The organism is Psychrobacter sp. GP33 (assembly GCF_014119005.1).
Taxonomy (GTDB): Bacteria; Pseudomonadota; Gammaproteobacteria; order Pseudomonadales; family Moraxellaceae; genus Psychrobacter.
The window spans coordinates 57,672-115,342 of the sequence record NZ_JACGYX010000002.1 but is presented as its reverse complement, the minus strand read 5'-3'; the positions used below and the strand labels follow the sequence as shown (position 1 = coordinate 115,342).

General features: G+C 41.8%; 47 protein-coding genes (2 of these 47 cut by a window edge). 30 read left to right on the top strand and 17 right to left on the bottom strand.

Going from position 1 to position 57,671, the window contains the following annotated elements:
- Positions 1-703, bottom strand: the 5' portion of a protein-coding gene (gene dapB, locus H2245_RS02945; RefSeq protein WP_182405766.1) for a 4-hydroxy-tetrahydrodipicolinate reductase. The gene continues 140 nt to the left of window position 1, outside the view; only the first 703 of its 843 coding nucleotides appear in the window; it begins with the start codon at positions 701-703; the stop codon falls past the left edge of the window.
- Positions 704-918: 215 nt separating this feature from the next.
- Positions 919-2,046, bottom strand: a complete 1,128-nt coding sequence (gene dnaJ, locus H2245_RS02940) for a molecular chaperone DnaJ (protein ID WP_182405765.1) — start codon at positions 2,044-2,046, stop codon at positions 919-921.
- 552 nt (positions 2,047-2,598) lie between these two features.
- Between dnaJ and H2245_RS02935 the strand changes: the two genes are divergently transcribed.
- Complete coding sequence (locus H2245_RS02935) at positions 2,599-3,258, top strand: DUF2939 domain-containing protein (RefSeq protein ID WP_182405764.1); 660 nt, start codon at positions 2,599-2,601, stop codon at positions 3,256-3,258.
- Between the two features lie 149 nt (positions 3,259-3,407).
- On the opposite strand, the gene H2245_RS02930 is transcribed toward H2245_RS02935, so the two are convergent.
- A complete protein-coding gene (locus H2245_RS02930; RefSeq protein WP_310734112.1) occupies positions 3,408-4,496 on the bottom strand; it encodes a thioredoxin fold domain-containing protein in 1,089 nt (362 codons plus the stop codon).
- 444 nt (positions 4,497-4,940) lie between these two features.
- A complete protein-coding gene (locus H2245_RS02925; RefSeq protein ID WP_182405763.1) occupies positions 4,941-5,645 on the bottom strand; it encodes a pseudouridine synthase in 705 nt (234 codons plus the stop codon).
- A 153-nt stretch (positions 5,646-5,798) separates the two neighbouring features.
- On the opposite strand from H2245_RS02925, the gene H2245_RS02920 reads away from it, so the two are divergent.
- The 3 genes from H2245_RS02920 to H2245_RS02910 all read left to right on the top strand — a co-directional run bounded on the left by H2245_RS02920 (position 5,799) and on the right by H2245_RS02910 (position 8,153).
- Complete coding sequence (locus H2245_RS02920; protein WP_182405762.1) at positions 5,799-6,398, top strand: YigZ family protein; 600 nt, start codon at positions 5,799-5,801, stop codon at positions 6,396-6,398.
- A 164-nt stretch (positions 6,399-6,562) separates the two neighbouring features.
- Complete coding sequence (locus tag H2245_RS02915; RefSeq protein WP_182405761.1) at positions 6,563-7,546, top strand: YheT family hydrolase; 984 nt, start codon at positions 6,563-6,565, stop codon at positions 7,544-7,546.
- A gap of 64 nt (positions 7,547-7,610) precedes the next feature.
- A complete protein-coding gene (locus H2245_RS02910; protein ID WP_182405760.1) occupies positions 7,611-8,153 on the top strand; it encodes an acyl-CoA thioesterase in 543 nt (180 codons plus the stop codon).
- A 259-nt stretch (positions 8,154-8,412) separates the two neighbouring features.
- Here H2245_RS02910 and H2245_RS02905 read toward each other — a convergent pair whose 3' ends face one another.
- Both H2245_RS02905 and H2245_RS02900 read right to left on the bottom strand, forming a co-directional pair.
- Positions 8,413-9,384 (bottom strand): GTP pyrophosphokinase family protein, encoded by a 972-nt coding sequence (locus tag H2245_RS02905; protein ID WP_182405759.1) that lies wholly within the window; start codon positions 9,382-9,384, stop codon positions 8,413-8,415.
- A 118-nt stretch (positions 9,385-9,502) separates the two neighbouring features.
- Positions 9,503-10,450 (bottom strand): alpha/beta fold hydrolase, encoded by a 948-nt coding sequence (locus tag H2245_RS02900; RefSeq protein WP_182405758.1) that lies wholly within the window; start codon positions 10,448-10,450, stop codon positions 9,503-9,505.
- Positions 10,451-10,703: 253 nt separating this feature from the next.
- On the opposite strand from H2245_RS02900, the gene H2245_RS02895 reads away from it, so the two are divergent.
- The gene (locus tag H2245_RS02895; RefSeq protein WP_182405757.1) at positions 10,704-11,747 is read left to right on the top strand and encodes a nitronate monooxygenase family protein; all 1,044 of its coding nucleotides are present in this window, start codon (positions 10,704-10,706) and stop codon (positions 11,745-11,747) included.
- Positions 11,748-11,935: 188 nt separating this feature from the next.
- Positions 11,936-13,501 carry an MATE family efflux transporter gene (locus H2245_RS02890; protein WP_182405756.1) on the top strand — a complete coding sequence of 522 codons (1,566 nt, stop codon included), beginning with the start codon at positions 11,936-11,938 and terminating at the stop codon, positions 13,499-13,501.
- A gap of 106 nt (positions 13,502-13,607) precedes the next feature.
- On the opposite strand, the gene H2245_RS02885 is transcribed toward H2245_RS02890, so the two are convergent.
- Positions 13,608-14,345, bottom strand: a complete 738-nt coding sequence (locus H2245_RS02885; protein ID WP_182405755.1) for an aspartate/glutamate racemase family protein — start codon at positions 14,343-14,345, stop codon at positions 13,608-13,610.
- A 160-nt stretch (positions 14,346-14,505) separates the two neighbouring features.
- On the opposite strand from H2245_RS02885, the gene H2245_RS02880 reads away from it, so the two are divergent.
- The 7 genes from H2245_RS02880 (at position 14,506) to H2245_RS02850 (ending at position 21,502) form a co-directional block, all read left to right on the top strand.
- A complete protein-coding gene (locus H2245_RS02880) occupies positions 14,506-14,760 on the top strand; it encodes a DUF2798 domain-containing protein (protein WP_182405754.1) in 255 nt (84 codons plus the stop codon).
- 30 nt (positions 14,761-14,790) lie between these two features.
- The gene (locus tag H2245_RS02875; RefSeq protein WP_182405753.1) at positions 14,791-15,330 is read left to right on the top strand and encodes a DinB family protein; all 540 of its coding nucleotides are present in this window, start codon (positions 14,791-14,793) and stop codon (positions 15,328-15,330) included.
- Between the two features lie 194 nt (positions 15,331-15,524).
- Complete coding sequence (locus H2245_RS02870; RefSeq protein WP_182405752.1) at positions 15,525-16,607, top strand: DUF2157 domain-containing protein; 1,083 nt, start codon at positions 15,525-15,527, stop codon at positions 16,605-16,607.
- The gene (locus H2245_RS02865) at positions 16,600-17,766 is read left to right on the top strand and encodes a DUF4401 domain-containing protein (protein WP_182405751.1); all 1,167 of its coding nucleotides are present in this window, start codon (positions 16,600-16,602) and stop codon (positions 17,764-17,766) included. The genes H2245_RS02870 and H2245_RS02865 overlap by 8 nt, the downstream gene beginning before the upstream one ends.
- The gene (locus tag H2245_RS02860; RefSeq protein WP_220464367.1) at positions 17,763-18,434 is read left to right on the top strand and encodes a GDYXXLXY domain-containing protein; all 672 of its coding nucleotides are present in this window, start codon (positions 17,763-17,765) and stop codon (positions 18,432-18,434) included. The genes H2245_RS02865 and H2245_RS02860 overlap by 4 nt, the downstream gene beginning before the upstream one ends.
- A gap of 173 nt (positions 18,435-18,607) precedes the next feature.
- Positions 18,608-19,585, top strand: a complete 978-nt coding sequence (locus H2245_RS02855; RefSeq protein ID WP_182405750.1) for a zinc-binding dehydrogenase — start codon at positions 18,608-18,610, stop codon at positions 19,583-19,585.
- A 168-nt stretch (positions 19,586-19,753) separates the two neighbouring features.
- Complete coding sequence (locus H2245_RS02850; RefSeq protein WP_182405749.1) at positions 19,754-21,502, top strand: DUF262 domain-containing protein; 1,749 nt, start codon at positions 19,754-19,756, stop codon at positions 21,500-21,502.
- A gap of 135 nt (positions 21,503-21,637) precedes the next feature.
- Here H2245_RS02850 and H2245_RS02845 read toward each other — a convergent pair whose 3' ends face one another.
- The 4 genes from H2245_RS02845 to H2245_RS02830 form a co-directional block, all read right to left on the bottom strand.
- Positions 21,638-23,059, bottom strand: a complete 1,422-nt coding sequence (locus H2245_RS02845) for an NAD(P)/FAD-dependent oxidoreductase (protein ID WP_182405748.1) — start codon at positions 23,057-23,059, stop codon at positions 21,638-21,640.
- Between the two features lie 299 nt (positions 23,060-23,358).
- The gene (gene guaA, locus H2245_RS02840; protein WP_182405747.1) at positions 23,359-24,966 is read right to left on the bottom strand and encodes a glutamine-hydrolyzing GMP synthase; all 1,608 of its coding nucleotides are present in this window, start codon (positions 24,964-24,966) and stop codon (positions 23,359-23,361) included.
- A 220-nt stretch (positions 24,967-25,186) separates the two neighbouring features.
- On the bottom strand, positions 25,187-26,344 hold the full coding sequence (locus H2245_RS02835; protein ID WP_182405746.1) for a MalY/PatB family protein: 1,158 nt from the start codon (positions 26,342-26,344) through the stop codon (positions 25,187-25,189).
- 52 nt (positions 26,345-26,396) lie between these two features.
- Positions 26,397-27,185, bottom strand: coding sequence for a crotonase/enoyl-CoA hydratase family protein (locus H2245_RS02830; protein ID WP_182405745.1), 789 nt, complete (start codon positions 27,183-27,185; stop codon positions 26,397-26,399).
- 246 nt (positions 27,186-27,431) lie between these two features.
- Here H2245_RS02830 and rlmF point away from each other — a divergent pair, with 246 nt between their 5' ends.
- Positions 27,432-28,469 carry a 23S rRNA (adenine(1618)-N(6))-methyltransferase RlmF gene (gene rlmF / locus H2245_RS02825; protein WP_182406222.1) on the top strand — a complete coding sequence of 346 codons (1,038 nt, stop codon included), beginning with the start codon at positions 27,432-27,434 and terminating at the stop codon, positions 28,467-28,469.
- 124 nt (positions 28,470-28,593) lie between these two features.
- Here the strand turns inward: rlmF and H2245_RS02820 are convergent, their stop codons facing one another.
- From H2245_RS02820 to dnaA, 5 genes are all read right to left on the bottom strand, one after another.
- Complete coding sequence (locus H2245_RS02820; protein ID WP_182405744.1) at positions 28,594-29,196, bottom strand: manganese efflux pump MntP family protein; 603 nt, start codon at positions 29,194-29,196, stop codon at positions 28,594-28,596.
- Between the two features lie 132 nt (positions 29,197-29,328).
- Positions 29,329-31,953 (bottom strand): DNA topoisomerase (ATP-hydrolyzing) subunit B, encoded by a 2,625-nt coding sequence (gene gyrB, locus H2245_RS02815; RefSeq protein ID WP_220464366.1) that lies wholly within the window; start codon positions 31,951-31,953, stop codon positions 29,329-29,331.
- A gap of 531 nt (positions 31,954-32,484) precedes the next feature.
- Positions 32,485-33,723 carry a DNA replication/repair protein RecF gene (gene recF, locus H2245_RS02810; protein WP_182405743.1) on the bottom strand — a complete coding sequence of 413 codons (1,239 nt, stop codon included), beginning with the start codon at positions 33,721-33,723 and terminating at the stop codon, positions 32,485-32,487.
- Between the two features lie 118 nt (positions 33,724-33,841).
- The gene (gene dnaN, locus H2245_RS02805) at positions 33,842-35,017 is read right to left on the bottom strand and encodes a DNA polymerase III subunit beta (RefSeq protein WP_182405742.1); all 1,176 of its coding nucleotides are present in this window, start codon (positions 35,015-35,017) and stop codon (positions 33,842-33,844) included.
- Between the two features lie 138 nt (positions 35,018-35,155).
- Positions 35,156-36,607, bottom strand: coding sequence for a chromosomal replication initiator protein DnaA (dnaA, locus tag H2245_RS02800; RefSeq protein WP_182405741.1), 1,452 nt, complete (start codon positions 36,605-36,607; stop codon positions 35,156-35,158).
- A 575-nt stretch (positions 36,608-37,182) separates the two neighbouring features.
- Between dnaA and rpmH the strand changes: the two genes are divergently transcribed.
- The 8 genes from rpmH (at position 37,183) to H2245_RS02760 (ending at position 44,633) form a co-directional block, all read left to right on the top strand.
- Positions 37,183-37,317, top strand: a complete 135-nt coding sequence (rpmH, locus tag H2245_RS02795; RefSeq protein WP_007394757.1) for a 50S ribosomal protein L34 — start codon at positions 37,183-37,185, stop codon at positions 37,315-37,317.
- 187 nt (positions 37,318-37,504) lie between these two features.
- Positions 37,505-37,876, top strand: a complete 372-nt coding sequence (gene rnpA, locus H2245_RS02790; RefSeq protein WP_182405740.1) for a ribonuclease P protein component — start codon at positions 37,505-37,507, stop codon at positions 37,874-37,876.
- A gap of 1 nt (position 37,877) precedes the next feature.
- Complete coding sequence (gene yidD, locus H2245_RS02785) at positions 37,878-38,267, top strand: membrane protein insertion efficiency factor YidD (protein WP_182405739.1); 390 nt, start codon at positions 37,878-37,880, stop codon at positions 38,265-38,267.
- Positions 38,268-38,463: 196 nt separating this feature from the next.
- Complete coding sequence (gene yidC, locus H2245_RS02780; protein WP_182405738.1) at positions 38,464-40,155, top strand: membrane protein insertase YidC; 1,692 nt, start codon at positions 38,464-38,466, stop codon at positions 40,153-40,155.
- Between the two features lie 324 nt (positions 40,156-40,479).
- Complete coding sequence (gene mnmE, locus H2245_RS02775; RefSeq protein ID WP_182406220.1) at positions 40,480-41,868, top strand: tRNA uridine-5-carboxymethylaminomethyl(34) synthesis GTPase MnmE; 1,389 nt, start codon at positions 40,480-40,482, stop codon at positions 41,866-41,868.
- 71 nt (positions 41,869-41,939) lie between these two features.
- Positions 41,940-42,407, top strand: a complete 468-nt coding sequence (gene nrdR / locus H2245_RS02770) for a transcriptional regulator NrdR (protein ID WP_182405737.1) — start codon at positions 41,940-41,942, stop codon at positions 42,405-42,407.
- Positions 42,408-42,459: 52 nt separating this feature from the next.
- Positions 42,460-43,527, top strand: a complete 1,068-nt coding sequence (gene ribD / locus H2245_RS02765) for a bifunctional diaminohydroxyphosphoribosylaminopyrimidine deaminase/5-amino-6-(5-phosphoribosylamino)uracil reductase RibD (protein WP_182405736.1) — start codon at positions 42,460-42,462, stop codon at positions 43,525-43,527.
- Between the two features lie 434 nt (positions 43,528-43,961).
- Positions 43,962-44,633, top strand: a complete 672-nt coding sequence (locus tag H2245_RS02760) for a riboflavin synthase (RefSeq protein WP_182405735.1) — start codon at positions 43,962-43,964, stop codon at positions 44,631-44,633.
- Positions 44,634-44,653: 20 nt separating this feature from the next.
- On the opposite strand, the gene H2245_RS02755 is transcribed toward H2245_RS02760, so the two are convergent.
- Positions 44,654-47,518, bottom strand: a complete 2,865-nt coding sequence (locus H2245_RS02755; RefSeq protein ID WP_259365057.1) for a response regulator — start codon at positions 47,516-47,518, stop codon at positions 44,654-44,656.
- A 444-nt stretch (positions 47,519-47,962) separates the two neighbouring features.
- Between H2245_RS02755 and fmt the strand changes: the two genes are divergently transcribed.
- The 8 genes from fmt to H2245_RS02715 all read left to right on the top strand — a co-directional run.
- Positions 47,963-49,075, top strand: a complete 1,113-nt coding sequence (gene fmt, locus H2245_RS02750) for a methionyl-tRNA formyltransferase (RefSeq protein ID WP_182405733.1) — start codon at positions 47,963-47,965, stop codon at positions 49,073-49,075.
- 121 nt (positions 49,076-49,196) lie between these two features.
- Positions 49,197-50,786, top strand: coding sequence for a transcription antitermination factor NusB (locus H2245_RS02745; RefSeq protein WP_182405732.1), 1,590 nt, complete (start codon positions 49,197-49,199; stop codon positions 50,784-50,786).
- An 87-nt stretch (positions 50,787-50,873) separates the two neighbouring features.
- Complete coding sequence (gene thrC, locus H2245_RS02740) at positions 50,874-52,295, top strand: threonine synthase (RefSeq protein WP_182405731.1); 1,422 nt, start codon at positions 50,874-50,876, stop codon at positions 52,293-52,295.
- A 109-nt stretch (positions 52,296-52,404) separates the two neighbouring features.
- On the top strand, positions 52,405-53,502 hold the full coding sequence (locus tag H2245_RS02735) for a LysM peptidoglycan-binding domain-containing protein (RefSeq protein WP_182405730.1): 1,098 nt from the start codon (positions 52,405-52,407) through the stop codon (positions 53,500-53,502).
- Positions 53,503-53,591: 89 nt separating this feature from the next.
- The gene (gene dprA / locus H2245_RS02730; RefSeq protein ID WP_182405729.1) at positions 53,592-54,833 is read left to right on the top strand and encodes a DNA-processing protein DprA; all 1,242 of its coding nucleotides are present in this window, start codon (positions 53,592-53,594) and stop codon (positions 54,831-54,833) included.
- A gap of 100 nt (positions 54,834-54,933) precedes the next feature.
- Positions 54,934-55,596 (top strand): Sua5/YciO/YrdC/YwlC family protein, encoded by a 663-nt coding sequence (locus H2245_RS02725; protein ID WP_182405728.1) that lies wholly within the window; start codon positions 54,934-54,936, stop codon positions 55,594-55,596.
- Between the two features lie 146 nt (positions 55,597-55,742).
- Complete coding sequence (locus H2245_RS02720; protein WP_182405727.1) at positions 55,743-56,675, top strand: TIGR01777 family oxidoreductase; 933 nt, start codon at positions 55,743-55,745, stop codon at positions 56,673-56,675.
- 246 nt (positions 56,676-56,921) lie between these two features.
- Positions 56,922-57,671, top strand: the 5' portion of a protein-coding gene (locus H2245_RS02715) for a metallophosphoesterase (RefSeq protein ID WP_259365056.1). It continues 324 nt past the right edge of the window; only the first 750 of its 1,074 coding nucleotides appear in the window; its start codon is at positions 56,922-56,924; the stop codon falls past the right edge of the window.

Sequence of the window (57,671 nt, the reverse complement as noted above, 5' to 3'; positions counted from 1 at the left end):
CAGCGATAAACATCACCGTATGGTCGCCGACGATTTCACCACCTCGAATGGCATGAATACCGATAGTGCCAGTTTTGCGCGCTCCGGTTTGCCCTTCGCGCCCATATACTGCTACGTCTTTTAGGTTTTGCCCGCGTCCTTTGGCAACGGCTTCTGCCATCATATAAGCAGTGCCAGATGGTGCATCAATTTTATGCTTATGGTGCGCTTCAATCACTTCAACATCAGCTTCAGTACCGAAGGCTTTGGCTGCCATTTCAAGCAATTTTAGGGACAAATTAACGCCTGTTGAATAATTCCCAGCATAGACAATAGCAACTTTTTGACTAGCTGCTGCCAATGCCGTTTCTTGCTGTTCGTTAAAACCAGTTGTACCAATGACCATGGCAACGTTGTGCTCAGCACAGATTTGCATATTTTGTTCAGTGGCTTCTGGCAAGCTAAAGTCAATCAGCACATCAATATCATTAATAACACTAACTAAATTATCGACGATTGACACATCAATACGTCCTATCGCTGCCACTTCGCCAGCATCCGCGCCAACGAGGCTCGAACCTTGACGCTCAATTGCCGCGCTTAATTTAGTTTGTGGATTGTCCTGTAAGGCTTCAATAAGCATGCGTCCCATACGCCCACCAGCGCCGATAACACCGACTTTAATGTTTTTATTATCTGTTTGACTAGTTACTTGTTGATTCATATTTTTGCCCTATATTTTTATTTTTTGTACTGATAATGGTTGTTAAAAGGTTGTAATATCATAGCATGAATTTATTTTTTGACCTTTAGCAAAGGTTGCGTTTATTTTATCTTAGTCAAGGGTACAAAAAAGCCCAATCGTTTCACGTGAAACTATTAGGCTTAATATTAAGGTTATACTGCAACCAAAAGATTGCTATTATTCATCAATAATAATTAATCGAATAAATCGCCAATTTTCTTAAAGAAAGATTTTTTGTGTGGCGATTGCTGATGATTGCTGTCGCCATCGAGCGTATCTTGGAACTGACGCAGCAAGTCTTTTTGTTCACGAGTCAAATCAACTGGCGTTTCAATAACCACGCGACATATCAAGTCGCCTTTCATAGAAGCACGCACAGGTGTAACACCACGTCCACGTACGCGGAGCAGTTTGCCACTTTGCGTGCCTTCGGCAATTTTGATTTTAACTTTACCATCAAGGGTTGGGATTTCCACTTCTTTACCCAAAGCTGCATCGGTGATACTGACAGGGACGTCCATATAGAGGTCGGCACCTTGACGGTTAAAGACGTCATGCTTTTTAACCCGTACTTCAACATATAAATCGCCATTTTGGACGCCTGCGCCGCCCGCCTCGCCTTCGCCCGCTAAGCGAACACGGTCACCGTCATCGACGCCCGCTGGGATAGAGACTTCCAAATTGCGCGACCGGTCTTTAACGCCTTTACCATGACAGTCGGGGCAAGGGTTTTTGATTTGTTGACCACTACCGCCACATTGAGGGCAGGCTTGTTGGACTTGAAAAAAGCCTTGCTGCATGCGCACTTGTCCATGCCCGTGACACATTTGGCAAGTGACCACATCCGAGGCATTTTTAGCGCCTCTACCATCGCATGTACCACAAGGGGCAGGCGCAGTAAAACTAATCTCTTTTTTGCAGCCACGCACGGCTTCTTCTAAAGTAAGCTCAATCACATAGCGCAAATCGGAGCCGCGACGTGAGCGCGAACCACCACCACCACGCGACTGACCAAAGATATCGCCAAAATTGCCAAAGATATCACCAAAGATATCTTGGAAATTGCCACCGCCACCACCGCCACCGCCCATGCCATTTTCAAACGCAGCGTGACCCATGCGATCGTATGCCGAACGCTTATTGGCATCACTGAGCACTTCATATGCCATCGAGGCTTCTTTAAACTTCTCGTCCGCTTTTGGGTCATCTGAGTTACGATCGGGATGATATTTCATCGCCAGCTTGCGATAAGATCGTTTAATCTCTTTGCTATCGGCAGTTTTACTGACGCCTAATATCTCATAAAAATCGCGCTTACTCATGGGCTCTCCTATCGTTTTCACAGCCCTGCCTGCTTGGAAACTTGTCAGTTATTGCCTTTAACTAGTACCCTAATGTTTCACGTGAAACTGCATAAATGAGGCACTAAAAGGGGGACACATAACAAGCGGTTGCAAGCCAATATGGCACAATGCTGTTTAACCACATCAATTAATAAAAGTTTGCGCTATTAATGGAGATGGCAGGCTGATTTATCAAGCTTGTTGTTGGGTAAATTGCTTAGCTACTCGTTAGCTTTAGAGAGTGACCCTATTTTAAATACAATTTTTGGCATATTTAAATCAAATCTAAAGCCCCGTTCCCAAGTTAATCATAACCACAATCAAAGCTAATATCACAGGCATAAGCACAGCCAAAAATGCTAACAGCGGCAGCAACTATTTCCTTACTTATACAGAAAATTTACATCACATTTCCATACCTATTTTTCATGACTATAATGCCGATAGTCGTGCTACTATTTATCGCCTTATAAACCGCATATAGCCGTTTGCAACTTTTGGTCAGAGTACCTTATTAGAGTACCTATATTTATGAAAAAGCTGTCCACCTTACTCTTATTAATGATTGTTATCGCAATTGTCGTTGTTGCAGGCTCACCCTACTATCGTGCCTATCAGTTAAAAGCTGCCTATGATGCTAAAGATGGCGCGACCATTGCAGCAGCAATTGATTATGAGCAGCTGCGCCCGAGTATCAATAAACAGCTGACGGATAACTTTGCCACCACCATGAGTCAATATCCTGGTATTGCGGAATTGGGCGGGGACGCGCTAACCCAAGCAGCTGATGAGTTTATTAACCAAGCGGTTGCGGGTGCCATTACGCCAGAGAATATAGAACAATTAATCGATACCCAAGGGCAAGCTAATACGGCAACCAAAGAGCTTGCCGCAGCATGGGCAATTGCCAGTAATCAAATTGATTTAAAAATACTGATTCGCGATATGATCGTACAGCGCGGCGACGTCAATGCGGTGGTAAAAAATCAGATTCAAAATATGATGACCAAGCAAGCGGACGAGTTAGAACAACACGTTGCTAAAGGTACGGACAGTGCCAAGCCAACACTGAGCTATTGTGGTATCAATTGCTTTACGATTAGTGGGCAAGTTAAAGGCTATCCGCTTACCATTGAGATGCAGCGCCAAGGATTAATCGATTGGAAAATCGTCGATGTTATTTTGCCTTAAATCTTTTGCTAAAAGCCTTTGTCCTAAACCCTGCTATGAATTACCACCTATCAGCCATTAAAAAACCGCTGCATCAATGAGAATTGACCCGGCGGTTTTCGTTTAGAGCGAGCTTAATATCTATTTAATAAATACTTACCAATAAATGCCTATTGTAGCCCTAAAAACTCTAAAAATTCAGGACTCTCAAAGCTGGCTTGAAATAACACACCATCATCACGGAAAATAGCTGGGGTCGCAACCACGGCAAGCCCGGCCGCTTTTTCGCGGTTCGGAGTCACATGATTGGCTTTACAGCTTGCTGGAGCCGCTGTCATTTGTCCGCTGAGCATCGCCTTATCTAAGGCATTACGACGGCTGGCATCACTAGTTTGGCACCAGATACCACGCATTTGCTCAGGCGATTGCTCATAGATAGGATAGCCAATCGTCTTGACGGTCACGCCCTTTTTATTTAGCGCGCTCATTTGCTTGTGTAACATGCGGCAATAAGGACAGTTAACATCGGTTGCCACATAAATAACTGCTTTTTCAGGGCTGGTTGCTGGATAAGTAATAAGCTGCGATTCATCTAAACTCTTAAATACCGATTGGTTTTTACGTTTTTCAAAATTAGTATCGAGTCCGGTAAATTGACCGTTTTCAATCACTGATATTTCGCCATCAGTCACATATTGCGCGTCATCCGATATTAAAAATGGTACACCCTCAAGCGTTGCACCCCAAATCACCCCCGGAATGGCGGTATAGAAAAACGGTGTTTTGGCACTCATGTTTTTGAGTGCACTCATATTGGCAAGCATGTCAGATTTAACTACGGTGCTCACTGGCATACCGATTTGCGCGCTGGTACTACGTGCGGGTATTTTAGTCACTTGGCGCTTACTTGGGTTTTTTTGCAAGTTACCTTGAATGACGTATTTGCCATCAGCGCTAATATGCAGCGGTGGCTGCCCCACCAAATTGACTTGATACATATTTGGTAAATTTGATGCCACAATAGAGGTAATCTGCGCTTTGATACCGGCTTGCTTTAAGACTTGGCGCAATTTGCTATCAACGTTCGCGCTTAATTTAGTGGCTACAGCACTACTTTGAACGCTTTGAGTTTTACTCACATTCACTGTTTGCGGCGACTGCGCACAAGCCGTGGTTGCAAATAAAATGGCGCTAATAATACTGGCAGCCTTTAATATAGGCAGATTTAATACAGAAGAATTCGATACAGATAATTTCACAACAACAGTCCTATCATTTTTATACTATTTTAAAAATCTTTAGCTTCAGTTACTATTTTCAGTTTCAGTTTCAGTTTCAGTTTCAGTTTCAGTTTCAGTTTCAGTTTCAGCAATAAATTTAGAATAGTATGTAAAAAAGTAGATTAAGTAATTTGAGAGCGACTGTATCACATCATGAAATGGTCGGTCGGGATAAGGCATTAATTTTGCAAAACTGCTACTTAAGTTTAAGAGACAGGCAACAGAGCCAATTTATAAAACTTTAAAAAATTAAGACCAATACTATTAATAGATAAAAAAATAACGGTAGCCATTATTCAGATTAGAAAATGGCTACCGCTATTTTTATACTAATTTTTATACTAATTTTTATACTAATTTTTATACTAATTTTTGATATTAAACGCACTGCATTAGCTTTGCTTGTTCTTAATATTTAAATGACTAAAATTTCGCCACTTCTTCTGGGGTTAAAAAGCGACTGTCGCCCTTCTCTAAGCCGTCTAAAGTAATATGACCAACACTAGCACGATGCAGCTCAGTAACACGGTTGCCAAAATAACCCATCATACGTTTGACTTGATGGTATTTGCCTTGCTCTAACGTTAAACGAGCATGGGTTGCATCAATAAATTCTAATACGGCAGGCTTGGTTTCTTCATGGTCGCCTTCTAGCAAAATACCTTGAGCAACTTCTGCAACAGCATTGGCTTGCTTCGTTTCATCCATCGCATCTGCTAACGTCAGTTCATAGATTTTGGCGTGTTCATGCTTAGGGCTGGTTACGCGGTGCAACCATTTGCCATCATCACTGATTAACAGTGCGCCTGTGGTATCGACGTCCAACCGACCGGCGATACGTAAGTTGCCAAGCTCAGGTACGGCAATCAGTTCGGTAACGATTGGGTGCTCTTTTACTTTTAGGGTACATTCAAAGCCTTCTGGCTTATGCAATAAAATATAACGATTGCCAGTGGCGACCGATAGCGGCTCGCCTGCCCAAACGATGTCATCGTTTTCGATATCAACGTGCAAGCCGACGTCTTTAGTCACGCTATCGTTGACGGTGACTTCGCCCGCGTGCAGGATTTTTTTGGCTTCTTTACGGGAAAGTTCAGTGGCTTTACTAATAAATTTATCTAAACGCATGCTATTTGCTACCATCAATTGCTATAGTGGAGAATACGGTGAGCACTGCGTCCAATATGGCAAGCAGTGATATGGCTATAAGTTTAGCATATTCCACCTAGACCCTAAACGAATTACTAGATTCTAAATAAATTACTAGATCCTAAATGACCTATGAGTTATCAAACCTTACAACAGCCCGTTAGCGCCCGTCTTGAGATTAAAAAGTCAGCATTTATTGCTTATGCTTATCCTGTCACTTCGAGAGAGCAAGCAATGTTTCACGTGGAACAATTGCGCGGACAATATGCTGATGCCCGTCATTGGTGCTGGGCGTATATCATTGGTGACCCTAATAATACCACCAGTGCTGGCTTTGATGATGATGGTGAGCCAAACGGCACGGCAGGTCGCCCGATATTAAATGTGCTGCAACACAAATCGATTGGTAATATTATTATCATTGTGGTGCGCTACTTTGGTGGCATTAAGTTGGGTGCAGGTGGACTGACGCGCGCCTATGCCGGTTCTGCGCAAGCGGCAGTTGATCAGATGATTTTATGCCCTTATGTACCAATGACCCAAGTAAATATTCAAGCAGAGTTCGCGACCGAAGCGCAGTGCCGCTATGTAGTTGAGCGTTTAAACGGGACGATTGATAACGTGGCTTATGATAAGCAAGTGCTGTTAACCGTTACCATCGCCAAGCGAGACATTGACCTATTGAAAACTGAATTGGCGATGGCTGGTAAAGTCTTGTCAGCTGAGGAGTAATTAATTCTAATTAGGTCTTTAAACATTAAACTTACGTTTCACGTGAAACTTATCATTTATGGTTGATAGTGTTGGTGACTATTAACGTTTAAATGTACATAATACTTGTTAATTGATGCACTTACTCCCATTTCTAACTACTTAATACTATTTGATGCTTTGTTATGACTATCTTTACTTATACTGAATTTAAGCCACCTTTTTGGCTGGCGAACGCGCATTTACAAACGATTTTACCTAAATTTATCGCCCCTGATGTTCCTCTATATCGGCGCGAACTGGTCAAAGACTCGCTAAATGAAAGCGAGGTCGCTTATGATTTTTATGATACCAACGATATTGTGCTGTCCGATGATAAATATCATAAGCCGCTGGTGGTGGTGTTTCATGGGATGGAAGGCAGTAGTAATAGCCATTATGCGCGCACGCTTGCCTATGCCGCGCATGCGCAAGGCTGGCATTTTGTAGTCGCTCATTTCCGCAGTTGTGGCGGCGTACCCATTAAAGGCTCAGTATTTTATGATGCGGGTGATACCAAAGAGCTTGAGCACTCATTGCAATATTTAGCGCGCAAATACAGCACGATCTACGGTATTGGCGTCTCATTAGGTGGCAATGCGCTGGCGAAATATATGAGCGATTATAACGAAAAAGCTGTTTGCGCTGCGGCGGTTGTGGTCTCAGCGCCGGTTGATTTACTGTCTTCATCACTGGCGATGGAGCGTTTTGTCGGTAGGCGTATTTACACCCCTTATCTGCTGCACCCGATTATCCAAAAAGCCATTGATAACAACCTCACTGAAGAGGAAATTAAAGCCGTTAAAGCGACCAATCTTATCAGCGAGTTCGACAATATTTTTACCGCACCGCGCCATGGCTATCGCTCCAAAAATGACTATTATAATAAAGCCTCTGCCCTACCGCACCTGATTCATATTGCCAAGCCGACCTTAGTAATCAGTGCCAAAGATGACCCGTTTTTGGGTGCAGTGGCAACGCCGGGCGATGTGTCTGACAACGTTACGTTGCTAAATACTCAGCATGGAGGACATATTGGCTTTTTAGATTATCAAGATCGTAAGTTTAACTTAGAGTGGCTACCAAAAACGGCAATACGTTTTTTTAAAGATGTCGCTTCACAGTATTAAAAAATACAGACAAGATATCGTTATTGAATCATCCAGAAATATAAGTATAAAAAAGAGAGTTGCTATGTATCCTTTTCTTCGTTATGCCACGACCATTACCCACGCTGCACTACAAGCTAAAAAAGGCAATACGCTTGCCGTTGATGCGGTCAGTGAGATTACATTACGCTGTCATTTGACAGACATTGATAATTTTTTAGAGATGAATAACGGGCGGGTGCTAACCCTTTATGACTTGGGGCGCACGGATTTTGCGGTTCGAAGCGGACTTGGGACACAGCTGTTAAAGCAGCGTTGGGGATTGGTGGTCGCTGGCAGCACTATTCAGTATCGCAAGCGGATTCGCGCCTTTGATAAGGTCATCATGAAAACGCATATCGTCGGATTTGATACGCGCTGGATATATGTTGAACAGTCGATGTGGGTTAAAGGCAAACCGTGCTCATCGGCGTTACTACGAACAGGCGTGACTGAGCGCGGAAAAGTAATTGAGACTGCTCGGGTATTTGCGGCTTTAGGTAAAGCAGATTGGGAATTGCCACCGACTGGCTATGTGGCTGAATGGATAGATGGCGATAAAGATCGTCCGTGGCCGCCGATGGGTTAAGGTGTGGTTGAGCTGTTGATGAATGCGAAAGGGTTGTTGCAGTTGAATTGAGTAGTTAAGCTAAGCAGTTAGCCTTATAAAAAATAGGTCAGCTTTCTGTAGCATCTTTTTGATGGTTGAGAAAACTGATCTATTTTGTATAGTAGATCAATTTTCGAACTATTAGGTAGCGACGAAGTAGAGTTACAATCTTTAATAATTAGCAGAACAACTTTGATAAAAGCTTTGTACTTGAAAGAGTATTAATATTTTTATCGTACTACTTCTGAATTATATCTTTAGGAAGTGCATAATTTATTAGTATCAACACAGAATCACCTCGTCTGATAGTATTACTTATCGATTGAAAAAGAGATTTGAGACTTTCTCTAAGCAAGCTTTCATTTTCTAAATAAAATTCTTCCAACTGTTTTATATTTTCAATACCTAAGCCTTTGATTGTGTTTATTAGTCTGTCATGAGCAAAGCTATCAACATCAAACTCTGTGATAACAAAACCATATTCATTAACAAATACATTGTCTTCAAAATTAATCACATTATTATTTGTTCTCATAAATGAAGTTAATGAAGCTTTGTTTATTTCAATTTGACTAGGCTTTACTTTAATATCCTCACTCAAACTATTTTCATATTCTGCTATAGTTAACTTTAGTTTTACAAATTCAATATCTGCTTGCTCTAGGAGAGCTGCAACTCTATAAAATGTACGTTTTGCAGTAGAAGGAATTTCAAACTCTCCTTTATAACCCAAATCATGTTCAATCTCTGCCCATGAATGCTGCAAAATACTCCTAATTTGAAACTCAAATTTTCGTTCTTTATAATTAGAATATTCTGCTAGCTCAGTCCTATCTTTTTTCAGACTAGCGACATAATGTAAGCTTCTATAGCCAAATTTATCACTATCTACTTTGCGTTTATCAACAGAATTTTCTTGATCTATCGTGAACTCTTCTTCAATCATAGTAGCAATTTGATCAACTTCATCTTCAAAGTAGGTGATTATACGAACGCCAACTATATCTGTTATCTCATCTAAAGCTTTATATTTTTGGCTTTTTTTTATAATTTTATTTTCTAGACTTTTTCTATCTTTAACTCTAGTTTGGACTTGATGTGCTTTAATGTTTCTTTGTTCAAGTAAAGAAACAATGAGAGAGTTAAGAGTTTTATCCATATTATCTAATAGTTTTTTCGCTTCATCATATTCTTGTAGAATTTTATCCATTTCATAGCTCGTTACATAGTTTAATTAAATAAATAAATCTTACCATTGTATTCTACATTAGAATGAAGTCGAATCGCTTAGCTATGAGAGTAAAGACGCTTATTTTAACTAACACATACTACTCACACTCAATCCCCGCCCGAAACTTTTTATAATCCTTCGCCGTCTCTTTTACCGCCTCTATCATCGGTACATGACCAATTTTCGGCATCGTAATGATTTGCGCTGTTGGCATCAATGTAGCCATCAAATTCACAGTTTCAAGCTTTATCACTTGGTCCTTTTGTCCCCAAACAATTAAAGTGGGAATATTATATTCAGCGACGATTTTGGCGCGTGTCTCCACATTATCTTCCACGATTTGTTCGATGATTTTGGTTTGTAAATTGCGATTGGCGATATTCTCTTGTGCAAAAACCGCTTGCACGGTTTTTGGAATAAAAGGCGGCTTATTCATCACTAATTTATACAGTTTAAAATACTCCTTAGTATTGGCGACGACGAGTGGATTATTATCCGCGGTAGCATTTTGATATCTATCATACAGCCCTGCCGACCAAAAACCGGCGCTGTCCAATAACCACAAGCTTTTAACGCTGTCAGGATACATGGCGGCATAAGCGACACTGATGGCACCGCCCATCGAATTACCACCGATATGAATATTGGATGCGAGCTGTTTGGACTGTAAAAACTCGTGTAAACGCTCAGCTTGGGCATCAGCACGATAGTCAGCCTCTAGCGGTTTACTCGACTGACCAAAGCCGAGCAAGTCGGGAATAATCAAATGATAGTCGCCTAGTCGCGCAGCAATTCGGGTAAAGTTATCTTTATTACCGCCAAAGCCATGAATCAATAATAAAGGCTCGCCAGCTAGGTTGCCGCCTTCTAAATAAGTGATTTTTTCACCAGATGTCAGAGTCAACGCTTTGGTTTTCAAGCTGGATTTAAAGCGTTCATGTTGTACCAAGTGCTGGGTAGTGGCGACCGTGACCGTATTGGGCGTAGTACAGGCGACAATAGATAGGGTGAGTAGAGCAGCGATTCCGGTACGCGCTAATAACATAAAACTTTTCCTTGTGCTAAAGCGGCAAAAAATAACGGCAAGCAATCTTTTACCGTTGTGGTTGGTGTCATTGTGGTCGCTTTTATTAAGGTTACCGAGATTATTTAAAAGGGGTAATACTTAAGGGAGCAATCTTAGCACAAGCGCATCTTGTGCTTAAACTTAAGTCATTATAGACATTGCCCCATTTGGCATGCGCTGCTAGAGTAAAGTGCACACCACCCATATGGACAATGAAAAAAGGACACAAGCGATGACATTATTACAAACCCTTGGACTTACCTATCCTATCATTCAAGCGCCCATGGCAGGAGCAACGACGCCTGAGCTGGCAGCGACGGTCAGTAACTTTGGCGGGCTTGGCTCATTAGGAGCTGGCATGACAACACCAGATGCTTTAAGCAATCAAATTAATACGATGAAAACACTCACTGACCGCCCTTTTATGATTAATTTGATGGTGTTGTCTGAGCACGACTGTACTACTTTGGACAGTGCCGTTCCTGCGTGGTTGAGCCAATATTATCAAGAAAAAGATATAGACATAGACTTACCCAAACGACCGGCGCAAAATTTTGCGGAGCAATTACAGGTGCTGTATGACAATCCAGTGCCGGTTGCCAGCTTTACCTTTGGTATTATTAGCGCCGAACACGTGCAACGCTTACAGCAGCTTGGCACGTGCGTGATTGGCACAGCAAATCATCCTTTAGAGGCGCAAGCGTGGGCGGAAGTTGGCGCAGACGCAGTATGTCTGCAAGGGATGGAAGCTGGCGGTCATCGTGGCGGCTGGCTGGCGCAAGGGGTTGCTGATCCGTTGGGATTACTGACTTTAATTGGTCAAACGCGCGCTTGCACCGATATTCCGCTGATAGCAGCAGGCGGTATTATGACCGGGCAAGATATTAAAGCGATACAAACCGCTGGTGCGCAGTTGGCGCAAGTTGGCACGGCATTTTTGACCACCGATAAATGCGCGATTAATGACAGCTATAAACAAGCCTTGCTTGATGCCAGTCACGGTAAGCGCAGTACGGAGACACGCCTGACACGGCTATTTTCCGGCAAGCCTGCCCGTGCCTTGATCAATGATTATCTGCGCGATTTTACAGCTTTTGATGATACAGATACGTTGCCGCCTTATCCGCAGCTTAATGCGATGACCAAAACTATGCGTGCTGAAGCTGTGCAGCGTAAAGATGCTGAATATCAGTCGCTATGGGCAGGTCAAGGTGTGGCATTGGTCAAACAGGAAAGTACGATTGAGCTTTTAGAGCGCTTGGTACAGGGGTTATAAATTTATTGGCTTAGGCGTATAGATTTAGCATTGTCTGATTACACTTCTAATTCAGAGGGCACGAGAATTGTCATTTATAATAAGTGTTTTCATATAATCAATCCAAAGTTAACAGTTTGGTCTCTTTTGTAGGACGCTTTTCTACCATCACCAAAATTAACAGTTCAGATAGCGCAAAAGGAAAAATATTGAGTGATACAGGCATTTCTACTCGTAAACGGCGTGACCTCACCACAGGGTCGATTCCTAAAACAATGCTGTTATTTGCATTACCAACGCTTGGGTCATCGGCATTACAGTCGTTAAATGGCTCGATCAATGCGGTCTGGGTAGGTCGATTTTTGGGTGAGGAAGCGTTAGCAGCGACCGCGAATGGCAACATTCTCATGTTTATACTGATTTCATTCGTGTTCGGTTTCGGTATGGCATCTACTATTTTGATTGGTCAGGCAATGGGTCAGCGCAACGATGGCATGGTGAAAAAAACCATGGGAACGGCGTTGGGTAGCATTATCCCGATAAGTATCGTGGTGGCGGTTTTAGGGTGGCTATTTGCACCAACGTTACTTGATCTGCTTGGTACACCGGCAAGCGCTGCAGACCTTGCTCTGACTTATCTGCGCATGATTTTTATTGCGATGCCCACCACACTGACGTTTACGCTGATCATGATGGCACTGCGCGGGACGGGCGATTCCACAACGCCGCTTTGGTTTATCATTATATCGGTCGTTATTGACCTGATTTTGACGCCAACGCTTATTTTGGGTCTAGGACCATTTCCCGAATGGGGTATATTTGGCGCGGCTTTCGCAACAGCCATCGCAAACACGTTAGCGCTTATTGGTATGGTCATTACCATGTATCTGCGTGGCTCGGTGCTGACCCTTAATTTGCCGGAGCTGCGCTTTCTGCGAGTAGATCGAGAAATCCTGAGGTCTATGTTCTCAAAAGGCTTGCCGATGGGGCTACAGATGATTGTCATCTCTTCAGCAGCGTTGACGATGCTGTCGCTGATTAACCGCGAGGGTGTACAGACGACAGCAGCTTATAGTGCAACCCAGCAGCTTTGGACATACGTACAGATGCCTGCGATGGCGCTAAGTGCCGCGGCTAGTGCGATGGTGGCACAGAACATTGGCGCCAATCAATGGCACAGGATTGCAGGAATCACACGTTGGGGGCTTATTTTTAATCTGGTATTAACCGGCTTTATTATCGTGCTGCTGACCGTTTTTGATGAAACTATTTTAGAGTTTTTCCTCGGTAGTGACAGTGCAGCGGTGCCAATTGGGCGTCATATTCAGTTAATGGCGACATGGGGCTTTATCTTTTTTGGGGTAGCGCAGGTGCTGTTCGGCACCATGCGGGCAAATGGCTATGTGATTTGGCCACTGATTGTCATGATAATTTCAATGTACCCAGTGCGTCTTGGCTTTGCTTTTGGGCTTTATCCCTTACTTGGAGAAGATGCGCTTTGGCTGTCGTTTCCGGCAGGCATGGTGGCAACCGCTGTGATGGGAATAGGATTATATTGGTACGGCGGCTGGCGTCAGGGTAAAAACATGCCCGCAGAAGAAGCCGCGCAAAGGTCTGAAGAGTTTCGCGCGCAGACAGGCACCAGTGCGTCGTTTCGTGATATTGTACCGACGACGGTATGGAAGCGTTTACCTTTGCGCCGTATTACAAGGTTGCATCGACGACTTCGTAGACGACTTCATAGACTTCGTATGATAAAAAATAATAAACGGTAATAGCGTAATTTCTATATATACGCTTAACCGAGCGACTTTCGCTCATTAGATTGGCGAGTAAATTGTTGATAATACTTGCCTGCTAATGCCAGTACCGAACCTAGTTTTACCTTGGACTAGACGTTGCATCACTTAATAAAAAGTCCACCGCTGCTGCCGCATGAATAGCAGTGGTATCGAATACAGGAACAGGGCTATCATTTTGGCTAATGAGCAATCCAATTTCAGTACAGCCTAGTATCACACCCTCAGCGCCTTGTTCCACTAAATCTTGAATGGCTTGTCGATAATATTGGCGTGAGCTATCTAGCAATTGTCCTCGGCACAGTTCCTCATAGATAATACGATGAACTTCGGCGCGCGCATCGGTGTCTGGTATCAGCACTTGCAAGCCCGCATCAATCAAACGCTGTTTATAAAAGTCCTCAGTCATGGTGAACTGTGTACCAAGTAGCGCTACCTTGGTTAAACCTTGCTGCTTAATAGCGTCTGCAGTGACATCAGCAATGTGAATTAGTGGCAAATTGGTCGCCGCTTGTACCTGCTCTGCGACTTTATGCATGGTGTTAGTAGCGATTAATACTGCATCTGCACCGCCAGCTTGCAAGCGTTTGCCGCTACTTGCCATAATATCGCCCAACTCTTCCCATTCGCCTTGGGCTTGCAAAGTGGCAATCGGTGCCAAATCAATACTATGCAGCAATATATCCGCTGAATGTAGTCCGCCCAATCTTTCCTTGATACCTTGATTAATCAGCCGATAATAGCTTTGCGTACTCTCCCAGCTCATACCACCGATGATGCCTAAAGTCTTGTTTGCTGATGCTCGTTGCTGTGCTGGCATGTTATTTCCTTTCATCCTTATCGTTATTTTACGACCTTAACATCGATAATAACCATTTTACCAATGGATAAATACGCTATATGATGATTAACCATAATCCTAATTACTATAATGCTAGTTACTATAATATTAATTATCATAATGCTGCACTGAGTAAACCATGACTGACATCCAAACCTTTAAAATCCGTACCCGCCAACGCTATTATCGCCTGATATTCACTGGACTGATGGCAATGATGATGTCGCTCATTATCTCTGCGGCTTTAATCATCGTAAAAACGGGGATTCATGAAGGGTTTTTTATGACGCTACTACAATCTTGGGGATTGGCGTTTGTGTTTGCATGGCCAAGCGCGTATGTTTGCGCCTATTTTGTGCAAGAGCATGTGTTGAGTCGCATTGAGTTTTATTAAAACAGATAAAGCTTAAGGCTTTTAAAATCTATGATAAAACCTCATTTTGAGCTGATGGCATATTACAACGCCACTATGAATCAAAAAATATGTGACAGTATCGCAAACCTTCCTGAAGCCATTTTATGGGAAGATAAAAAGGCATTTTTCGGTTCAATATTAGGTACATTAAACCACCTTATAGTGGGCGATTTAATTTGGCTGCATCGTTTTAAGAACCATCCAAGTGGTAGCGGCAAATTCAAGGCGCTAGAGCAGTTATCAGGTTTTCCAATACCCAACGCACTTACGCAAATTGTATACGATAATAAAGCAGCCTTTATTAGTAACAGACAAGTATTAAATAGCATCATTATTCAGTTTATCGAAGAAACAACAGAGAACGATTTTTCAAAAAACTTAACTTACATTAATACCAAAGGGATGCTTTTTAACAAACCATTCTCTATGTTATTACAGCATTTTTTTAATCATCAAACGCATCACCGTGGGCAAATAACCACCTTGCTGAGCCAAATGAATATTGATATTGGCGAGACAGACTTACTAATGCTTATTGATAATGTCTAATCGATAACAAGTACTAGTAAACTCTATATCACTAAATTCTACCTCTATATTAATGAATATCCTTCATCACTTTAATACACCCCTGATACACCCACGCCCGAGAAAAACAGCTAAGATAAGTTATGATTAATAATTAATGACCTGACACTTAATGACCTGATAATTAATAAATGGCCGGTTAATGAGAGGGCGCTATGAGCAAATCTCGGCGTACCATTGAAATCTTAATACAGCAAGGGCAACTCCCTATAGAGCATGCTGAAAGCGCAGCACTCGCGCTAGAAGTTTATCCCTCAAATCGTTCATGGCGAGTATTCTTTGATACTGCTGCTCTCGTTATTGGCGTGGTCGCGCTAGCACTGTCACTGGTGTTTTTTATCGCCTACAACTGGCTGCATATGGGCAAACTGGGCAAGTTCGCCTTAGTTGAAGGCGCCTTGGTCATCACCATCATTGCCTATGCTTATCTTGCATTTGTCCAAAAATTTAAGCTTATTCAGCAATTATTGCTTCTGGTTGCCAGTATTATTACCGGCAGCTTATTGGCGCTATTTGGGCAGGTGTATCAGACAGGCGCGGATACGTGGCAGCTATTTTTTGCTTGGGCGTTGCTGATTACTCCGTGGGTCATTATTGCGCGCTTGCCCGCGCTTTGGCTATTATGGCTGGGACTGGTGAATGCTTTTATTGTGTCTTACCTAGATACTTTTCTGTATCTGAATGCACCGGCTTTTATCGCCGATAATTACTTTTATCAAGACAGTGTCCAAATTGCCATTCTAGCCCTCGTGAATTTTATTGCTTTAAATCTATGGCTAGCCACTATTGATAGCACATCTAATAGCACGCCAAAAACTGCGCCACATACCTCTAAAACAAAGTTGCATTGGAGCACGTATGTCGTTGGGCTGCTCAGCACCTATTTAATCACTTACCTTGCCATTGCTCATATCTTTATTAATACCGATGCGAACACCATTACTGCGCCAATCACTATCAGCAGCTTATTATTATGGGCAGGCTGGTGCGGATTTATGTTTTGGCGCTTTTATAAACGCCAGTTAGATGTGCTCATGCTCACTTATTTATGTGGCTCTGTGATTGCGGTGATGATGTTTTGGGCAGGAGAATGGCTATTGCAAGGCGATAATGCATTTTCTTACTTAATGTTAGCCGTGCTACTGATTGCAACCAGTTCAGTCGCAGTACTTTGGCTGCGCAGTCTTGCCAATAGGGATAATGAGGCTCCGTTGATAGCGCGAGGTGATTATGAATAACCATGACCCATATCAAGCGCATGCGAAGTTGCAACAGCTTGGGCTTCTAGCACCAACCGCAAACGATAGCACTACTGGTAAAACTGGTACTACCAAAATTGATACTACTAACACTGACAATCAGCCTGATAATACACCGTGGTTTATTCATCTGTTTTTTGGTTTTAGTGGTGTGGTATCCAGTGTATTTTTGGTGGGTTTTTTAACGCTACTACTGACTCAAATCGGCATTTTTGAGCACGCAGGCTTGCAGTTAATTATTGGTATTGCGTTAAGTGTGGTCGCCTTTGCCGCCTTCACACACAAAAAGACGCGGCAAAATACCTTTTGGAACAGCTTGGCTTTTGCGATTAGTGGTGCAGGTCAGATGTACTTGTTATTTGCCTTATTCAGTAGTGCACTGACAGACCTTTCTAAAATTTGGTTATTTGTATTGCTACAAATCATCATGACGTTAATCATGCCCAATTTTGTCTATCGATTACTCAGTAGCATGGCTACGCTGGGTGGTCTGGTGTATCTGCTCAACTTCTATCAGCTACCTGAGCTGAGCATGGGGCTACTGGCATTCATTACTATTATGGCAAATGTACAACGTTATCCGCTGCTAAGTCGCTTATATGCTCAAAGAAAAATAACTAAAGGACAAATAGCGGCTTTTGATATCAGTAAAGCGCTGAGCTACGCCAGTGCCATTATATTACTGGGTATTTCAGTGTATTTAATTAGTGCTGAATACGGTCGTAGTTTTATCAATGACGGTCAGGCATTTAGCTATAACTATACCCTCGCGCAAGGGCTGCTTATACTTGCCAGCTTATATGCGACGTATCTAATTCTTAAGCGCTATCACATTACCCCACTCGCCAAACCCAGCCTCATCGTCATGAGTATCGTGATTATTTTGGGCATATTATCGGTTTATGTATCCGGTTTATTAGCCACCAGTTTGGTGATTGCCATTGCTTTTGCCAATAGCCAGCGCGTGCTGTTAGGGCTTGGCGTAGTTGCATTGGTTAGCTATATCTTTTGGTATTACTATCAGCTTGATACGTCTTTATTAATAAAATCCGGCTCTATGCTCATCATTGGATTGGTGGTTTTGCTGCTGCGTGAGTTATTAAAACGCTTCAACATACCTAAGGCGGCATTGTTATGAAACACTCTACTATGCACGTATTATCATGGTGGCAAAAACGCGCTATAACGCTAACCATAGCAATATTAGGCTTGCTCGCCGTGTTAATCACTGTAAATGCCAATATTATAAAGCATGAAAACCACCTAACGACAGGCGCTACGGTACTGTTAGAGCTTGCACCCGTTGATCCACGCGGCTTTATGCAGGGCGATTATATGGCGCTTAGTTATGCCTTAGAGCGAGATATTATCAACGCTATAGAGTCGGATAATATAGCTACGGAAAACATAGAGCCAATAACCAATCTAGAAGCGAATATAGAAGCAAATCCAGATGCCATTAATTTTGAATCAGATCAGACTATCACTCAGCCAAGAGATGGCTATGTGATTGTCAAAGTGGATGCACATAAGGTCGGGCATTTTGTGCGCTTAGCCGATGATAATAGTCGTGCCGGTTTGGCTACCAACGAGCTGCCGATTTATTACCGTATTCGTGATAACAGAGTGCGCCTTGCAACCAATGCATTCTTTTTTCAAGAAGGTCATGCCAAGTCTTTTGAAACGGCAAAATATGGTTTATTTCGGGTGAATGATAAAGGCGCGCCATTATTAACTGAGATGGTAAATGAGAATTTTCAGGTGATTAAAGGTAAAGCTGACCCTACCGATACACTTAACCCTTAAGCATGTTGCAAGCGCAAATCGAAAGCGATTATTCCTATAAACTTTAGATTTGCTTAACCAAACTGATATTGCGCGTGTCGTATCTGAGTTGTTATGGTTGATTGTCAGCTTTACCTATCTATGCACCCATTCATTTAAAAACGATTAAAGTATAAAACAATTAAGGAATTATTATGCGTAGTGCAACTTACGACCATTTTGGCAAACCTACTGACGTCCTTAGCCTCGGCGAGCGTCCTACTCCAGAACCCAAAGCAAATGAAGTACGTGTCAAAACGATTTTAGCCTCGATTCATAATCACGACTTGCTCACCATTCGCGGTAAATATGGCTTTAAACCCGAAATGCCCGCCATCGGTGGTAGTGAAGCTGTTGGTATCATTGATGCCGTTGGTAGCGATGTAAAAAATTTAAAAGTTGGTCAACGTGTCGCCGCAGCTAGTGTGCAAGCGACGTGGGCAGAATATTTCGTTGCGCCTGATCACATGGTATTCCCCGTACCGGATAGCTTAGACGATGAAATGGCGGCACAATTGATTGCGATGCCACTCAGCGCGTTAATGTTGCTTGAATTCCTTGAGACGCGAAGTGGTCAATGGGTCATCCACAATGCAGCAAATGGCGCAGTCGGTAAATCTCTCGCTATGCTTGCAGCAGCGCGTGGTATAAAAACCATTAATCTCGTACGTAGTGAAGATGCGCTAGAAGAGCTAGAAGCACTCGATATTAAAAACAGTATCAATACCGAAAACGAAGATTGGAAAGACCAAGTAAAATCACTCCTTGGTGACGAGCAAATTAGTGCTGCCGTCGATTCTGTCGGCGGTGAAGACAGTGGTGCTTTATTATCATTACTCGGTCATGGTGGTGTATTTGCGGTATTTGGTGCGATGTCAGGTAAGCCGATGATGCTAAATCCGACGGATATGATATTTAAACAAGCTGTATTAAAAGGCTTTTGGGGTAGTAAAATCAGCCAAGAAATGAGCGTTGAGAATAAACAGCGCTTGGTCAATGAGCTGATTGATGGCGCCGTTAGTGGTCAATTAAAACTACCAACGGAAGCGACGTTTGATTTGGCGGATATCTTAAAAGCGGTTGATGGGAAAATGCAGGCTGAGAAGAAAGGTAAGGTGTTGTTGAAGCCTTAATTAGTACTGTATATTAAAAAATCAATAACTTTATATGACTTTTTAATTCATACTTAATATTTATTTAAGGGTATTGAGGATACCTAAGAATCTTGTATTTACAAATACTATTGGCATTATAATACTGTCTAAAGTGATATATAAATAAATATAAACAGGACTTAAGCAATGGATAATGGTGAGAAAAAAATATCTAGTCTTTTTAGTGGTCGCACAATATTCAATATTCCCGAATATCAAAGAGCATACGCATGGTCAGACGTACAACTGCGTGAGTTCTTAGACGATCTAAACAATCAGAAGCTCAACCGTAGTTATTTTCTTGGCACAGTATTATTCGAAGAAAAAGGGCTCGAAGGTAACCATGAAATAATTGATATTGTTGATGGACAGCAGAGATTAACTACAATAATAATTTTTATGAGCTGTCTTATTAATCGTATGAGGAAGCTTAGTTCATCAGAAGAAGATGAAGATAACTTAAATCTTCTATATGAAACATACGTTAAATATCATAAGCAATATAAATTACGTGCTTTAGAAGAAGATAATGACTTTTTCCATAGCTATATTCTTGAAGATAAAGATGGTGAAAACTTTGTAAGAACTCCAGCACAACGTCGTCTTTATTTAGCGAAAGAATTTTTCATAAACCGATTAGAGTTACTATCAAAAGCAGAGCTTAACATTTTAAAGTCAAAAGTAGATGAATTTTCACGCGTATTAGTTTACTCAGTTCAAGATACCGCAGAAGCCACATTAATCTTTGAAACAACGAATGATCGAGGTAAAGGACTGACAAACTTAGAAAAGATAAAAAGCTTTATGATGTACAGAAGCTACATAGCTTCTGATGACTTGCCAGAAGATTTGCTTAAAAAAATAAGGACTAGATTCAGTGAAATTTATAAAGAATATGAGCAGTTTAATGGAAAGATAGAAGAGGATTCTATTTTACAATATCACTTTATTTGTCATGAGCGTTGGACGAATAAAGAATACCAACAGCATGTTCAAGGGACTAAGAACTACGTTAACACATTAATATCCTCTGGAAATAATGCTCAAGCTTTAAAGTATATAAATGAATACACACAGCAATTGAAAGAAACTTTTTACACTGTTCATGAAATATTCAAATCTAAATCAGTTTCAGTCAGAGAGCTGTTCATACTAAACAGATTAGGAAATTTCTGGCCACTATTGATAAAGTCTTATAAGCTTGATAAAACAGAAGGTAAAATAAATTTCGAAAAAACGGCAAAAATTTTAAATATTTATAGTTTTAGGGTTTATGCAATTAACCAAAGTCGTAGTAATACTGGTCAATCAAATTTACTAAACTTAGCCAATAATTTTAATGGAGATTTTGAACAGTTATTCGATTCTTTAACATCATTAGTAATTAAATATTGTAGTGGAAAATCTTTCAAAGAGAGTTTATCTCATTCAAATCTGTATAATTGGATTAATAAAAAAGATCTAAACTATTTCTTTTGGAAATATGAAAATTACTTAAGAAAAAGCGTACAGCCTAAAGCGTCACCTATGTCAGAACAAGAATTAACTAATACCAATACTAAATTAAAGCTATCTATTGAGCACATAGCTAGTCAAAACCCTAGCGTAAAAATTGTTAGTAATGTAGAAACACTTCCTGAAATGGATGAAAACTTTAAAGAGAATTACTTACATAGCTTAGGCAACCTTACTATTGATCCCTTAAGCTCCAACTCAAGTAAAGGTAACTTAAGTTTTGAAAGTAAAAATAATGGATACTTTTTAAAAGCTCCTTTTAAGACTCAAAACGAGTTAGAGGATTTCTTAGATAATAATAAATGGTCATCTGACTCTATTGTACAAAGACAGCAAAAGCTAATAGATTTTGCTTTACAGGAATGGTCAGTTGGAAGTTAAAAAAGAATTTATATAATAATCAGCAAATCTAAAAAACACCCAACAAGTTGAGTGTTCCCAAAAAAACAGTAAAGCGCTAGACCAGCGGTAACACCCTGATCATATAGCGCCTTAACCGTTAAATAAGCACAACGGTTACTCTTCGATTTTTTCGTCTTCCATTCTCAGGTTTCTACAGATGCGTTGAGCGGCCATACCCAAGGCTTCTGTGAACGTAGGAAAGGCTAGTTCTAAATTAGCTATCTCATTGATTTTCATGCCTGTAGCCAAACAAGTGGCCGCAACTTGAATCACCTCCGCAGAGTAAGAACCGAGTACGTGCGCGCCCAGTAGTTCTTGTGTCTGTTTATCAATGATAATTTTACAAAATCCATCAGTACGCCCATCCATGACGGCACGGGGTAAATTTTCATAATTGATAATTTCAACGATACAATCATGCTCTTCTTCCGCTTGGGCTTGGGTCATACCTACGGATGCATATTCTGGCTCCGTAAAACTTCCCGTTGCAATAGCTCGCGGGGCGTATTTCTCGGCGGTATCAGATACGGCATTTTGCGCGGCAACTCGTGCTTGATGGGCAGCACTTTGGACAAACATACTGACACCGTTTGCGTCTCCTGCAACGTACACACCCTCTACGTTGGTTTGCAAATAGTCATCTACTTCGATGTAGGGACCCTTTAACTTAATATCCGTTGCCTCTAGATTGAGCCCATCCAAATCCGCTGGCCAACCCACCATCAAGAATACCGCATCAGTCATTAGTGAATCTACTTGGTCATTATGCTTATAGGTGACTTTTAATTGACCGTTTTCCTTAGCAATTGATTCACACCCTGTACTGGTCAAGACATTCATACCGCGTGATTTAAATGCCTCTTCAAGCTTACGCGATATATCTACGTCGCTCGGTGGAGTCAAGCGGTCAGCAAATTCAATGATATCAACCTTTGCCCCAAAATCAATGAGGATTGAGGCAAGCTGGCAACCCGTTGCCGAGCCACCGACTACCGTCACCCTTTTTGGCAGTTCTGTCATTGACCATAAGTCATGAAACGAGAGTGCTAACTCATTCCCTAGAATAGAGAGTTTTTTTGGTTTACCACCGACGGTTAAAACGATTTGATCGGCGCTAAACTGGCGTCCGTCAGCAATCTCTAAGGTCTTGTTATTAACAAAGTGAGCTGGACCTACCTCATCTATTACCTCAATACCTTGCTGTTCAACAACTTTTGTCAGGTGCCATACCTGATTGGCATGAGCCGCAACACGATTGGCATTTTCAATTGCGGCTTTAAAATCGACTGATGGCACATCACCTTGTAGTCCAAATTGAGAGTAGAGCGTCGCATCAGTGCGCAAACGGGCAGCTCGAGCAAGCGTTCGAACAGGCGCAGGGCCTTCATTAAACGCGGTACCGCCCAGTTTATTTGCTTCAAGCAATGTCACTTTTGCGCCAAGTTCATGCGCACGCAATGCTGCCTGTACACCTGCTGGACCGCCACCGACTACGAGGACTGTTTTCTTATTCTCTGACTTGTTATTTTGTTTCATATTTTTTCCAGTTTTATTCCGAAGTATATAACTCAGTTAATTAATTGAAACATACAATAATGCTGATTACTGCGCCATTTGTGACCGTTTCTGTTAGCGTATGTTCGATGTGATGTGGTTAAGGTAACTCATCTAGATATGGTCTCACGGTAACAACAACCCGACCGACTTTGATCGCATCATGAGTAAGTAGACAAGATAATAGCGACAAGCGAGATTGGCTCTAAGATATCAAAACCAAAAAAAACACCCAACCAAGTTGAGTGCTTTTTTATTTCAGTTAAAAACTAAGTAGAGAATTATTCCCACTCAATAGTAGCTGGTGGCTTGCTCGATACATCATAAGTCACACGTGATACTTCAGCGATTTCATTCATAATACGATTCGATACTGTCTCAATCAAATCATACGGCAGATGCGCAAAGCGTGCGGTCATAAAGTCCACCGTTTCAACGGCACGTAGCGCAATCACCCACGCATAGCGGCGACCATCACCAACCACGCCGACCGATTTAATCGGTTGGAAGACTGCAAACGCTTGCGCAGTCTTCTCATACCAGCCTGATTTTTCTAATTCTTCCATAAAGATAGCATCAGCAGAACGCAGGATATCAGCGAACTCTTTAGTGACTTCACCTAAGATACGTACGCCTAAACCTGGTCCTGGGAACGGATGACGGTTGATCATCTTCGCTGGTAAACCTAAAGTCAGACCCAATTTGCGTACTTCATCTTTAAACAAATCACGTAACGGCTCAACCAATTCAAACGCCAAATCATCTGGCAAACCGCCAACGTTATGATGGCTCTTAATCACGTGCGCTTTACCTTGATGCGACTTAGCAGATTCAATGACGTCTGGATAAATCGTACCTTGCGCTAAGAATTCGATGACTTTACCATCGCTTTGCTCGCTGATTTCACGCGCACTATTGGCAAATACGTCGATAAAGGTTTTGCCAATGATTTTACGTTTGGCTTCAGGATCAGACTCGCCAGCCAATGCCGTTAAGAATAACTCTTCGGCATCGACACGAATGACTTTTACGCCCATGTTTTCGGCGAAAATTTGCATCACTTGGTCGCCTTCGTGCAGACGCAAAAGACCAGTATCAACAAACACACAGGTTAATTGGTCGCCAATGGCTTTATGCAAAAGTGCCGCGACGACTGAACTATCAACGCCACCTGAAAGACCGAGCAATACTTGCTTATCGCCGATTTGCTTTTTCAATTGTTCGATACGCATATCGATAATATTATCGGACGTCCAGCTACCTGCACAGCCACAAATATCATGAACAAAACGACCAAGCAGCGCAGAACCTTGCGCGGTATGAGTGACTTCAGGATGGAACTGTAGACCATAATAGTGGCGCGAATCATCAGCCATAATTGCAATCGGACAGCTTGGGGTACTGGCAACGATATCGAAGCCTTGTGGCGCGTCGATTACTTTATCACCATGACTCATCCAAACATTGAGCTTACCCGCTTCGTCTTCGATGCCATCTATAAGGGTAGATTTGCCATCGATATTGATAATCGATGCGCCAAATTCATGGATGTCACTGGCATGGACTTTACCACCGAAGCGCTCTGCCATTGCTTGCATACCGTAGCAAATACCTAATACAGGCACGCCTAAGTCAAATACTGCATCGTTAATGCGTGGGCTGTTATCCGCATGGACGCTCTCAGGACCACCGGATAAGATGATGCCTTTTGCGCCAAAATCAGTGATGCGTTGAGTGTCGATATCAAACGGGAACATCTCACAAAATACGCCTGAATCGCGTACACGGCGGGCGATAAGCTGGCTGTACTGCGAGCCAAAATCGAGAATTAAGATGCGATCTTCTTTAATAGTAGGTGTGCTTGTATTTGAGGCGGCAACGGTTGTCATAAAGTAGTGTCCATCAAGAAATAAATTGGTACGCTATTTTAACAAGTTTAGGCAGGGCGATGGTTATTAGATGCTGAATTATTATCAGTTATTTGGTGCAACGTTAAATAGGATAAAAATTTAACGATTAATAAGCGGTCATAAATTAGGAATATTAGGTTTCTCATAACCAGCGTGAGGGCTTATTTTGCTGATTTTAGGCATTTGTTATCACTCAAGGCTATTGGATATTACTCAAAGCTCGTTGCATACGCTTTAACCCTTCTAGCAGTAGCGCTTGCGGACACGCCACATTCAGACGCATTTTAAGATGTCCTTCATTACCGTATTGAATACCGGCACTTAGCTCAACTTTAGCTGCTCTAAGCTCGTCATAAAGCACTGGATCGTCTTGACCATACGCTGAGCAATCAAGCCATATTAAATACGACGCTTCTGGACGCATGACTTTAATCTTGGGCAGATGTTCCTCTAAAAACTGCAACGTTAAGTCAATATTGGCTTCGATATAAGCTAACGCCTGCACCAACCACTCACCGCCGTCTTCATAAGCACTGCGAATCACTTCATAAGCAAATAAGTTAAGATCATGCTCATCACTTAAACGCTGCTGTTGGCTGATTGTTTGAATCAAAGCCTTATCTTTAGCAAAAATCATTGAGCATTTAATGCCAGCCACATTAAAAGTTTTGGTCATTGCAGTGATACTGACTACCTTGTGCTCATAGCCTTCTGCTAGCGTTAAAAAAGGGGTAAAGGTGTGACCATTTAGGGTTAAATCTTGATGAATCTCATCACTGACAATTGCTACATCGTGCTTTTTACATACCTCAAGCAGCGCCTTAAGCTCATCTGCCATCCACACACGTCCGCCCGGATTATGCGGATTACAGAATAGAAAAATCTTTATGTCATGTTCGATTATTTTGGCTTCGATATCCGCCAAATCTAGATAATACTTACCTTCAAACTCTTTTAATGGCGAGAGGATAAGCTGTCGACCATTACCCCGAACCTTTGACATAAAAGGTGTATATATGGGATCATTGACCAATATCGCATCACCTATCTCACTCCATACTCGCATCATCAGCGCTAAACTTGGTACGACACCGGGGGAAAACACGATATTGTGCTGCTCAAGCCATAAATCATAACGACTGCCATGCCAATTAATAATCGCCTCGTATAGCGCCTCGGTGGGTTTGGTATAGCCCAATACGCCATGATGCAGCACGCGTTCAATCGTATTTAAGATAGGCTGTGCCGCTCTAAAATCCATATCCGCCACCCAAAGCGCAATGGTATCGTCGCTATAATGCCATTTAAGCGATCCGGTATGACGTCTGTCGATTATTTCATCAAAGTTGTATGGCATAGGTACTCTCTTAAAGGGTGGCTTAAATTATCCATTATAAATAAATTAAATTCTAGCGTCCCACAAACTCAGCCACTCTTCTCTCAACCATCGCCATCATACCCTCTTTGGCATCTTCTGAATGAAACAGCGGTGGCAGATAGCTATGAATATTGGTTAAGGCTACTTTTGCACCATTACGGCTGGCATCTTGTGCTGAAGATATTAATGCTTGCACACCAAGTGGTGCTGCCGTGCAAATCTCTTTGGCAATAGCTAATGCTCGTTCGTATTCTTCCCCACTTGGCACAACTTCACTGACCAGATTTAATTTATCTGCCGTTTGCGCATCGAAGTTTTTACCCGTTAATAGATACGGCATGGCTTTTTGCCAGCCTGCTGCTTGTACAAAGCGTACCGTTGCGCCACCAAACGGCATAATACCACGCTGTACTTCCATTTGCGCAAAGTTGCAATTGCTACTGGCGATAACCACATCAGCATTTAACATCAACTCAATCCCAGCGGTAAAACACGTGCCTTGCACAGCCACAACGACGGGTTTGGTGCGTAATTTACCACTTATTCCCCACGGGTCGATTTGTGTAGAGTCAAATTCAAACGCGCCTTTATCCCATTTATCTTGCAGTTCCATGAGGTCTAATCCGGCGGTAAAATGCTCACCATGGGCGAAAATTAACGCACAGCGCAGATTTTTATCATTTTCATAACGTGTCAGTGCGTTAGACAATTGCGCAATCATAGTGCTGTCAAAAGCATTGCGTTTATCAGCGCGATTGAGCCCAATCAGACAAATAGTGTCTTGAGTGTTATATGTGATGCGATCCATGGCAGTGGTCATAACGTTATCCTTGTTGGTTGTTATTTTATAAGTCGCTATTGTCTTTTAAACATTGTCTTTTAAACAGCGTTGCAGCTTTTTAATATAGCCAGCCAGATTACCTAACGCAAGGTGCTTTACTGTCTCTCTCGTTCAGCCTTTTATCGCTAATGCTTTTACCCAATAATTTCTAAAAGGATATCTAAATAGTCGCGCGTGAAATCTGCTACACTTATCGGTTATATCCACATATCGCAGCCTGAAACCATGACAAGTAAGCCTATGACCCGTCGCCCGACCGCCAATACTCACCGAAATCGCTCGCCTGAGACTGCCAAGAAGTTAGGGCAGCTGCATCCGCGCAATCCGCACCAAGGTCGCTATGACTTTGCCATGTTGACCCGCGCTTTGCCTGAGCTTGCCAAGCATACGATTACCAATCCTAATGGCGAGCCGACGATTAATTTCTCAGACAGTGCAGCCGTGCGCGTACTTAATCAGGCGTTACTGGCTCATTATTATGGTGTTAAATTTTGGGATATTCCGGAGGGCTATCTATGTCCGCCGATTCCGGGTCGTGCCGATTATATTCATTATATTGCCGACCTGCTCGCGCAAACCACGCATGTGAATAAAGAGAATACGCCACCGACTGGCAAAGAAATCCACGCCCTTGATATTGGCACCGGTGCCAGCGCAATTTATCCGATTGTTGGTAGTCAAAGCTATGGCTGGCGCTTTACGGCTTCAGACATTGATCCAATATCGGTCAATACTGCAGCGCTTATTTGTGAAACCAATCCCAAGCTAAAAAGCGCTGTTAAAGTAAAACTGCAAACTGAGCCTAAGCGTATTTTTGCTAATATCATCGGTCGCCAAGATTACTTTGATGTGGTGGTCTGTAACCCTCCGTTTCATGCCTCATTAGAGGAAGCGATGGAAGCCAATAGCCGTAAGCAGCATAATCTGCAACGACATCGTGGTAAGAATGAAAACGAACAAATCAGCCGTAGCTCAACAAAGTCTGGCAATGCCGCACAGAATCTAAACTTTGGTGGTCAGCATAAAGAGTTGTGGAGTGAAGGTGGTGAAATTGCCTTTTTGACCAAGATGGCAAAAGAGAGTCAAGATTTCGCTGAGCATGTTGGTTGGTTTACTACGTTAGTATCCAAGTCAGAAAACGTAAAGCCTTTGCAATTGCTATTAAAACAACTTGGCGTCGCTCAAATGCGTATCATTGAAATGAGTCAAGGTCAAAAAAGCACTCGTATACTGGCGTGGCGTTTTAATACTGACGACGAGTAAGTAATAGTTAACATTTTAAGCAGTTATAGTTTCACGTGAAACATAGCCCTTATTAAAAAGCACCACTCTGGTATTCAAAGTGGTGCTTTTTAATGGAGAAAATAAGCTGATATATTAAGGCTAATCAACTAAAAAACATCACCTTCAAGCCAATTAATATCAGCACCAGCCCACCTAACATCTCAGCTTTATCCTCTAGCCAAGTCCCAGAACGCTCACCTAAATAAACGCCAACCAAGCTAAAACCCGCAGTCACTACAGCAATAATAAGACAGGCTAGCCACGCATTAATAGACAATAAATTCAAAGTAAATCCCGCTGCCATAGCATCGATACTGGTGGCAATGGCTAAAGTAAACATCGTACGATGATTGATATCACTGGTACTATTAGCAGTAGCAACGGCATTTACGCTAACGTCAGCATTTTCTACCCTTGCTTCAACCTCGCCGCTAAATGCTTCATACAACATCTTGCCGCCTAACGCGATAAGAATCAAACCGCCAATCCACGGCGCGGCAGCAGCCAGCCAACTCAACATCGCCGCGCCCAGCAAGTACCCGATAAGTGGCATGACACCTTGAGCGATGCCAAAGTACAGCGCAGCATAGATAGCCAACCGTAAAATATAAGCGTTCGATTGCTTTTGGGACTTTGCGCCCAAGCCAATCGCTACCGCAAATGCATCCATTGCTAGAGCAATCGCTAGCAAAACCACTTCAAACATAATTTATAATCCCCAAAAGTTTCACGTGAAACAAAATTCTTATTATCTGCATTAAAAAACCACCGCCTTGATTGCCAAAGCGGTGGTTTTTGTTTTTAAATAATCATTGTCGTTTAAGACTAGGTATCCTAATTATATATCTAAGTTCGACACCGTTAGCGCATTTTCTTCGATAAAGATACGACGCGGTTCGACATGATCGCCCATTAAGCAGGTGAACATATGGTCAGCAGCGATGGCATCTTCAATGGTAACGCGTAGCATACGACGGTTTTCAGGATCCATGGTCGTATCCCATAACTGGTCGGCATTCATCTCGCCCAGACCTTTATAACGCTGAACCGCCAGACCACGACGCGCCTCTAACATCATTTGCTGCCACAGATGATCAAAGTCGCGCACTGGAATATCTTTAGGCGCACCGCTGCTGCTTTCGCGGCGGATAAAGGCGCTGTCATCGAGTAACGTGTTCCATTCAGCCGATAAACGCAATAAACGGCTATATTCACCCGAATGGATAAAGCTGGCATCTAATAAGTAATGATGTGCCAATTGATGCACATAAACGGTAATACGTGGCAACCATTGTGCTCGTACTGGTGCTGCTTCAGCATCAGAATTATCACCAGCTTCAACTTCAATGATAGGCTTCATACCGAGTAAATCAGCCGCTGCCGCATCCATATTTTTTGGTTGCGGGGCATGGATATTAACCAGCTCAATCTCAGGACTTAAGTCACTACCAAAATGCTCAAGCTGAACCTGTAGCGCATCCTTCCATACTTGCATGGCGTCTTTATCATGCGTCATATCAGTGCCAAGCTTCGGCGTATGCGTCAATGCATCCAATAGCACCGCAGGATAACGAATCTGTAAACGCGCTTTGATGAGCTGGGTTTGGTTATAATCGTTTAATAACGTCTCTAACGCTTGGCCGGTAATCGCTGGCGCATCCGCATTAATATGCAACTTAGTACTGTCAATAGTTGATGACAATAAATAAGCTTTTAGCGCTTCATCATCTTTTAGATACAGCTCTTGACGACCTTTTTTCACCTTATAAAGTGGTGGCTGGGCAATATAAATATAACCGCGTTCTATCAATTCAGGCGTTTGACGGAAGAAGAACGTTAATAAAAGGGTACGAATATGCGAGCCATCAACGTCCGCATCGGTCATGATGATGATTTTATGATAGCGAACTTTATCAGGGTTATATTCATCTGGACCGATACCACAGCCAAGCGCAGTAATCAGATTACCCACTTCTTGTGAAGATAACATCTTGTCAAAACGGGCACGCTCAACGTTTAGAATCTTACCTTTCAGAGGTAAAATCGCCTGCGTTTTACGGCTACGACCTTGCTTGGCTGAACCGCCCGCAGAATCCCCTTCCACAATATACAGCTCTGACAATGCAGGGTCTTTTTCTTGGCAATCCGCCAATTTACCCGGTAGTCCAGCAATATCCAATGTAGTCTTACGGCGTGTCATTTCACGCGCTTTACGCGCTGCATCACGGGCACGCGCGGCATCAATGATTTTGCTGGCAATTGCTTTACCAGCGCCTGGATTTTCTTGCAAGTAATCATTAAATTTATCGTGCATCGCTGATTCAACAGCAGATTTTACTTCGCTTGAGACCAGTTTATCTTTTGTTTGGCTAGAGAATTTTGGATCAGGCACTTTTACTGAAACAATAGCCGTTAACCCTTCACGCGCATCGTCGCCCGTCGCAACCACTTTTTCTTTTTTAAAGAGATTTTCACGATCCATATAGCTATTTAGGCAACGTGTCAGCGCTGAGCGGAAACCTGATAAATGCGTACCGCCATCACGCTGCGGGATATTATTGGTAAAGCACAATACTTTTTCGTTATACGTGTCCGTCCACTGTAGCGCCACTTCAACACTAATACCGTCGTCTTGATTACTAATGAAATGGAACACTTCATTGATGCCATCTTTACCAGCGTTAATATAGCTGACAAACTCAGACAGACCGCCTTTATGCTCAAATTCATGACGCTTATCAATGCGCTCATCGGTTAGCACAATGCGCACACCAGAGTTCAAAAATGACAGCTCGCGCAGACGCTTGGCTAAAATGTCATATTCAAAAATAGTACCTGTGAACACATCATTACTGGGGTAAAAGCGGATTTGCGTACCGGTTCTATCAGTCGCTTCCATTGGCTGAATATCGCCATTAGGCACGCCATCAGTATAGGTCTGCTGATAATGAAAGCCTTCACGCCAGATGTTCATTTCCAGATGTTGAGACAACGCATTGACCACAGACACGCCGACGCCATGCAAGCCGCCAGACACTTTATAGCTGTTATCATCAAACTTACCGCCCGCATGCAATACAGTCATAATGACCTGTGCTGCAGATACACCTTCTTCTGGATGAATATCAACTGGAATACCGCGACCATTATCCATGACACTGACCGACTCATCTTCATGAATAACAATATCAATCTGGTCACAATGGTTAGCAAGCGCCTCATCAATCGAGTTATCGACGACCTCAAAGACCATATGATGCAAACCAGTACCATCATCGGTGTCACCAATATACATACCTGGGCGCACGCGTACCGCCTCAAGACCGCGCAACACACGGATATCTTTAGAACTATAATCGGACTCGCTGATTGCGGTAACCACTTCAACAGTTACATCAGGGACGATGGGCTGAACACTAGTATCTGACATCAGTTGCTCGTTATCGGTAAATGAATCACTCATTGGTATTCCTTAATCAAGCCATATCAGCGGTTTATGACGAGCACACCCTTAGGTGGTACCTCATGACGTTATCTTAGATTTTGCTACATTTAGCGTTAAAATCTTTTATTGAAGACCAGTGGTAAGGTATAAAAAATAGATAACCATTTTCTTAATTAACTGAAATTAGCATGAGCCAGTTTCAATAACCTTGCTACATAACTAATTATTAAAAAGATATTGATTATCAACCACTTAGCGCCTTATTTATATTCATAATAAATACGATAAAGCCAATAGACAACTTACTGAAAATAGGACGAAAATAAAGCCTTATTTTAGCATTTTTTTGCCTCCAAGTCACTGTTTAGTGGCAGGTTCAAGGCTATTAACGCTTTATAGGACAGGTATATAACTATCAATAAAAATGTAGAAATATGAAATAACAGAAAGAATGTCTAAGGTAAAAAAACCTATAAAGCTAAGTAAGCTTAGGAAATTTAATAAAGTGTAATAAGAGTACAGAGAAATAACTAAATATAAGACTCAATGCTATTTAAGAGATGAAACGACACCCTGTTTCACGTGAAACACCTTTGATACTAACCAGTAATTATGAATTTGCGGAAGAATATCTGCTGTCAAACTGGTCATAATAACCTGACAAGGCAGCTGCGCTAAAGTTGATAACAGAATATCAATCGCCCTATCATCCAGCTCCGCTGTAATGTCATCCAATAATACAATTGGGGTCGCATTAGCATGATTAGACAATTGCGCTGGGTCTACAGCCTGTCCCGCATTCAGTAACAAAGGTAATTGCGATAAGCGTAATGCGGTAATCAGTAATTTTTTCTCACCACGTGACAGTATGTTTGCCGCCTGCTCTTTGATAACTGATTCTTTGAGCTCAATCTCTTTAAGAGTCTGCACTTTATCAATAGCTTCTTTATCCCCTACTTCTGACTCTGTGGAACTTATTGGCACAACTTTACGTTGAGAGCGCCAATGCACATGAATATCTGCACGGTGGCTACCGATACGGGTATAGCCCAGTTGCAAATCTTGCGGCAAGCGCTCGGCTAACTGCTCATCTAAAGGTATGCTGGTATCGTAGCCAGGAGTATAGCTTAAGCTTAATTGCTCGGCATAAGACGGTAATAGTTGCTGAATACTTTCTGCAAAATAAGGCTGCCACGCTTCAAAAATACGCAAACGATAATGGTGAATTAGAGCGGCGTGATTGGCAAGCCCTTTATCCCAAGCTTTTAGCTCAGCGTGCTGATTATGAGAGAGGTGTTTAGTTTGTTTTAATAAGCTATTGCGCTGTTTAAGTAGACGTTGATAGGCAACCCATTGCGGATGGAAGCCTTGTTTCATGTGAAACACTAGCCAGTCTAATAACTGACGACGACTGGCACTGCCTTGCTCTAACATATCCATTGAAGATGGGTCTATGAGCAAAGTTGGCAGCTGTTCAGTTAAGACACTTTGATTATAAACCGTGGTTTGATTAAGGCGTAAAACAGTCGTAGCATCTGCCTGCTTTTGAATCGCTAAGCTGCTACCATCCGTCAAACTGGCATGAACCACGGCAGCAGCCTGATGATGTTGAACATAGCGTTTTGGTTGGCTATGACGGAAGCTTTTACCGCGCGATAATAAAAATACTGCCTCTAATAATGATGTTTTACCGCTCCCATTAGCACCAATAATGACATTACAGGCGCCCAACGAGAGATTAACCTGCTGAAGATTACGCAGATGCGAGATTTGTAGACGTTCAATCATAATACTCACCGCATCTGCTTAATATTATTACTATTGCTTAACTTCCAACTGTTAGCTTTGAGTTTAACAACAACTTAATAGCCAATAGCTATTCATCGTATTATCGACTCAATAATAACTATATGCGCATTGGCATAATGACATATTGGTGAAACTCGTCATTGAGCTGATTTACTAGTACCGAGGCATTAGATTGGCTCATATGCATCTGAACATCGCCTTGGGTCACTGATAGTACATCTTGTAAGTAAGCGGCGTTAAATGATAGCTCCATTGGTTCACCTTGATATTTGGCTTGTATCATCTCGACGGCTTCATCTTGCTCAGCATTATTGGCACGTACTTCTACCATGCCGTCACTAGCAAAGTTAAACACCACACCGCGAGATTTCTCATTACTTAAGATAGCGACACGGCGCAGCACATCAGTCATTTTCTCTTGATTAAATAGCGCCAATTTATCCGTATTACTGGGCATGACACGGCGATAATCAGGGAATTTACCATCGATTAAACGAGCAGTAAATGTCACCATCAAGTTTTGGCTAACTTGCCCAGTGCTGTCCACTTCACCAAACGGCAGACTGACTTGTAAAAACTCACGCCCAAAGCTTAAGGTCACAATATTATCTTGCTCACCCAACATTTTACCAAGCTCAGAGGTTAAACGTTCAAGTTCAATGACCGCTTTACGAGGCAAAATCGCTTGCATACTTAAGTCAGCGTTAACATCAATCACGCTACGTGCTAATGCCAATCTATGCCCATCTGTCGCCACTGTTGTAAGCTGCTGTTGCGCCACATCAAACAACATGCCCGTTAAATAATAACGAACATCCTGTATCGCCATCGCAAATTGCGTTTTATGAATCAAATCTGTTAAGCGATTACGACTAATTGTCAGCGGGGTAATGTTTTCAGGATTACCCAAGCTTGGATAATCGGTCGCAGGCAATGTGCCTAAAGTAAATCTACTTTTACCACTGGTAAGTAAACAACGCTCGTTTTCTTGAGTCGCCAAATTAATCTGTGCTTGCGCTGGTAAAGATTTACAAATGTCTTTTAATTTTACCGCTGGTAAAGTGATTGCACCCGCTGCAATACAGGCACCTGCAGGCAATTGTAGCGTTGAAGTCAACTCTACTTCTAAATCAGAGGCCGTTAAAATCAGCTCAGATTCAGTCAGCTGCAGCTTAATATTACCTAAAATCACCATATTATGGCGCTTATCAGCAGCCTTGGCGATCAAATTAATGGCTTTTAGAAACGATTCTCGATTGATCGATAATTGCATGCTAAGTTACTCTTAAATAAGTTACTCGTAAATGAGTGAATCTGTTACTGATTGGCTAATAACGTATAGTGGTTTGTAGACGATATATTATTCGTCATTATAAACCATATTGACGAACGGCAACACCGAAAGCGGCATTTAGCCCGCTTGTAACATCATTGCCAATGACTTGTAGTCCTTATCAAATGCAGGATCAAGGGCGCGCAGCTCTGCTACTTTATCACAAGCATGCATGACCGTCGTATGATCGCGCCCACCAAATGATTGACCAATCTCTGGAAAACTATTGTTGGTCAACTCACGTGCTAACGCCATAGCTATTTGGCGCGGACGAGCAATCATGCGCGTGCGCTTGCGACCCATGATATCTTTAATACTAACATCATAATATTCAGCGACCACCTTGCGGATATTATCCATATTGACCGCTTGCACACGCATAGCAACGATATCTTTCAAAGCATATTGCACCATCTCCAAAGTAATCGGTGCGCCAGTTAAATTAGCATTAGCGAATACTTGATTGAGCGCTCCTTCTAGCCGCCTCACATTAGACACCACATTTTGAGCGATAAATAACGCACATTCTTTGGGCAAATTCATGCCAACCGAAGCTGCTTTTCGCTGCAAAATTTGAACACGGGTATCAATCTCAGGTGGTTCCACAGCCACCGTTAAACCCCATGAAAAACGAGAACGAAAACGCTCATCGAATTCAGTCATTTGTGACGGGTGACGATCGGACGCTAAAATCAATTGTTTATCGCCACTGGTAAAGTCAGCAAATAACGTTAAGAACTCATTACTACTTTTTGTTTTACCGGCTAGGACATGAATATCATCAACAATTAATAAATCTACCTTTTTTATTTTCTTTTTGAAATCTTCTATTTTATTATTTCTTAATGCATAAACTAATTGATTAATAAAATTCTCAGAAGTAAAATAATAAAACTTTTTATTATTTTTTAAATAGCGATCTGCAACAGAATGCATTAAATGTGTTTTTCCCAAACCAGAAGGTCCGTATATAAATAATGGATTGTGTCTATTTTTTGATTGGCGCTTACTAAGCTCATAACAGGCTTTATAAGCCAAGTTATTTGATTTCCCGGTTACAAACGTCTCAAAAGTAAACTCAGGATTCAAGTAGCTTAACGACTTTGTATCGGTAGCCACATCCAACATAGTTGAGTATGTGTAAGAATTATTGACTCCCATATCTTGAGGGTGAATACTGGAATCTGGCACAATAAGGGAGGGACTAGTATTGGAGCTTATCGTCCGTAAGTCATTGATATTAATATATTCTTTTCCATCTACCGTCGATTCATTATGATGCGCATTATCAACACGTACCACAACGGCTTCAATGCTGCCTTGACTGTGTTTAGCAACCAATTGCTCAATATTCTGTAAATGATTTTTTTGAATGTAGGAGACAAAATAATCATTAGGTGCACGTACTACGAGGGTTTGACCCTCTTGATGCGCGGATAAAGGACGTAACCACATGGTAAAAACGTTATCTTTCACACTGTAGCGCAAGTCCTCTAAGCATTTATTCCAAAGCATTGGCATGTCTGTCATTAAAAACGCTAACCTCATAAATTATAGTGAATGCTCTAATCAAGTTATGATGTTCAGTAACCAAAGAGGAGCGTTAGTCTTATAAAAATTATAAAATCGGATATTGAAATAGGCTGCTAATCTAGCATAAATAACCTGTGGATAACATGGTGTTTTTTGTGGATAACCCTGTGGATTGTTTTTTAGATAAATCATAAAAGCGAGTTACCCCCTATTAACCCACAGCTTATCCACAGGTTTACCCATAGTCTAAGATATTAATATTGAAGAAGAAAAACCACTTAACCACAGAAAACAAGCTCCCCAATAACAACAATATCTATATATACATAAATTACAATTATTATTGAAAGACAGGATTTCTGTGGATAACTTTATAAAATTTAGATAAGCTAGTCTAACTTATGGCAGTTGCTATTTCTAAAAGAACAGGGCTCTTAAAATTTAGTATCACTGTAAGAACTTACTAAGCTGGATATATAAACATGAGTTGAATTAGTTTATTGACCCAAATTAGTGAGAATGATATAATCCTTCGTTATTACGAATTTAGTCCATTATTTGATAGGTGAGTTATGAAACGTACATTCCAACCAAGCGTGATAAAACGCAAGCGTACTCACGGCTTCCGTGCTCGTATGGCAACGAAAAAAGGCCGTCAAGTACTTGCGCGCCGTCGTGCAAAAGGACGTCATCGTCTTACTGTATAAGCTGATTTTTCAGTAGATACACACGATGTCCATGGTTTTAGTGCGTCATTACGGTCTATTCCTTACATGGTATTGACCACACATGAAACACTAGCCATATATCAAAAGCGCCTATATTGGCGCTTTTTTTGTCTTTTTATTTTGTTGATTATCCCTAGATTTCACCCTCTTTCTCTTAGGTTGTCTTATGTCTGCTCCTATCCAAGCTACTATTGCTGCAAGTTTCACAAAAGCCCAGCGTTTACTGACCCCTGCTACCTTTCGTGAGGTGTTTGATGCACCTGAGCGCAAACTGCACCAAAGCCATCTGATGGCGTTTGTACGCACCACTACGAGCGATCAGGCACGTATAGGGATGGCAATAACCAAGCGAAAAGTACCAACAGCAGTTGCACGAAATTTAATTAAACGCAAAATAAGAGAAAATTTTCGTATACAAGCATCCCAGCTAGAAAATAAAGATATTGTATTTATTGTTAAAAAATCTATTAAAGGTTTAACTAATAAAGAACTAGATTTAGAAATAAATAATATATTTAAAAAAATTAAAAAGAAATAATATGTCTTATATTAAAAATAAATTTAATAAATTTTTTTATTTTTTATTAATTTATATAATAGTTATTTATCAAAAGATAATCAGTCCAATCATACCAGCTCGCTGTCGATATTATCCAACCTGCTCAAATTATGGCAAACAGGCATTACAGTGGTATGGAGTGCGTACCGGCAGTTGGCTGTTATTAAAACGTCTTGCTCGCTGCCAGCCCTTTGGTGGGCATGGCATTGATTTTGTAGCTTTGCCCTTAGCCTCTTATTATTACTGGTACGAACCTGCACAAGGTCTGAGTAACGACCAACATGTTTTATTCCGACCTCAAAAATTAGGACAGGGTGTTTATCGAGATAAGCATAGCTATACGGCGCGTCTAAATTATCTGTTGAGATGATGCTTAGTGGTATGAGCTATTAATATTTAAAAGTGCTTAACAGGTTAGTTATACTGTTGGTATCATTTAAGGTGGTTTTTTAGTAAAATGATGACCATTTTATGTCAATGACAAGCGATGGCATGGTTTTTTTAAATATAAACCATTGAATCTGAGTTACGACACAGACCCTAATTTTTCACTCTAGGATAGGTTTATGCAAAAGATATTTCGGGTGATGATCATCATTGCGATGCTAATCACCGCTTATCTACTGATTTTGGCGTGGCGTGATGATTACGCTGATGAGCCAGTTGTTGATGGGGTATCAGACGCTGCCGTTTCAGTAGGTGTAGATATTCCCTCGACAACGGGTGCGGCTGGCGATATTCCGGTACAGACGTTACCAGCCAATAGCGCAGTAGCGGCTAGCGGGACGAACGCTGTTGCTAAGGATGCGGGACTTATCACGGTAACCACCGATCGCTATGATATTAAAATTAATCCGGTAGGTGGTGATATTGTTTATGCAGCGCTTAAACAGTACGATGCGACGCTTAATAGCGAGCAGCCTTTTGTATTACTAGAGAATAATAGTAATCGTGTTTATGTGGCGCAATCTGGTCTCATTGGAAAAGATGGTATTGATACTGCCGAAGGTCGCGCTAACTATCGCCATACTGCCAACAGTTATCAGATGGAAAAAGGCCAGCAAACCTTATCTGTGCCGTTAACGTATCAAAAAGATGGTGTAACGATCACCAAAACCTTCACCTTTACGCATGATAAATATCCTATTGATGTTAGCTATCAGATTCAAAATGCGTCAGCGCAGCCCTGGCAAGGTCAATTGTTTGCGCAGCTAAAGCGTGACGATAGTAAAGACCCCGGTATGTCGGGTAAAGGTGCGCTTAGTATGGCAACCTATCTTGGCGGTGCTTGGGGCACGCCTGATGATCCTTATAATAAGCTTAAATTTGGTAAGTTTAATGACGGTTCTTTAACCACGACCAGTGATAAAGGTTGGGTGGGGATTGTTCAGCATTATTTTGTATCTGCGTGGACACCTGAGAACTTTACGGGCAAATTCTTTAGCCGTGAATCGGGCAATGATTATTTTATTGGTTTTAATAGCCAGCCAGTAAATGTCGCACCCAATAAGCAAGCCACGTTAAGTGCCACTTTATATGCCGGTCCGAAAGTTCAGTCTGAGCTAAAAGACGTGGCAGTTGGTCTGAATAAAACCGTCGATTATGGTTTGTTATGGCCGATATCGAAAGTTTTGTTTGCCATTCTTGACGGTATCCATAAGATTATCGGCAACTGGGGCTGGTCTATTATCTTGTTGACGGTTTTGGTTAAGATTGCTTTGTTATGGTTCTCTAATAAGAGTTACTACTCCATGGCGAAGATGCGTGCGATTGCACCGCGTCTAGCGGCATTAAAAGAAGAACATGGCGACGATCGCATGAAGATGTCACAAGAAATGATGGGCATCTACAAGGAAGAAAAAGTCAATCCAATGGCAGGTTGTTTGCCTATTTTAATGCAAATGCCGATCTTCTTAGCCTTATATTGGGTATTGGTTGAGAGTATTGAGCTGCGCCATGCGCCATGGATACTATGGATTCAAGATTTATCAGCGATGGATCCTTGGTTTATTTTGCCATTGCTGATGGGTGCATCGATGTTTGTACAGCAGCAGTTAAATCCGCAGCCAACTGATCCGATGCAAGCAAAAGTCATGAAGTTTTTGCCAATTATCTTTACCGCCTTTATGCTGTTCTTCCCAGCAGGTTTGGTACTTTACTGGACAGTGAATAACTTGTTTAGTATGACGCATCAATATTTCGTTAATAAAAAGGTAGAAGAAGAACAAAAACTGCGTACGGTTAAAGTACTTGATTAACAGTGATTTAAGCTAATTAATATTGAAGATAAAGAAACCATCGCACTTGCGGTGGTTTTTTATGGGGTAAGCTATTAGCCTATTAACCACGTTACTGAGCTGATTAATTAATTGTTTAATTGGCTCATTATAATTATTAGGTAGAATTAACCCCTCGCTGCTAGAGTCAAAATTAGAACCAGAATAAGCCTTATTATAAGTTTGCTTTGTCAGGCTGTGTATAGCCGTCTATAATGAAGTTTTTAGCTACTGAGAGTTAGTGTGGATTCTGTCAAAGCGGGCTTAGCCTCCATTGCGTCATCTGAGCCATCTCATGCGTCTGGCATGATCACCATTGCTGCTATCGCAACGCCATTGGGTCGCGGTGGTGTAGGTATCATTCGCCTTTCAGGTGCCAAAGCCTATGCCATTGCCTGTCAATTAACTGGAAAATCTGGCTTTACTCCCAGATTGGCAAGTTTCTGCCGTTTTTATCAAGCGGATGGTACGGTTATTGATGAAGGATTGGTGCTCTATTTTCGCGCTCCGCACTCCTTTACCGGTGAAGATGTCATCGAGCTTCAAGGTCATGGCGGCATGATTTTGCAAAACCTATTGTTAGCACGGGTGTTTGAATTAGGAGCAAAGCAGGCGGCGCCCGGTGAATTTTCTTACCGTGCTTTTGACAATGATAAAATGGATTTGGTACAGGCTGAAGCTATCGCGGATGCCATTGATGCAACCAGTGCGGCGGCGGCTAGTAGTGCCATTCGCTCGCTCAGTGGTGAGTTTTCACAGCATATTAACCACTTATTAGAGCAGTTGATTCATTTGCGGTTGCATGTTGAGGCAGCGATTGATTTTCCAGATGAAGAGGACGTGGATTTCTTATCCGATGGTGTGATTCAAAGCAAGCTTGAGCAGACACAACGCCAAATTCAGCAGGTATTAATGACAGCAAAGCAAGGTCAGCTATTGCGTGACGGCATTCATGTGGTACTCGCTGGCAGACCGAATGCGGGCAAATCTAGCTTATTAAATCGACTCGCAGGTCAAGAGCGCGCTATTGTCACCGACGTGGCAGGGACCACACGTGATACGTTGCAAGAAACGGTAGTTCTGAATGGCTTAACGCTACATTTAACTGATACTGCAGGGATACGTGATACCGATGATATGGTTGAACGTATTGGTATTGCGCGCGCGCGAACCGCTATTGAGCAGGCAGATATGCTGCTGATGGTCTATGATGTTACGCGTGATATTGATGATGATGCGACCCCATTGCAGCTGGCAGAGCAATTGTTCGGCGAGCTGCCAGCCGCTAAGCGTTTGCTTATTATCGCTAATAAAAGTGATTTACTAAATAATATTAATAATAATAAGCATACTTCAGCTACGCAAATAGAGCTGAACAGTCGCGGCTATGAGCAGGTGCATGTTTCATGTGAAACAGGTGCTGGAATTGCAGATTTAATCGAAATATTATGTGCTAAAGTGGGCTTTCATCCTCCTGAAAACAGTTTAATAGCCCGAACCCGGCATTTGGATGCGCTCAGACGCACGGCTGATTGCTTGGTAGACGCTCATGAACAATTAACCGTATTTCAAGCGGGAGAACTGGTGGCAGAAAGTTTACGCTACGCCCAGCAATATCTGGGTGAAATCACGGGCGAATTTAGCGCCGATGATTTGCTTGGTAAGATTTTTGGTAGCTTTTGTATTGGCAAGTAAAAGACGCTATCAAGTTTTTACATAGCCTCGACTGGTTATTATTGCGTTTAATATTAATAAAGGAAAAGCGTATGCACTGTCCTTATTGTAACGCGTCAGAGACGAAAGTTATTGATTCTCGCTTGGCTGCGGAAGGGGCACAAGTACGCCGCCGCCGCGTTTGTAGTGGCTGCCAAGAGCGTTTTACTACCTTCGAGATGGTCGAAGTGGTGATGCCGCGTATTATTAAATCAAGTACTAAAATTGAGCCTTATGATAATGAAAAACTGCGCCGCTCTATTCAATTGCCGTTGCAAAAGCGCCCGATTACCATTGATGAGCAAGAAGCCATGATTAGCCGTGTGGAAAAACGCGTACGGCAAATGGGTGAGCGTGAAATCAGTAGCAAGGTGCTTGGTGAAATTATCATGAGTGAGCTAAAAACACTTGATGATGTTGCCTATGTACGTTTTGCCAGTGTATATCGCGATTTTCAGGATATCGATGCCTTTCACCAAGAAATCGCCAATATTCGTCCCTTAGACAAGCAGGACGATTAAACGAATCAATTGATATAAGCTTTTTTACTTTTTAAGAAAGGGTAAGTCTTCTATGTCTCTGTTAGACCATGCACAAGCTGCCACAGACCGCTATTTTATGACGTTTGCTATTGAGCAGGCTCAGCGTGGACAATATACCACGCGCCCAAACCCGGCTGTCGGCTGCATCATCGTACAAGCAGGGGTGGTCGTCGGGCAAGGGTTTCACCCGAAGGTTGGTCAGCCGCATGCTGAAGTATTTGCACTTAACGATGCTATTAATACAGGTAACAAAACCGAAGGCGGTACGGCCTACGTCACCCTAGAACCTTGTAGTCATACTGGACGCACGCCCCCTTGTGCGCTAGCGTTGATTAAGGCTGGTATTAAACGAGTCGTCATCGCTGGACTTGACCCCAATCCGCAAGTAGCAGGACGTGGGGTTACGTTACTGGAGCAAGCAGGTATTGAAGTGACAGTAGGCGTTCTGACAGAGCAGGCTGAAGCACTGAATCGTGGCTTTTTAAAGGCAATGCGTACCCAATTGCCCTATGTACGTCTAAAAATAGCGACTAGCCTTGATGGTCGGACCGCTATGGCATCAGGAGAGTCTAAATGGATTACCTCAGCCGCTGCGCGTGAAGACGTTCAGCAGTTACGGGCACAAAGCGGTGCCATTATTACCGGTAGCAGCACGGTTATCGCGGACAATCCTCAGCTAAATGTGCGTTCGACCAGACTCGGAGTTGCCCTAGAAGATATTCCTGCTCCTAAAGTAGTGGTGCTCGATAGACGAAAACGCTTAGACCATGACGTACATTCTGAGTATCACTTGTGCCGCCGTGCGGATACTCTGTATTGGCGTGACGATAATCTGCCAGAGCTACTAGCCACTTTAGTTAGCGACTATCAGTGTTATGATATTTTAGTGGAAGCAGGCGCAAGTGTTGCCGGTAGTTTTTTAAGTCAGCAATTAGTGGATGAGCTGATTGTCTATCAAGCCCCCTGTTTACTGGGTACACAGGCGCGAGCTATGATAGATTTTAATCCGTTATCATTAGCACAGCAGCTGCGCTTTCAATATGCGAATCAGCAACGAGTAGGCAATGATCTAAAGATTACTTTATCACCCCTTCACTAACTTACAGACAATCACTTATTTTATTATTGTTTTAGGAATAAGCTGTTTATAAATATAATGTTATCCTCCTATTTATCTAAGCTCTACTCAATGTAGATAACTTAATAAACCATAATAGGTTTCACATGGAACTGTGCATAACTTTTTATTAGGTTCCATGTGAAACAGTATGAATCAAAGATTTTCTAGTTTAATAGAGAAAAATAATTTTAAATCAATGACTTATGTAATATAAGCATTAATTATTATCTGGTTGTTATTGTGGTGAAACTTGTGGATAACTATTCATATTACTAATTAAAGTCTTGTTTTCTACTACCAATTTATAAGTTATCCACAACTTATGCTAACCATTCATTATTATTACCCAGTATTCTTAATTTAAAATTAACCATTTATTATCATAATATTTATCTATAAAGGCAGAGGGCGCTATGTTTACTGGAATTATTGAAAGTATGGGCAAAGTAAAAGCCATGCAGCCTATTGGCGGTGATATCCGCTTATTGATTGAATCTAAGGGATTAGATTTTAGCGATGTATCTTTAGGTGATTCTATTGCTTGTAATGGTATTTGCTTAACCGTAGTTGATTTAGGTAGTAATTACTATGCTGTTGACGTTTCACGTGAAACAATATCCCGAACTGCACTTGAAGATTTGAAAATAGGTCATAAGGTGAATTTAGAAAAGGCAATGTTACCAACGACCCGTTTTGGTGGTCATATCGTTGCTGGTCACGTTGATGGGGTGGGTATAGTACGCAAACTACAAAAAGATGCGCGCTCACTCTACATTGAGATTGAGGTTCCAGTAGAGATTGCGCATTTTACGGCAACTAAAGGATCAATTACGGTAGATGGCATTAGTCTGACTACTAATGTAGTACGAGACAATATTGTCTGCTTAAATATCATTCCTCATACTGCTCAGCTAACTAATATTGCTGAATATTGGCTGGTGGGTAGTAAAGTCAATATTGAAGTGGATATTGTTGCGCGTTATTTAGAGCGCCTGCTTAATAAATCTCAGCCTAATACAGCACCTGTATCTACTGCAAGTACGTTAACGGAAGCCTTTTTAGCGGATAACGGCTTTATGAAATAGAGATGTTATTAGAAATATATTTAGCTTTTAATAAAGCGTTGTAACACATCTTTTAGCTTGTCTTTATTAACTGGCTTGGTTAAAAATTCATTCATACCTGCGCTAAGACAAGCTTCTTGATCTTCTTCACTGTTATTTGCAGTTAACGCAATAATGGGAACAATGCAGCCTTGTTGGCGAATGGCTTGCGTTGCCTGCCAACCGTCCATTATGGGCATGCGACAATCCATCAGAATCAGCGCAAAAGCCTGAGGCTGCGCTGTAAGCTTATCTAAAGCTTGTTGCCCATCTGACACCACTTCACTATCATAACCAAGCTTACTTAATAACTTACAGGTGATTTTTTGATTGGTCAGATTATCCTCTACCACTAAGATAAGTGGCGGTTCAGTCGATGTTTCTTTATTTTCAACGTCACCCGACTTCTCCAAATTATCTAACACAATAGATGTTCTTAAGGGGTGGGCAATCGCCTCGGGTTGAAGCATAATGTTGTCGTTATCTGCCTCTTGATTCTGTTCAACTTTTACTGATGTTAATAATAAGCTAGGCTTGGGCAAAGTAAGACGTATGAGTTCTGATAATAAACGGGCAATATCTAAAGGCTTGCTTAAAAAACCATCAAAATCATCTAATAATGTAGACGGTAGACTACGCTCAGGCTTCATACTGAGTAGTATTTTTGGCAATGGAGTTGAGTTTATAAATGCTTGTATATCTGTGCTGACAGTCGTCTCAAGATTAATAGTATTGTTTGCAAAGGTACTAGTTTCTTTTTCATTAGTGTCAGCCGCCGCAGTCGTATTGCTCAAATAATATTCATAATCGAGCAGCAAGACAGCAGTCTTTTGCTTAAGCTCTGTCGTAAGCCGCTGTATCACTGTTTTGTTAAACTTGCTGTAAATGTTGGCATTGATATTCAAATACTGACACAAACGCTGCAAGTAAGTAGCGCTCACAGTTTGGTTGACGATAGCAATCAGGTGTATATGATTGAAACTATTATGAGAATGATAGATTGGCTGATAATTAGGTTTATAAGCGGGCAAGTACAGATTAAAGGTACTACCTACCCCTTTTTCACTGGTAAGTTGAATAAATCCGCCTAAAAGCTGACCAAAACTGCTAGAGATAGCAAGCCCAAGCCCCATACTACCGGATTGTGAGCTTACCTGCGGATTTGCTTGTATGAAATAGTTGGAGATTTCGCGTTGTATATCATTGTTAATCCCAATACCAGAGTCTTGGATACTAAAACGTAACCAAGACTGCTGCGTACTCATACTATCTAACTGTCGATAAATAGGTAGTGTTTTGATTGATAAAGTAGCAGGTTGGGCTGTCAATTTTGAATATAATTCTTCTTTATGACGATGCGTTTTTATCCAGCTATTTTCAATAATAGGCTGCATATCTTTATAAGAAATAGACTCGACAATCAGCGCAACATAGCCTGAAAAAGTATATTTTACAGCGTTTTCAAATAGATTTAGGAGTATTTGACAGAGATGCTTATAGTCCGTATGAATATAGCGCGGACAATTAGGCATAAAAAAATGTAGTGGTTCAATATTTTGTCTGCCCGCATTGCCAACCATCAAACTGCTGACATGTTGGCTTAGCTTAAAGATATCAATTGGTTCGTAAGTAATTTCTAAATTACTATTAGCAACTTTTGTTAAGTCCATCATATCGTTAAGCATCATCAGCATGGAATAACTTGATTGCGATAAAGTGTTAAAAATGTCTTGTTGCTTTATGTCTAAACTTTGCCTATCTATTAAGTCGAGCGTACTAATCAGGGCATTTAATGGTGTACGAAGTTGATTATTAACGGTGGATTTGAGTTGAGTAAGCTCTAAGATACGATGATTAAGCAGCTGTTTCTGTTGCTGTAATTCAGTATTTTGCGACATGAGCTCATTGACATTGTTAAATAAAACGGTGAAGCCATGAGCTTGACCGTGCTCTCCGAACCATGGGGTAATATGCAATTGGTAAGCCTGTTTGTCTTCTAAACCATAAACCAATACTGTGCGCGTGACTCGATGCGATGAGAGCTTTTGTAAGTATTGCTGAACAGCTTCGTCGCTACCGGTGACATAATCGGTCAAAGTAGATTTCTGATCCCGTTCTAATGATGGCGAGAATATTTGATCAAAGCGCTGATTAGAAAAACTAATCTGACCTTGGCGCATAATCATCAACATAGGTAATGGGGCTTGATCAACCAAGCGTTCAAGCCGATGATTAAGGCGTTTAATGTGCCGATGCTGATTATGTAATTGATAGCCAATACGACTTAATGCATGTCCTAAACGTAAAAACTCAAGGGTGCTCTCCGCTTCTTCAAATGGGGGCGGGATATAAGCGTCTTTTACATCTGCCATAATATCTTCTGTATAGTGTAGAAGCTGATCCCAATTGGCACGGTGTTTAAGCATATACAATAGAGCGATAATAAATAAGATAACTGCTACCATTGGTGGTAACCAATATTGGTATGAGAGCCAATTAATATTAAGTGGCTGATGGCGCAGGATAATGTGTAGCCGCTGCCCATTCTGAAAGTTGAGTGTACCCATCAAACTTTGATTGGTGATCTCATAAGTGCTAACTGCATCAGAGTTTTGGCGGAATAATGCTGGGAAATTGATAGTGGTAAATTTAGGCTCACTAGGACGTGTATGGCTATAAACATAAGTTTGGCCTGAGCGTACCATTAATACCAGCTGATAACTGATATCTTGAAATAAAGGTTTCTTTAAGACCTTATTTATATTTTCATTAGTAACCACATTACTGTTAGATAAATCATATTTTAATATCTGAAAAACCTGTTGAGTATTCTGCTTGGTATTTTCTCTAAGAATTGAAAATAGCATGACATAATACATAAGCAACATAATAAACAATGTGAGGATGTAAAAGCTAAGCAAGCGCCTTAATGACTGAAACTGTTGCATAATTTACAATCCTGTATCTGTACATTATCTATCTACCCATCGCAACATGAGCAGTCTTCATTAATTATGATGTAAAAATATTGTATAAAAGTAATATCACTTGGCACTGACGACTATGAGAACGTAGTGTAAACTAAACCCTATTATTTATCTTTAATTACTATGGTTATTCATAAAACTGAATAATAATTATTATAGGTAATAAGTATTATGATAAGACTGAGTTTGACAATGGATATAAGAGCTAATGATTATGCTCTATTATCAGCATGGTACAACCGTGTAAACTCACCTATAATAAACCTATTATTTAACCATACTATTTATCTAATTAACGACACCATTTGACGATATTACGCTGCCATGACGATAACCCTTTCTAATTCTGTTACTAAACCTACTTTTACGGCTAACGCTCAACAACCAGCTACCAGTCGATTACGTGTGATATTTGCGGGTACGCCTGAGTTTGCTGCCATTAGCCTTGAGGCTTTGATTAAGCAGCAAGATGCGCTGAATATAGATATTGTTGCCGTTTACAGTCAGCCTGATCGCAAGGCTGGACGCGGACAAAAACTAGCTGCCTCTGCCGTTAAACAGGTGGCATTGGCGCATAATCTTCCTATCGAGCAACCTGCTACCTTTAAAAAATCAAGCACTGATGGACTTGCTGCTCGAAAAATATTGAGCGCTTATCAGCCTGATATCATGGTGGTTGCCGCTTATGGACTTATTTTACCTATTGGCGTTTTAACCACGCCAACTTATGGTTGCCTCAATATTCATGGCTCATTATTGCCACGCTGGCGCGGAGCTGCGCCTATTCATCGTGCGTTATTGGCTGGCGATACTGAAACGGGCATTACCATTATGCAGATGGATAAGGGGCTTGATACCGGTGACATGCTCTACAAGGTCAGTTGCGCAATTACAGTTAATGACAGCGCAACTAGCTTGCATGATAATCTTGCAGAATTAGGCGCGACAGCCATTAGTACGGTACTACAAGATTTACCCCATTATCAAGCACAAGCAACTGCTCAAGATAGTAGTCAGGCTAATTATGCCGAAAAGCTGATTAAAACAGAAGGCGAAATTGATTGGGCACAATCTGCAGCTCATATTGAGCGACAAATTCGTGGCTTAACGCCGTGGCCGGGTGCTTATACTTTCTTAAAGGGCGCACGCGTAAAGATTTTAGCCAGCTTACCTGTCAATGATTCTCAGCGAACCGATAAACCTTCTGGTACCGTCATTAGCGTAGGTCGCAAGGCAATTTTGGTGGCGTGTGGTACTGATAATGATGCTAATACTAATCCTGATACTGACAGTGCTAATACAGCAAGGCAAGCCAGTACTTTAGCGATTACCCAGTTGCAGTTTGCTGGTGGTAAACCAGTCAGCGCAGAGCAAATCTGCCATGGCAATCAGCTCAACGATGATGACCGATTTACCGCTGAAACAGATGCCAATTAGCCCTGTCATTGCACCAACTTATTAAATTTATTCCATTCAAGCTATCGGTTTCATTTAAATCAATATTCAAACCAATATGAAATGCCAACGCTGCCAGTAGGCGCACAGGAAATTACGTACTATGAGACATCACGCAACCGCGTCTAACAGCCCTAGAAACAATAAGAATAAGCCATCAAGTAATCTTAAGATGGTCGGTAGCGTACGGGCACGCGTCATTCGTACCTTACTTGCTATCCAAAACGGACAGTCGTTATCAAGTGTCCTTGACCCGTTATTAAACAGCTTGCATGAAGGCGATAAAGGCTTTGCTCATGCGCTACTATTGACCACATTGCGTCAGTGGTACGCACTTGAGCGTTTGCTCGACAGCTTGGCGGACAATACGATTGATGAGATGGAAGTGCGTACTACCATTCAAGTGGGGCTGACGCAGCTGCTATATTTACAAGTTGCTGACCACGCTGCCATTCATGAAACGGTCGAGGCGGTTAAAGAGATTGAATTTGCTCATGCCTCGGGTTTGGTCAATGCCATCTTGCGTAAAGTGGTCAAAAATACTCATAAATACCACAAAAAGTGTGATAAAAACCACAGCTTACCGAACTGGCTGGCGTATCAGCTCAAGCAAGATTGGAGCGAAGAATATCCAGCGCTAACGCAAGGTTTACGCCAACCTGCGCCGATGTTTTTACGTGCCAACACGGCATTAAACACAGTAGAAGGCTATCAGCAAACACTTGAGCAAGCAGATGTTAGCGCTGAATTGGTTGAGATGGTGAGTGAGTTACAACTGCCTCAGACTGCTAGTAACGATGCTACAACTATCGCTAAAACTATCACTACCCAAGCGTTACGTCTTGAGCAAAGTACTGGCGTTGTAGGTTTGCCTTCATTTGCAGAAGGCGCTGCTAGTGTACAAGATATGCATGCTCAGCTTGCCGCACCATTGATTCATCAAGCACTTATTAATAAAGTAAATGCTGATAGCGATACTGGCCATAATGATACTAATGAGCTACGTATTTTAGATGCTTGTGCTGCGCCGGGCGGCAAGCTTGCGCATTGGCTAGAGCTGTTAAATGCAGATAAACAATCTGAATTGTTTCATGTGAAACGTACTGATAGTGACAATAAAGATGAGGTAACAGACAGCCGTGTTATTAACTTTACGGCTATAGATAATGAAGCGCCGCGTATTACCCGCATCCATGAAAATTTAGCGCGCTTAAATTTAGAACAATCGGAACTCATTAATCTAAATATTGTTTGCGCTGATGCCACTAGATGGCAAGGCATCGCTCAATCTAAAAACCAAAAAGTCGATAAGAATGAACCAGTATTTGACGCTATATTATTGGATTCTCCTTGTACCGCTACCGGTGTGATTCGTCGCCACCCAGATATCAGTCTGCTACGTGCTGAAGAAGACGTGGAACAAACTGTGTCGTTACAGGCAGAAATTTTAGACAATCTGTGGGCACAGCTAAAAGTTGGCGGTTATTTGTTGTACGTTACTTGTTCCATATTAAAACAAGAAAATGTCGAGCAAATGCAGGACTTTTTACGTCATCATACCAATGCCACGGCGATTGAATTTACCGAAGCCTGTAGTTGGGGCATTGCGCAAGAAGTGGGTCGCCAATGTCTGCCAATAGACAGCGAAAGCGGTGATGGCTTTTATTATGCGCTGCTACAAAAAACGGCGTAATTAATACTGCTTAGTCAATACTGTTTCATCAACGTTATTTAATAACCACCGTTAAATATTAAAAAATCATTGTAGGTAGGGAAGCTTATGAAATATATCAGTACTCGTGGTCAGACAGCGCCGATGGATTTTAGTGATGTGCTATTAATGGGGCTTGCGCCTGATGGCGGCTTGATGCTGCCTGAGCATTATCCGCAAATTGATAATGCAACGCTTGATGAATGGCGTGCGCTAAGCTACCCGCAGCTTGCGATGGCGATTATGCAGCGTTTTGCCACTGATATTCCAGCAGAAGACCTACAAGATATTATTGAGCGCACTTATACGACTGAAGTATTCGGTAGTGCCGATATTGTTCCAGTGCGTAAACTTGAAGACAATATCTATATTTTAGGTTTATCTAATGGTCCAACCTTAGCTTTTAAAGATGTGGCGATGCAATTCTTGGGTAATGCCTTTGAATATGTCCTTAAAAAGAAAGACGCACGCATAACGATTATTGGTGCCACCAGTGGCGATACCGGTAGTGCAGCAGAATACGCATTACGCGGTAAAGACAATATCGAAGTCTTTATGCTGTCACCACATGGCAAAATGAGCGAGTTTCAGCGCGCCCAGATGTACAGCTTGACCGATGCTAATATTCATAATATTGCCATTGACGGTATGTTTGATGATTGCCAAGATATCGTCAAAGCGTTACAACAAGATGCTGAATTTAAAGCCGCTTATAATTTAGGTACTGTCAACTCCATTAACTGGGGTCGTATCCTCGCGCAAATAGTCTATTATTTTAAAGCCTACTTTGCTGTGACCACTAGCAATGATGAGCAGGTAAGTTTTAGCATTCCATCAGGGAATTTTGGTAATATTTGTGCTGGACACATTGCTCGTGAAATGGGCTTACCAATTGGACGCTTAATCGTTGCGACCAATGAAAATGACGTGCTTAATGACTTCTTTAATAAAGGCGCTTATCAACCACGCCCGACTGCTAAAACTTACATTACCTCTAGCCCGTCTATGGATATCTCCAAAGCCTCTAACTTTGAGCGTTTTGTATATTTGCTGCTGGAGAAAGATAGTGCGCGCGTTCATGAATTGTTTGAAGGGGTAAAATCAGGTCAAGGTTTTGATTTAGCAGATTTAATGCAAGCAGTAAACACCCGTTATGGCTTTGCTGCGGGCAAGTCTACGCATAGTGACCGCCTACAGACCATCAAATCACTGTATGACCAATATGGTGAACTAGTCGATCCGCACACGGCTGACGGTATTAAAGTTGCTAAAGAATTACAGCAAGAAGGCGAAGTAATCATCTGCGCTGAGACTGCATTGCCTGTTAAATTTGCCGAAACTATCGTCGAAGCTATTGGACAAATTGATATTGCTCGCCCTGCGCATACCGAAGGTTTAGAAGCATTACCACAGCGTGTCGTGGTGTTAGATAATGATGCTGAATTGGTTGCTGAGCAAATTCGTCAACATATCGAAGCAAATGCTGCATAAATAATATAGTACATCTATAATATTATTTTATTTGTTTCACGTGAAACAATCGTTTTAATAATCTTTATGGTGTATATAGCAGTATATCTACCCTTTAATGGATAAAGTTATGAAAGTAAAACATTGTGGACTGGCAAAAGCAGCATTCTTGTCAGTCTTAAGTGGTGTGCTGTTGATGAGTGCCGCTCACGCTAACAACCCACCACCAACCATTAAAGCAGATGCACCCAATCGCTACATCGTTAAAAAAGGGGATACTTTATGGGACATCTCAGGTCGCTATTTGGACAGTCCATGGCGCTGGAAAGAGATTTGGGCGACCAATAAGCAAATTAAAAACCCTAACCTGATTTATCCTAATGACATTCTTATCCTATGCGTGATTAAGGGTAAAACCTTGATTGGCGTGGATACCGGTGAGGGCTGTGCTGGGGTAGAAAAACAACTTTCGACTAATGTGGCAGTAAATACGGTTGCAGTCACTTCAACGCTAAATAGTATCCCAGCCATTCCGATGTCAGCGATTCAACATTGGCTTGATAAAACGCTGATTGTGAATCCAAAAGATTTTGACACTACACCTTACATTTTAGCCTCGAAAAAGCGCAATTTGATTACCGGTAGCGGTGATAAAGTCTATGCCAAAGGTATTCCACTTATTGTTGGTCAGCGTTACGGGGTTTATCGTAAAGGCGAATTATACGTTGAACCAAAAACCAATAAGATCATTGGTTTAGAGGTGACTCAAGTCGCTACAGGTTTAGTCACGGCGACGGAAAGTAACGGCGTGACTAGCTTGCAATTAACGGATAGCTACGGTAAAGAAGTTCGGGAAGGCGATCGAGTATTTGTGGAGCTGGATAACGCCATTCCACCAGTATTTTATCCCACGCCCGCTACAGTTAATCGCGGCGGAATGATTGTTCGGGTAATGGATTCAATCAGTTCTGCAGCGCGCGGTAGTGTGGTGGCAATCAATCTAGGACGCAATCAAGGCGCAAAACCGGGTGCCGTATTGACCGTTTATCAAAAAGGTCCACTGGTACGCGATGTGTTTGATAATGATATGCCTGTGCGCTTGCCAAGTGAGCCTACAGGTATGGTAATGGTATTTAATACCTTTGATGACATCAGCTATGCCTATGTTTTAAATTCGGAATTGCCGCTTCGTGTGGGTGATCAGCTGCTACCGCCGCCTTATTTATAATTTTTGAGAATTATCTCACGGTCTATTGATGATAATTTTTATCAACTGTTATTTTTTTGAAGATTAATTCCTCTCAATGAGCACCTTTTATGAACGCATTATTACCTCTTTTATCAGACGATCAGCGTGCGGTTTTAGCGCTTTGGTATGAGGTTAATGCGTCGTTGTCTGCTTATCATAAACTGCTAACAAGTTTTGGTAGTGCTCAGCAAGCGTGGGCAGCAAAAGTGGGTGCATGGCAGCAATTGGGTATTCATCAGACGCATCTTAAGCGCCATGAAGAAACACAACAGACCATAGAAAGTATAGATAAAATTGAACAGGCAGTGCAGGCGGGTAAGTATCAGTTATTGTTTGCGGATCAGCCTGAATTTCCGGCGCAATTATTACAAATCTTTGATCCACCGCCGCTGTTGTTTTGCCGTGGTAATATCGAACGCTTGCAGCAAGCACAAATTGCGATGGTAGGCAGCCGTAAGCCGACCGCGCACGCGCAAAAAATTACTTTTGATATGGCACAATATCTGGCACAAGTGGGTTATATCATTACCAGTGGGCTGGCGCTGGGCGTGGACAAACGCGCACATTTAGGAGCGTTGGCGCAAACTGATCCTGAATTTCAAGGGCGTACCATTGGCGTGATGGGAACGGGCATTGATATCTGCTATCCCAATCATCATGACCAGCTTTTTAGCCAAATTGTTGAACAAGGCGGCTGCTTAATTAGCGAGCTATTGCCGCATACGAAGCCACATAAGCATACTTTTCCGCGACGTAACCGCTTGGTTGCCGGTCTTAGTTTAGCAACGATAGTCACTGAAGCGACTATTAAAAGTGGCTCATTGATTACGGCTCGGTTGACCTCAGAGCAAGGCAAGCAAGTCTTTGCCATTCCAAGTCATATTGATAATACCAATGCGGAAGGCTGTCATCATCTGATACGTGAGGGCGCAACCCTAATTTATCATCCCGATCAGGTCATTGCTGATGTTAATTTGCAACTTAACTTGCCACCTATGGTTACTCAAAAAAGTACGCCTAAGGATAATACGACTGAAAGACCTATTGCATTTGAACAACCTAAAAATGACACTTCAGCGCACCCAGTAAAGAATCAGCTTCCCAATATTGCCAAACTAAATAGAGTTAATGAGACAGCAGTTTCTAGCCATTTAGCAGATGTTTATGAACAGCTGGATTGGCATGGTCAAGATTTAGATGCTCTGTTATTAACAACGAGACTAACGCCACCAGAATTGATAGGGCAATTGATGGAGCTTGAGTTGTTGGGTATTATCAACGTACAAGGTGGTCGTTATTCACGTCTTTAGTTTATTTATACCTCAACGTTTATTTCTAATACTTCTAAAAATTTAGGGAAGGTCTTATACTGTATTATTGGGTCTTTATTGACAATGAAACCGTTACTTTATGAATTTACCAACTTCTCAAATCTCGTCTGTAACCACTGATTCTATTAGTCAAGCTGCGACATGGGTACAGTCAGGACGGCTACTTGCGTATCCTACTGAAAGCGTTTGGGGTATCGGCTGTGACCCTTTTAATGAGGTAGCAGTGCGGCAATTATTGGCTATCAAACAGCGCTCTATAGATAAAGGTATGATTGTAGTAACAGATAGCGCTGAGCGTATCAAGCCTCTGCTTGAAACGCTAAACGATAATCAACGCCAAGCTATCCTGAACAGTTGGGATAGTTCACTTCATACTACGAATCAACAAGCCCATACTTGGCTATTACCATTACCGTCGTCATTATCCAAGCCATCTAACAAACTCATCATACCTACTTGGATTGCCGGTGCGCATACTAGCGTGGCGGTACGCGTGATTGCTCATCCTCTTATTCAACAGCTGTGCGCCCACTTAGTTTCTGCTCATAATCCTTATGGCTTGCTTGTCTCAACCAGTTGTAATCCATCTGGGCAGACGCCTGCGCTGTCTTTAGTCCAAGCTCAAACTTATTTTGCAACAGGGACTGACGCTGAGCGGGTTACTTATTTATCTGGTCACACATTAGGTTATCAGCTGCCAAGTCAAATTCATGATGCCTTAACAGGACAATTAATCCGCTAAAATTGCTACTCATGCCAGCTTTTGATTCCTTCCTTTTATAACCAACGCTTATCTACAATTGTCCTCTTGTATTTTTAGTGTCTATTTTGCCACACTGTAAACCTAAGGTATAAATAACACTATAAAAAACATAAGGATAATAAGTGATGGATATTTTAATCAGTGGTGGTTCAGGGTTTTTGGGAAGTGCATTTAGTGAGACGCTGATAAAACGTTATCAGGAACAAAATAAACCGTTGCATATCACGTGGCTGACGCGTGATAGTAGCCAAACGCATCCTGATGCCATCTCTATGCTGACTTATGATGAGTTAGCAAAAACGGATAAAAGCTTTGATGTGATTTTAAATTTAGCGGGCGCTGGTATTGCCGATGAACGTTGGAGCGATGCGCGAAAAGAGGCATTGCTTGCCAGTCGTATTAAGCCCACAGAGTCATTACTCGACTTCATTGCTCGCAGTTCAGTTAAGCCTAAGTTGCTGGTGAGCGGTTCAGCGATTGGTTGGTATGGCGCACAAGGGAATACACCGTTGACGGAAACAAGTCATGCTGAGGACGACTTTGCTCATCACTTATGTGAGACGTGGGAGCAACTGGCGTTACAAGCGACTGAATCTGGTGTACCGGTTGCGATTGTACGTACGGGCGTGGTCATTCATCCGGATGGCGGTATGCTAGCTAAGCTCTTAACGCCCTTTAAAATGGGTGCTGGTGGTCAACTGGGTGATGGTCAACAAATCATGAGCTGGATTAGCCGTGACGATTGGGTCGGGGCAGTCATTTCTATTATTGAACAGCATCTGTCTGGAGCAGTTAAAACGCAGCAAAGTATGCACTCAATATACAATCTCACTGCGCCTAATCCCGTCACTAATCATACCTTTACCAAAGAGCTTGGCGCTTGGCTTCATCGCCCAACTTTTCTGACGTTACCCAGCGCTGTATTAAAATTAATGTTTGGTGAGATGTCGACTTTGCTTATTGATGGACAAAAGGTTGTGCCACAAGCATTATTAAATGCCGGTTATAAATTTAAATACCCAACTTTAAAACAAGCCTTAACGCAACAGTCTTTATGAGCAATAGATAATAAAGTTTCACGTGAAACAATCGATAATTTACATTGTTTTTTATTTTAAAATACTGCGAATTGTTGATTGGCAAAATATTTATAAAAGTTTTGCGATAATAATGAGACTAAAAAAATTGTATTATAGTAGCAACATAAACTGGTATTGGTTACTAATATTTATGGCTAACTATGAGCTTGTGTCATAAAATAACGCTAAATTTTGAATATTATTTAAATGATGATGCTGTTATTTTTGTTTATAACCCAAGGTCTTTCTGTAACAACCAGTATTCTACTGTGCTGGTTAATCCGCATAAAACGTCGCCAGAATAAACTGCTATTGGCAGGGGCAGTATTTACTATTAATAATATAATACTCCTTTACGGTCTGAGTGAGTTTTGGCGAGCGCGCTTTCACGTGTATTTAGTAATCAGTATTTTACAAGGCTTTATGCTTTATGCTGCTTTCATAACTGCCCTTATCGCTGGCGTTTATTCTTATATTTTTAAGCAACAAAGCCGACCGAAATTGCTGCGTGCGCTGGCTGTTGGGCTATATTTGGGTATTGTGGGTTTAGCAGTATTCAATGCGTATTCGCCCGTTGTGCATCATTTAACTGTACAAACAGACAAACCCTTAGACAAACCGCTGAAAATGGCGCTGGTATCCGATACGCATTTGGATCGCTGGTTTGGCAATCGACAGCTAAAAGAGCTAGTGAGCCTTATTGATGCGCAGCATGTTGATACGGTACTGTTGGCAGGCGACATTATGAATGACAGTACTTATTACTATGATAAGACGAATATGCATAAACAGCTATCAAAGCTTACCGCGCCACTTGGCGTATACGCAGTGCTAGGCAACCATGATTATTCTGGTAATCAGGTCGCTATTGCTGAAGCCGTTAGCAATGCGGGAATACAGGTGATTGATAACAAGAGTGTTTATTTAAATGACGCTGTTTGGTTGGTTGGGCGTTCAGATGAGACGGATTATGGT

What these genes read in the sequence shown, in the direction of transcription:
- dnaJ (WP_182405765.1), bottom strand. Translation starts at nt 2,046, where the DNA reads ATGAGTAAGCGCGATTTTTATGAGATATTAGGCGTCAGTAAAACTGCC.
- H2245_RS02935 (WP_182405764.1), top strand. Translation starts at nt 2,599, where the DNA reads ATGAAAAAGCTGTCCACCTTACTCTTATTAATGATTGTTATCGCAATT.
- H2245_RS02925 (WP_182405763.1), bottom strand. Translation starts at nt 5,645, where the DNA reads ATGCGTTTAGATAAATTTATTAGTAAAGCCACTGAACTTTCCCGTAAA.
- H2245_RS02920 (WP_182405762.1), top strand. Translation starts at nt 5,799, where the DNA reads ATGAGTTATCAAACCTTACAACAGCCCGTTAGCGCCCGTCTTGAGATT.
- H2245_RS02915 (WP_182405761.1), top strand. Translation starts at nt 6,563, where the DNA reads ATGACTATCTTTACTTATACTGAATTTAAGCCACCTTTTTGGCTGGCG.
- H2245_RS02910 (WP_182405760.1), top strand. Translation starts at nt 7,611, where the DNA reads ATGTATCCTTTTCTTCGTTATGCCACGACCATTACCCACGCTGCACTA.
- H2245_RS02905 (WP_182405759.1), bottom strand. Translation starts at nt 9,384, where the DNA reads ATGGATAAAATTCTACAAGAATATGATGAAGCGAAAAAACTATTAGAT.
- H2245_RS02900 (WP_182405758.1), bottom strand. Translation starts at nt 10,450, where the DNA reads ATGTTATTAGCGCGTACCGGAATCGCTGCTCTACTCACCCTATCTATT.
- H2245_RS02895 (WP_182405757.1), top strand. Translation starts at nt 10,704, where the DNA reads ATGACATTATTACAAACCCTTGGACTTACCTATCCTATCATTCAAGCG.
- H2245_RS02885 (WP_182405755.1), bottom strand. Translation starts at nt 14,345, where the DNA reads ATGCCAGCACAGCAACGAGCATCAGCAAACAAGACTTTAGGCATCATC.
- H2245_RS02880 (WP_182405754.1), top strand. Translation starts at nt 14,506, where the DNA reads ATGACTGACATCCAAACCTTTAAAATCCGTACCCGCCAACGCTATTAT.
- H2245_RS02875 (WP_182405753.1), top strand. Translation starts at nt 14,791, where the DNA reads ATGATAAAACCTCATTTTGAGCTGATGGCATATTACAACGCCACTATG.
- H2245_RS02870 (WP_182405752.1), top strand. Translation starts at nt 15,525, where the DNA reads ATGAGCAAATCTCGGCGTACCATTGAAATCTTAATACAGCAAGGGCAA.
- H2245_RS02865 (WP_182405751.1), top strand. Translation starts at nt 16,600, where the DNA reads ATGAATAACCATGACCCATATCAAGCGCATGCGAAGTTGCAACAGCTT.
- H2245_RS02860 (WP_220464367.1), top strand. Translation starts at nt 17,763, where the DNA reads ATGAAACACTCTACTATGCACGTATTATCATGGTGGCAAAAACGCGCT.
- H2245_RS02855 (WP_182405750.1), top strand. Translation starts at nt 18,608, where the DNA reads ATGCGTAGTGCAACTTACGACCATTTTGGCAAACCTACTGACGTCCTT.
- H2245_RS02850 (WP_182405749.1), top strand. Translation starts at nt 19,754, where the DNA reads ATGGATAATGGTGAGAAAAAAATATCTAGTCTTTTTAGTGGTCGCACA.
- H2245_RS02845 (WP_182405748.1), bottom strand. Translation starts at nt 23,059, where the DNA reads ATGAAACAAAATAACAAGTCAGAGAATAAGAAAACAGTCCTCGTAGTC.
- guaA (WP_182405747.1), bottom strand. Translation starts at nt 24,966, where the DNA reads ATGACAACCGTTGCCGCCTCAAATACAAGCACACCTACTATTAAAGAA.
- H2245_RS02835 (WP_182405746.1), bottom strand. Translation starts at nt 26,344, where the DNA reads ATGCCATACAACTTTGATGAAATAATCGACAGACGTCATACCGGATCG.
- H2245_RS02830 (WP_182405745.1), bottom strand. Translation starts at nt 27,185, where the DNA reads ATGACCACTGCCATGGATCGCATCACATATAACACTCAAGACACTATT.
- rlmF (WP_182406222.1), top strand. Translation starts at nt 27,432, where the DNA reads ATGACAAGTAAGCCTATGACCCGTCGCCCGACCGCCAATACTCACCGA.
- H2245_RS02820 (WP_182405744.1), bottom strand. Translation starts at nt 29,196, where the DNA reads ATGTTTGAAGTGGTTTTGCTAGCGATTGCTCTAGCAATGGATGCATTT.
- gyrB (WP_220464366.1), bottom strand. Translation starts at nt 31,953, where the DNA reads ATGAGTGATTCATTTACCGATAACGAGCAACTGATGTCAGATACTAGT.
- recF (WP_182405743.1), bottom strand. Translation starts at nt 33,723, where the DNA reads ATGATTGAACGTCTACAAATCTCGCATCTGCGTAATCTTCAGCAGGTT.
- dnaN (WP_182405742.1), bottom strand. Translation starts at nt 35,017, where the DNA reads ATGCAATTATCGATCAATCGAGAATCGTTTCTAAAAGCCATTAATTTG.
- dnaA (WP_182405741.1), bottom strand. Translation starts at nt 36,607, where the DNA reads ATGACAGACATGCCAATGCTTTGGAATAAATGCTTAGAGGACTTGCGC.
- rpmH (WP_007394757.1), top strand. Translation starts at nt 37,183, where the DNA reads ATGAAACGTACATTCCAACCAAGCGTGATAAAACGCAAGCGTACTCAC.
- rnpA (WP_182405740.1), top strand. Translation starts at nt 37,505, where the DNA reads ATGTCTGCTCCTATCCAAGCTACTATTGCTGCAAGTTTCACAAAAGCC.
- yidD (WP_182405739.1), top strand. Translation starts at nt 37,878, where the DNA reads ATGTCTTATATTAAAAATAAATTTAATAAATTTTTTTATTTTTTATTA.
- yidC (WP_182405738.1), top strand. Translation starts at nt 38,464, where the DNA reads ATGCAAAAGATATTTCGGGTGATGATCATCATTGCGATGCTAATCACC.
- mnmE (WP_182406220.1), top strand. Translation starts at nt 40,480, where the DNA reads ATGATCACCATTGCTGCTATCGCAACGCCATTGGGTCGCGGTGGTGTA.
- nrdR (WP_182405737.1), top strand. Translation starts at nt 41,940, where the DNA reads ATGCACTGTCCTTATTGTAACGCGTCAGAGACGAAAGTTATTGATTCT.
- ribD (WP_182405736.1), top strand. Translation starts at nt 42,460, where the DNA reads ATGTCTCTGTTAGACCATGCACAAGCTGCCACAGACCGCTATTTTATG.
- H2245_RS02760 (WP_182405735.1), top strand. Translation starts at nt 43,962, where the DNA reads ATGTTTACTGGAATTATTGAAAGTATGGGCAAAGTAAAAGCCATGCAG.
- H2245_RS02755 (WP_259365057.1), bottom strand. Translation starts at nt 47,518, where the DNA reads ATGCTATTTTCAATTCTTAGAGAAAATACCAAGCAGAATACTCAACAG.
- fmt (WP_182405733.1), top strand. Translation starts at nt 47,963, where the DNA reads ATGACGATAACCCTTTCTAATTCTGTTACTAAACCTACTTTTACGGCT.
- H2245_RS02745 (WP_182405732.1), top strand. Translation starts at nt 49,197, where the DNA reads ATGAGACATCACGCAACCGCGTCTAACAGCCCTAGAAACAATAAGAAT.
- thrC (WP_182405731.1), top strand. Translation starts at nt 50,874, where the DNA reads ATGAAATATATCAGTACTCGTGGTCAGACAGCGCCGATGGATTTTAGT.
- H2245_RS02735 (WP_182405730.1), top strand. Translation starts at nt 52,405, where the DNA reads ATGAAAGTAAAACATTGTGGACTGGCAAAAGCAGCATTCTTGTCAGTC.
- dprA (WP_182405729.1), top strand. Translation starts at nt 53,592, where the DNA reads ATGAACGCATTATTACCTCTTTTATCAGACGATCAGCGTGCGGTTTTA.
- H2245_RS02725 (WP_182405728.1), top strand. Translation starts at nt 54,934, where the DNA reads ATGAATTTACCAACTTCTCAAATCTCGTCTGTAACCACTGATTCTATT.
- H2245_RS02720 (WP_182405727.1), top strand. Translation starts at nt 55,743, where the DNA reads ATGGATATTTTAATCAGTGGTGGTTCAGGGTTTTTGGGAAGTGCATTT.